This is a genomic window from uncultured Sanguibacteroides sp. (genome assembly GCF_900543425.1).
GTDB lineage: Bacteria > Bacteroidota > Bacteroidia > Bacteroidales > Marinifilaceae > Gabonibacter.
In genome coordinates this window covers 1-57671 of record NZ_UQRQ01000011.1, presented here as the reverse complement: position 1 = coordinate 57671, position 57671 = coordinate 1, and the positions used below count along the sequence as shown (strand labels likewise).

The window sequence follows — 57671 nt, the reverse complement described above, 5'->3', positions numbered from 1 at the left end:
GATGTTACCTTTTATCCCGAATATGTCGGGAATCTTTTCTACCGGTTTGGAGTTAAAGAATCAGGGACATATATTGGACGTGAACGGGAATATCCGGCTCGATCAATTTTTTTATGAACACCAAAGGGTAGGAGATCTGGAGTTGGATGCAGGATATCGATTGACCCGGGAACAACTTCATGAAATAGACTTTGCCTTGCACCTGGATGGAGATAAGACTGTTTTGGCCAAAGGAATGGTCCTGACAGGGAATCAGGATAAGAGTATGTCTATAGATGTAGACATCCCCAAGTTTCCTTTACGTGTGGCAAATGCTTTTATTCCTTCCGGTCTTGTCGATTTGCAGGGAGACCTGCATGGTGCGATCGCTTTTCGGGGGGATCTGGAACATCCTCTGATTAACGGAGGATTTTTATTTCAGCAAGGGCACGTGACGGTTCTACCTGTCGGTACATTATTCCAAATAGATTCAAATCGGATTTCCATTACAGATAACCGGTTGTTATTTAACGGTTTCGGACTAATTGCACCCAATCGTCAACGGATGGAATTGCAAGGGGATGTGAGTTTCGCTTCATTTTCGGATATTCGAATGAATACGACTGTAAATGCCAAAAATTTCCAGGTGATCAAGGTGGATCAAAATGATACCACCATGGTTTACGGTAAAGCCTTTATTGATTTGGGCGTTCAGGTCAAAGGGGCTTTGAATGCTTTATTTATACGGGGTAATGTAGGTCTATTAGATAATAGTGTAATAAACTACACCTTAAAATCGTCACCTCTGGAAGTAAATGATAAAAGTTCTAATATCGTGCGTTTCGTTTCTTTCAGGGATACGACCTTGGCGGAATCGGACGATCGTATCGGAACGATACAGAATAGCAGTTTGGATATTTTGTTGTTATTGAATATTTCTCCTCTGGTTAATTTGAACGTCTTGCTTTCTGATAACGGACAGAATCGAGTTGTTATTAATGGCGGAGGAGAACTGACCTATTCTTTAAGTCCTTTGAATGAAAGTCGTCTTGTGGGTAAATACGTTTTGACGGGTGGTTCTGTAAATTATAGTATCCCTGTTATTGGGGAAAAGGTTTTTACGATTCAGGACGGAAATTTTGTAGAGTGGACCGGAGATATGGCTAATCCGACATTGAATATCACGGCGGCGGAAAATATTTCGGCTAATGTTTCCGATGATAATCAAAATTCAAGAATGGTAAATTTTAAAGCTTTGATTCGGATTACCAATACATTACAGCATCCGGATATAGCTTTTGATTTATCGGCAACCGGAGATATGACCATACAGAACCAGCTGGCTGCCATGACCCCGGAAGAGAGGTCTAAGGAAGCCATGAATCTGATGATATACGGTTCTTATAACGGTCCGGGTACGGTAGCAAAATCAAATGCGTCCAATAATGCGTTGAACGGATTGATTGAAAAGGAGCTGAATCAATGGTCTCGTAGATACCTGAAAGGGATGGATTTAAGTTTCGGAATAAACACTTACAATCAGACAACCGAATCGGGGGAAACCCAAAAGACAGATTATTCATATCAATTTTCCAAACGGTTATTTAATAATAAGGTACGAGTAAAAGTCGGAGGCCGTTTCTCCACGGACAATGATCCGGCAGAGGGAGGTGGCGGTCTCGAAGAAAATTTGATAGATGATATTTCCGTGGAGTATTTGTTTGGAAAAAATCCGAATTTCTTCTTAAAAATATTCAGGCATACCGGGTATGAAAGCGTATTGGAAGGAGAGGTGACACAGACGGGTATCGGTATCGTTTTAAGAAAAAAGTTTCAAAAATTCTTAGATTTGTTCCGGAGGAAAAGTGTAAGAGAAATTAGAAACGGAACCTTAAAAACAGAAAAGGAAAAATAGAATGAGAAAAGAAATTTATCGGCTCGCCATAAAAGGAAATAAACATGGTCATTACGGGATAGGCCTATTCCGGATGATGTTATTTTTTTGTGTGTTTTGGGGGCTGTTTTGGGGAGGATGTTCTACGACGAAGAAGTTGACGGAGGGACAGGTGTTGTATACCGGGGTGAAAAAGATGAAAATAGAAACCGAAAAGGATGTTCGTTTGGAAGGTCCGAAGAGCTCCGCTATTACAGGTCCTTTATCTTATCCTCCGAACAATCCCTTGTATTCTCCTTACCTGCGGACTCCTTTTCCGATAGGATTGTGGGTATATAACTGGGATATAAAGAAGAAAAAAGGTTTTAAATATTGGTTGTATAAACAATTGGCGAAAAAGCCTGTTCTGATTTCAGATGTCCAACCGGATTTGCGACTCAAGGTTGTCGATTACGCGGCTAAGGATTACGGGTATTTTGGTGTAAAATCCGATTATCAATTAATTTATAATAAGCGTAATCCCAAAAAGGCGAAAATCAGTTATCATGTATATATTCCGAAGGCTTATGTGTTGGGAGATATTCATTTATGGGGATGGGAAGGACGGATGTTACGAATTCTCCAAAACACATGGGGAAGAAGTTTATTGGTGAAAGGAAATGAATACAATCTGAACGTGTTGGAAGACGAGAGGGAGAGGGTGTCGACCATTTTGCGAAATAGAGGATATTATTATTTTCGCCCGGATTATATAGAAATATTGGCAGATACGACACAGGAGAGAGGAGTTGTAGATATTCGGGTCGCTTTAAAAAGGGGAGTCCCTCAAAGCGCTCTTCGTCCTTACAAGATTAATCAGGTCGATTTGGTATTGGAGGATTCTTTCACGGGTGTGGTTAGGGATTCTTTTTATTTTCACGGGTTTAATATAGATTATACGAAGCCTTTGCGTATAAAACCTAAAATTATAGCTTCTTCTATTCGAATGCTACCGGGCGAGGTGTATTCTATTGCCCGGCAAAATAGAACGCAAACTAATTTGATTCGTTTGGGGATTTTTAAATATGCAAATTTGGTCATAACTCCGGCAGATACTCTGGTGAGGGATTCTTTCGGGAAATTGGATGTAAGGATCACGGCGGCTTACGATCTGCCGATAGAAACGGAAATAGAGGTTGACGTTTCCTCGAAATCCAATAATTTATTGGGACCAGGCTTGATTTTAGGTGTTACAAATAAAAATTTATTTCGTGGCGGAGAGAATTTATCATTCCGTTTGAATGGGGCTTATGAATGGCAAACGGGAAAAAAGCAAGGGAAATCGACCTCGGGTTTGATCAATTCTTATGAGATCGGTTTGAATGCCGATTTGTCCGTACCTCGTTTGTTGGTTCCCGGTTTTATGAAAAGAGAGAGGGATTTTGCAGAAAGGACTCATTTTCAGTTAGGAGTAGATTTTTTGAATCGCCATACCTTTTTCCGGATGATCTCTTTTACCGGGGCGGCTAATTATAACTTCCAGTCTTCTTTGAGGAAATACCACACGATTACGCCTTTGAAAATTAATTATACTTACTTGCTTCGGACCTCTTCTGCATTTGACTCGACGATGACGAATAATCCGGCAATTGCCTTGAGTTTTAAGAATCAGTTTATTCCGTCTATGTCTTATTCATACACCTACGACCGCGCGGCGACTTCCCGGAATCCGAATCGATTCTTATGGCAGAGTACGTTGATGTCTGCCGGAAATGTTTTATCCGGAATTCTATTCCTGACAGGGGATCATCACGGAAGCGGTAAAACCATATTCGGTAATCCTTATTCTCAATTTTTGAAATTGACCTCGGAGATCGTCGTGTATCGTCGAATGACGGAGAAGTCGTTATTGGCCATGCGTTTGTTGGGGGGAATAGGATATGCCTACGGAAATTCGGAGGTGATGCCTTATAGCGAGCAATTCTATATCGGGGGAGCAAATAGCATCCGGGCATTTACGATTCGTTCTATCGGTCCAGGCAGTTATCATCAGAAGAGTCGTAATTCGACTGCTTATCTGGATCAAACCGGAGATATAAAATTGGAGGGGAACATCGAATATCGTTTTAAAATCGGATATCGTTTGAATGGTGCCGTCTTTTTGGACGCGGGAAATGTTTGGCTGCTTCGAAATGATCCGAAACGTCCCGGAGGAGAATTTAAACTGAAAGGGTTATGGAAAGAGATTGCGTTGGGTACCGGCTTCGGTTTACGATATGACATCAGTTATATAGTCTTAAGAGCGGATTTGGGTATTGCACTCCATACTCCTTATAAAAATCCGGATAAACGAGGATATTATAACATTTCTAAGTTTAAAGATGGCTTGGCTTTTCATTTGGCTATTGGTTATCCCTTCTAATGGAAGAGGTACGTTAATTCAATAACGTACCTCCTTTCTATGTAGACACCACCAATCTATAACATTACCATGGGAATATTGGCAATGTTATCAATAAATTGTTATATTTGTAGTAGACAGATTACAAATGTAATACAATTTTAGTAGTCGCGCAAATAAAATTGGATTATTTGTGAGCTGTGGATAAAATTTTAAATGATTCTAAATAAACTATTATGGGATTTTCAGAGAGATTAAAAGAAGTTATGGATGAAAAGGGCTACACGAATTATCGTGTCGCTAAGGAGTTGAATCTATCAGCTACCACACTTTCCAATTATTTGAACGAGCGTACTAAGCCTGATATTACAAAATTGGAGGTAATTAGTCGTTATCTTGGCGTAAACAGAAAATGGTTAATTTCCGGAGAAGGAGAAAAAGAGCGTTTGGTAGCGGAGGACGGAAAACCGGAAGAGGACGAGAATACGGTTAATAGACTCTTGAATTTGTTGGAAAAACATACGGATAGCATCCGGGAAAAAGATCAACAAATATCGCAATTGATTAATACGGCAGAGCTGTTGATAAGTAAATTACCTCCATTAGGTAATGAAAAATAGATGTCAAAAAATCTTGAAATGAACGGAAGATCAACGATCTTCCGTTTTTTTATGTATAATGCTTACTGCTATAAGACTGAATGTTTGTGCTTTTCTTTGTTTTTATTTGTCATAATTTTTATATCTTTGTAAAGTTTAAGTGGATTGTATAGAATAAGAGGGGAAGCGTGGTTATAAAACAAGCAGATTAAACATTACTCATGGTCCAGGGAATGGGTATATATTGGAACATGTGATAAAAAGTGTGGTAGTATAATATTCCGAAGGGGTGGAAAAATGGGCGTTTTAATCATTGTGCGGTAGATGTTTATCATGGGTCATACGTGCCGGATTCCAGGTATAAAGTTAAACTTTTTGTCATGAGAGAATTATGAAAATTGAGAAATTGACAGGTACGGAATCCCGATTGTATGAGCTGGTTGCACCTCTGGTGATGAGTCCTAATGTGTTGCGTCAAAATAATAATTATCCTTTTAAAACTTCTCGAAATCATGTTTGGTTTGTTGCTTGCGACGAGCGGTGGGTGTACGGTTTCGTTCCGGTGGAACTTCGTACACAACAGGCCATTATCAATAATTATTATGTAAGAGGTGATGATGTATTGGTGCTTTCTTCCCTGATCAGGGAGGTACTAAAGACGTATGAGCGGGAATGTAAGATTACATCCGTGACCTTATCCCGCCATGTTTCCGTGTTTAAGGAAAATGGTTTTCATTCCGTGCGCGAGTGGAAGCAATATGTGAAAATGGAAAAAAGTAATGAAGATGGCAAGAAACGTTTATGAAGCGGTTTTGATACGTTTGAGTAAAATCTTTACTGACTTTGATAATGTTTACGTCTCTTTTTCGGGAGGTAAGGATAGTGGGGTCTTGCTTAATCTTTGTATTGATTTTATTCGGCGGAATAAGTTGAATCGTAAATTGGGGGTTTTTCACATGGATTACGAGGTGCAATACGAAGAGACAATCCGTTACGTGGAGCGGATGCTAAGTTCCAATGCCGATATTCTGGATGTCTATCGTGTTTGCGTGCCGTTTAAAGTTCCGACTTGTACTTCGATGTATCAGAATTACTGGCGTCCTTGGGATGAAGAAAATCGAGATATTTGGGTGCGGGATTTGCCACAGGGAAGTTATACTCAAAAAGATTTTCCTTTTTATACGGAAGATTCGTGGGATTATGATTTTCAGATGGAATTTGCGCAGTGGTTTCATAAACATAAAAAAGCGGAGAGGACTTGTTGTCTGGTGGGGATCCGGACACAAGAAAGTTTGAATCGATGGCGTTCCATACACGGGGAAAAGAAATATTATACTTATCGGGGGATGAGATGGACGCGTAAGTTGTATGATTATGTTTATAACGCTTATCCCATATACGATTGGTTGACTACGGACGTTTGGACGGCGAACGGTAAGTTTCGTTGGGACTATAATCGGTTGTATGATCTCTATTATCAGGCTGGAATACCCATTGAGAAACAACGGGTGTCGAGTCCGTTTATCTCTCCCGCGCAAACCAGCCTGAAACTGTACAGGGTATTGGATCCCAATACCTGGGGAAAAATGGTGAATCGAGTGAACGGAATAAATTTCGTGGGAATATATGGTGGAACTTCTGCTGTCGGCTGGCAGTCCGTGAAGTTACCTCAAGGACATACGTGGGTAAGTTATATGGAGTTTCTGTTGCAGACTTTACCGGAAGAGACCCGACAAAATTACTTGGAGAAATTGTCAGTAAGTATTGAGTTTTGGAGGAAACGGGGCGGTTGTTTGGCGGATGAAACGATAGAGAAATTGCGTAAAGCCGGAATTGCGATAGAAGTAGGAGAAAAGAGTAACTATAAAACATTCAAGAAGCCGGTTCGAATGGAGTATCTTGATGATATCGATCTACCGGAATTTAAAGATTTGCCCACGTTTAAGCGGATCTGTATCTGTATTTTGAAAAATGATCACGCTTGTAAGTACATGGGGTTTGCATTGAATAAGAGCGAAAAGGAGCGTAAAAAACGTATAATGGAAAAATATCAATCATTGTTACACTATGAGTGATTACATCAGTCCCGTATATAAAGTGATAGCCGTACCGGTTGAGAAAGTATGTGCCAATAATTACAATCCGAATATAGTCGCACCTCCTGAAATGAAGCTATTGGAGCTTTCTATCTGGGAGGATGGTTATACGATGCCCTGCGTGTGTTATTACCTTGCCGATAAAGATATATATGAACTGGTGGACGGGTATCATCGTTATCAGGTGTTGAAAAATTCAAAACGTATCTACGAGCGGGAAAAAGGGTTGTTGCCCATTGTCGTGATCGAGAAAGACCTGTCGAATCGGATGGCCTCCACGATACGGCATAATAGGGCAAGGGGTACGCATTGCATCGAGCTGATGACGGAAATTGTTTCCGAACTGGCAAAAGCCGGCATGTCGGATGAGTGGATTCTTAAAAATATCGGGATGGATAAAGACGAGCTGTTGCGATTAAAACAAATTTCCGGTTTGGCCGAACTCTTCGCCGATAAAAATTTCAGCATTCCCAAAAGAACTTTGCTTAGATAATAACAGTTGCAGATTGAATGACTATGTGATTCCGGGATTGTTTTTTGATAGAGGATGAAAGTCGTGGGCGATACATACTTACGCTTTTTTGAACGAAAGGGTTCCTCTTACTCCCGAACTGACGAAAAAGGAAGCATTAGCCCGCCTGTTTACAGTCATCAAAATAAGTATGTCCAGTTTTAAAAACTCTGAACATACTTAATTATACCTCTGTCGTTTGATACATCCGATTCTTGAAGTCTATTCCGATGTCCATTTAGCAACTACCCTGCGCAGTTCGGGAGGCGAAACCGGTTTGGTCAGAAAATCATTACAACCCGCATTGAAAGCCAACGACTTGTCGCTGGCGTAAGCAAATGCCGTAAGTGCAACTATGGGAACCTGGGCACCATTCTTTCTTAATATAGCGATTGCATCTATTCCATTCAAGTCCGGCATCTTCATGTCCATAAGTATGAGATCGGGATTTTGGGCATTGAAGAGTTCTATAGCTTCGTTTCCATTATACGCTCGCAGTAAACGGTACTCTTTTTTGAGTAATGCCTCAATCAGTAAGTAGTTACTGTCGATATCCTCGGCAACCAAAATCAGAGGTTTGTAATTCCTTGGCTTCATCTTTGGAGCCAAATTCGATTTCTCTTCCACGACAACTTCCGCAATCGACTCGTTGTCATGTGTATATGGATATGTAAACCAGAAACATGAACCTTCCCCTTCACGGGATTCCACTCCGATTTCTCCGCCCATCTGTTCGACCAGGCTCTGGCAGATAGATAATCCCAAGCCGGTACCTTGTGTAAATGAGTCGAGTTTCACAAAACGGTTGAAAATCTCCCGCTGTTGTTCTGCAGGAATGCCCTTGCCGGTATCCGTCACACGGAAACGTACCTGAGTATCATTTTCCAAATCATAGGAAAGTGTAATCGATCCTTTGGTCGTAAATTTCAAAGCATTGGTTATAAAATTGGAAAGCACCTGCAAGATTCGGTTTTTATCAGCGACAATCATTATTTCCGGTGAATTTTCATCAAAACGTAGTTCTACCGCCCCATCCTGCTTCTTGTGCGAGAAGGTGGCGATCAATTCCCGACAAAGCCGGGACACGTCCACTTGCGTTGTAACAAGTTCTATCGCACCGGATTCGATTTTGGAAATGTCTAAAATGTCGGAAATAAGATTGAGTAGCAGTTCGTTATTCTCCTCTACCAAAGTCATATACAAACGACGCTGCTCTTCCTCATCCGTCTCGACAAGCAAGCTCGAAAAGCCCACGATAGCATTGAGAGGTGTGCGTATTTCGTGGCTCATGTTAGCGAGGAATGCCGATTTGAGTCTGTCTGATTCTTCAGCCTTCTCCTTGGCCTGAATAAGCTCCAGTTCCACATGCTTGCGAGTAGTGATATCAGTAGCCAATTCCATGATAGCCCATCGTCCGTCAAGCCACTTGATCGCCATACTTTGGATAGTATACCAGCGTTCGGTAACAGGATTGTAGTCTTCCCAGAAATGGACTCCCAGGGGATTACGGTTGGCATCGAGTAATTGTGCCTTGGGACAATGCTTGCATATTCCGTCCAATCCTGCATTCAGCATCTTCCAACATTCCGCTTTTTCGGGAAGCTGTCCGGCTTCTTCCCTGAAAGGCTTGTTTGCAAAAAGTACTTGATGCGTATCATAATCACAGACAAAAATATTGGCATTGATGTTGTCCAATACCTTTTGCATCGTTCGCTGCGATTGCTGCAGGGATATTTCGACCTGCCAACGTTTCGTGGCGGTAGATACAATTTGCGATATCTGACTCATTAATTCCACATCCTTTTCATCCCACTGTTTATTCCAGCAAAAATTAAACGAAAGGAAACCGAAATGCACTCCCAACTGTGATAAAGGGAAAACAGCAATAGCTTTTACTCCTTGTATTTCAAGCATCTGTGTAATAAACGGGTCAAGCGAATAAATGTCGGACGTACAAATAATATGATTCTTTTCGAGCATATCAAACCAAGGCTTTCCTGCTTCAATTGTCATACTCCGCAGGTAATCTATGGCAGGTTCGATGCCGTCGTTGCACCATTCGTAGGTACAGCCATACGTAACTCCGTCGAGGTGGTTTTCCCACGTAGCCAAACGGTCGACACCGGTGTAGCGGCCGATTTCAGCAAGCGCCATATTCATGGCCGTAGGTATGTCCGGTTCCAGTTGCAGAATCTGCAGTACCTTGATAAACAATGCCTGCCGCCGGTTGGTTGCCTCCAGATTTTCCTGAATGGCAATCAGGTCTTTCGATTTTTCTTCGACCATCTGTTCAAGCCGGGTACGATACTGCTCCAGTTCCATGCCGACTCCTTCTCGTTCAGAATCAGTAGATTTCATATTTAATAGGGATAATTTAATAAAAACATTTGCTTGCCTCCTGACAGAATACACTCTATACTTCGCAAATATATGAATTTATTCTACAAATTCATGGTTTTGTTCTACAAATAAGCAATATGTTTCCGACTTGTATAATTAATTCAGAATCTTATAAATCAATGTATTAATTCGGAGATGAGTAAAGTTTTTTTGTACTTTTATAGAAAAAAGACATTTTGATTATGGAAAACAGAAATTATAAATTTCGAAAAGTAACCCTTGACGATATTCCCGAACTAAAGGAGATGTACGAAGCTGCTTTATATTTTGGCCATAAGGCTGATTATACGTCCGAAGAAATAGAAGATTGGACTCTATGCGGAGATAACGTGCGGCATCTGGCTGATTTAATCACCAATCTGTATTTTGTAGTTACATTACAAATGTAATCAAGACTGGGATTTACACACTTTTTGGAACACTATCCGAGAACCCGTTACGCCCCCCGTCTTGCGCTTCGTTCGAATCCCTTTAATGTAAAAAAGAGAATCGGCTTATTACCAATTCTCTTTTATTTTTAGCTACTTAAGCGGAGAGACGGGGATGACTCGGGAGTTGTACTCCCTCGAGAACTCGTTACGACCCCCGTCTTGCGCTTCGTTCGAATCTCTTTAATGTAAAAAAAAGAGAATCGGTTTATTGCCAATTCTCTTTTATTTTTAGCTACTTAAGCGGAGAGACGGGGATTCGAACCCCGGATACCCTTTAGGGGTATACACGCTTTCCAGGCGTGCCAGTTCAGCCACTCCTGCATCTCTCCGGATGCGGGGGCAAATATAGAAATAATTTTCTATTAACAACTCCATTCTTATCGATTTTTAACGGAAAATCAACAACGAAAATGAAATAGAAGGCGTATCAATAGTACAATTTAGTGGGGGAGATATGATATGGGAATTGAAAAAGAGACTACTAGCATTAGGGTAGGAGAGGATCCCCGGCGTAAAATCTTGGGATTACACGTGAATGTAGATTGTTGCTAGTCTCGGTGCGGTTTTCTTCGTGATGAAGTGAACCGCACTTTTCTTTGAAACTTTTGAATCGGTCTATACACGATAGTCTGATATATTTGGTAAATTTGTGGTGAATTTAATAAAATGAATATGGACGATTTTCAACATGTCGGTTATAGTAAGGAAGTAATCGAATTCGTGGCCGTGGCAAAAGAATTTTGTGATTTTGTTGAAGCAGCCGCGGAGGGAGGACAGGAGCTCTTTCTTTCCAGGTTACAAAAATTTATTCCTTTGATTTATTTGAAGGGTAGTTTATTGCCTCGTTGCGAGAGCGATGAGTTAGGTCTGTTGGAGGATACGGTGACGGAAGAAGATTATAATACGTTGTACGCTGCACTTCATCAATTGATGGGTGAACATGATGAGTACCTGGAAGTATTTGATGATAATATGCAATATAGCGAGACTCCGGTCGTTAATTCTATAGCGGAGAAAGTTTGTGATATTTATCAAGACCTGAAAAATTTTATATCGGCCTACAGGCATGGGATGACAGACGTGATCGAGGAGGCTTTATGGCAATTGAATAATAGTTTTGAGCTTTACTGGGGGCGAGCATGTGCAAGCGTTTTAAGGGCTGTTCATGTAGCCGTATTTAGGATAATGGATAATGAGGTTGAGTGATTCATGGGAAAAATTGTCATGCAAGAATATAAGAAGAAGATAGAGCCTAATGAAGTTGAAGAGTTTCCCGTTTTTTTATATAAAGGAGAAATTATTGTGGTGGATAGACCGGAACAGGTGGCTGCTGCTGTTGCCGATCTGAAAAATAATTCTGTCCTTGGTTTCGATACGGAAACAAAACCTTCTTTTAAGAAAGGGGTTGTTCATCACGTGGGACTATTGCAATTGGCCTCAGAGGAGCGAGTTTATCTATTCCGGTTGAATAAATGCGGTTTACCCTATCCTTTACGGGAATTATTGGTAAATGAAGAGGTTATGAAAGTCGGCGTGGGGATTCGGGACGATATCCGTGCATTACGTAAAATTGCCGATTTTCCACCGGCCTCTTTTTTGGATTTGCAACTGTTTGTAAAAGCTTTTGGTATTGAAGAGATGTCGTTTTCTAAATTGATGTCTATCGTCTTTGGCGTGAAGATTTCAAAACGGCAAAGGACATCGAACTGGGAGGCTCCCGTGTTAACGACCGCACAGATCCGTTATGCTGCAACGGATGCATGGGGAGCTTTGAAAATGTACGAGGCTTTACGTTCCGGAGAGAAGCAGGATATCTTACTCCCCTGACCGTAACGGTTTGGTCGGGACGGAAAAATAGAAGGTCGTCCCTTTTCCTTCCGTCGATTCAAACCATAGTTTACCGTGATTCAATTTTACGAATTCCTGACTGAGTTGAAGACCCAATCCGCTACCTTTCTCTTTCTGGGTTCCGAATGAAGTAATATAGCTTCCTTTATCCAGTAGTTTACGTTGATCCTCTCGCTTAATGCCCTGTCCGTTGTCTTTTACGGATATAATCAGTTTGTTATCATGTTTTTGGCAGTCAACATGTATCTCTCCGTTGGGATAGGTAAATTTTATGGCATTGGAGAGCAGGTTACGAATTGCCGTATTTATCATATTCGTATCGGCATAGGCCTCGAAGTGTTGTTTTACCTCATTATGTATTTTGATTCCTTTTGCTTTGGCAACGTTATCAAATAGAGAGGTAGCCTGTCGTATCGTGGCTGTTAAATTGAATTCCTGCGGATTTGCTTCCAGTCTCCCGTTTTGGCTATTGCTCCATAGCAGAAGGTTTTCCAGAAGAGAGAAAGCTTCATCCGTAGTTTCTATTACCATTTGAAGTAGATGGCGTATATTTTCATCCGGGATTTTGCTTTTTTGATTATCAATTGCTTCTAAGATCATTTTGATCGTTCCGATCGGTGCCCGTAAATCATGGGCAATGACAGAATAAAGTTTATCTTTTGCCCGAACTACATTTTGGAGTTTTTCATTTTGTCGTTCAATAATCCGTAAAGATTCCAGCAGCAATAATTGATTATTTAGTCTGATAAGCAATTCTTGTTTGCTTAGTGGCCTGGAAATGAATTCGACACCATCATAATGAGATACCATTGCAAATTCTTCGTGTTTATTACCTGTAGTCAGGTAGATGATTGGAATTAATTTCGTTTGTGGGTCAGATTTCAGTTTTTGAGTAATTTTCATCCCTTCCCCGTTGATGCGTGTTAAGGCCAATATGATGATATCCGGGGATTTTGTTTTAACTATGGGAATGACTTCTTCGCCCACGGGAGTTGTAATAACATTAAAGGCCTCCTTCTCGAGAATATGTTTTGTCTTTTCGAGGTTTGAGGCAGAGTCGTCCGCGATAAGTATGGTGTATTCGTGATAATCAATGTGCATGGGTAGTGAATTTGGGATCTATTTTTAATAATAGTTCTTCATAACGATGGTTGAACGTGAAAACCTTTTCGTATATGCTATCCATGGAACCATTACAATCAGATCGTTTACAATCAGACAATCCTTCCTTTATGGCAAGCCAGATCGGATACATGTTTTGACTGAAAGTTCGTAATTCCGATTTGAATAATTCGATTTCTTCACTTTCTTTGTAATAATCGGAAATATCATGCCCGACAATATGGAGTTCGATTAAGTTCTTTTCAAGCCTTATGGAGTAAATATGCCATTTGATCCATATAATTTCATCCTCTTTTTTCAAGGGAGCGTTTACAGACAAAATTAATTCCTGATTGTCCTGAAGATTTTCTATTTCTTGAGTGTAGGAAATCATGTCGGGGATGAGTTCTGTAAATTTACAACCGAGGACTCTTTCCGGGGTATCTCCGAAGAGAGAATAGAATCTTCTGTTGGAGTAACTGATATGCAATTTCCGGTCGAGACGGAGAATAAAATCAATTTTATTCTCAATAAAGTCTTGATATAACGTGTGGTGTTTCACTAATTTGGAAAGGATAAGTTCTTTTTCCAATGCACCTGAAAACACACTGGCCACTTTAATTAGAAAGCGGATCTCTTCCTCTTGCCATTCGTCGGAACAATCCACTCTGCTAAGGCTTAAAAAAGAGAGAAGATGACTGGAAATGAAGAGAGGGAGAAAAAGAGCGCAACGAACCTGGGTTGCTTTCATGATATTTTTTATGCTCGAGTCCGTGATATCCTCTATGTTTTTGATGTAAATATAGTTGTGTTCATCAAGTTGTTTTTCTAACTTTTTATCGAGTAAGAAGATATTTTGGGATATATTGTTTTGGATAGAGCTTGCTCCCTCCCTCGACCATTCGTGAGAGATTGAAAAGCTCATATCGTGTTTTATGTCAATAATGTGTATCCGATCTGCTTTTTCGTGTTCACCCAATTTCTTTAGTGCCAACTGAATGTTTTTTTCCGATTCCAGATTTGCGGCAAGTAAAACATTTAATGCTGAAAGAAAATCTGAGTCCGATGAATGTATATTATTCTGCATATATTATATCGATATTTTTTATTCTTTACTTTTGTTTTTACTTTTATACTTCAGTCGGGCAGAACAAGTTACGTTTAAGCTGTTTTTTTGTGTCCAATTCGGATTCTTTTTAAGATTAAGATTTTTATATTCAGATTCTTATCTTAAAGGTTAAATACTATGTAAGAAAAATCTCAGAAAATGTTTGGTACGAAAGAAGAATTTTGTACTTTTGTGCCCGGGTAAGTCCTATGCGACCAGCTCCTGTCGAACTCCCCCAGGGTCGGAAGGCAGCAAGGGTAGATGGTTGTAGCGGTGCGACATAGTAAGCTTACCCGTTTTTATGAAATTTGCCTCTTTAGCTCAGTTGGCCAGAGCACGTGATTTGTAATCTCGGGGTCGTTGGTTCGAATCCGACAAGAGGCTCAAATGAAGGGAATGTTCAGAAGAGGAGAATAACGGATTTGAATGCTGTTGTAGCTCAGGGGTAGAGCACTTCCTTGGTAAGGAAGAGGTCTCGGGTTCAAATCCCGATAACAGCTCGCTAAGTCATCAGAAATGATGACTTTTTTGTTTTATATATCAGCGAGTTATGATTGTTAAGTCGAATTGAGGAGCTGATCTCTTGTTTAATGTTTTTGAAGTGAAAAAAAAGGTGTTTTTCATCTTAATTTGTCCCCATTTTTGGATAGTGTTAGTAAGTAAGTTCCTATCGTTGAGGATCTGTTGGAAACGACGAAAAAAACAGAAAGCGATCGCAGTAGAAAAATATTTCATACAACTGATCTCTCGCTTAAAAGAAGTGGGAAAAGAGATCGTATCATTCTATGTAATAATTGTTATTTTCGTTACGCTAATGAACGTGTATTGTAAAACTGTTGGAATAAATATTGTTGTAATTGTATATAAATTTATCGCATGATTAATCCAATGGTGTTTGTGTGGCACAAAATATTGTTTATATTTGTGGCGTTGCTCGAAAAAAGGTGAGTAATAGAGATGTTAGATAATAGAAGCGTTTTTGTTTTAACTTTAGTAAGAAAATCGCCAATTTTTCAGACTGAAGGGATAAGCAGTACAAAACCGTATGTTACGAAAGTAATATAAGGTTAGGTATAGGGTAGCTGTTTGTTGTGGTGCGGTGTTTGGCAATGCCTCATATAAGTAGAATAATCTCCACGCTTTCTTTTTGTTAATGCCTTGGGGAGATTGAGGTAAATAAATTTTCGAAATATGCGTTTGCCTTACTGTTTCTGTAGCGGGAAAAATTCTAAATGGGTTTATTATTTTCGAAATTATATTCGTTACGCGATACCTCAATTTATATACAGGTTGTCACTTGATCATGTTCTGTATAAAGCCATGAAGCGGGATGATTTTTCATACATACGAGAGAGAGTTGAATATTACAATAAACTTGATACTCCGGAGAAATTACCCCGGAATTCTTCTCGTCTTGTCGAACATCGATATGGTCAGCGAGAGAAGCAATCTGTTTATTTTTTTGATACTTACGAGTTTACTCGTTGGTTTCCCCAATCAATGAAATGGAACCATCTGCCGGGAGATATAGTTCATGTTCCCGAGAATCCTTGTATCGTGAAAAGTAGGCCTCTTGACGTGGACAATAAAAACTCAGTACTTTTGAATTTAGATAAAATTCGTCATTTCACTTTCCTTAAAGATAATATCCCTTTCACGGAAAAAGAAAACAAAATTATTTTCAGGGGAAAAGTCGGCAATAAGCCCCGTCGAGAATTATTCATGAAAAAGTTTATCGGTCATTCCATGTGTGATGTCGGGGATGTTAGCAAGGATCCGAAAATACCACAAGAGTGGAAAGCACCTAAAATGACATTACATGAACATTTTAGATATAAATTTATAATGGCTTTAGAAGGAAATGATGTGGCAAGTAATCTGAAATGGGTCATGTTTTCAAATTCTATTGCCGTAATGCCAAAGCCTACTTGTGAAACATGGTTTATGGAAGGAAAACTACTTCCTGATTATCATTATATAGAGATTAAAAAAGATTATTCCGATCTTATTGAGAAAGTTAACTATTATATTAGACACGAGCGTGAAGCATTGGAAATCATAAAACATGCTCACGAGTACGTGTCGCAATTCCAAGATAAACAGAGAGAAAAATTAATTTCCCTCTTTGTCATGAAAAAATATTTCGAGAAAACAAATTAAAACAATTTCGAGATCATTTAATATGTTATTATTTATCATTTAGATTTATCGGCACCTAAAGATCTAAGTCTTGATTGAGGAGACGGGGTGATTATCGTTTTTTTTTTATGATACCTATTTTGTCTCCAATGTTATATGATAGAAAAACGATTGCTTAAATATCATTATGTCAATTTGTTGTGGTGGTAGGGAAGAGGTAGGGGTACTTCATTCGCGAGGAAGAGGTCTTGGGGCCAAATCCCGGTAGCAGCTTGCTAATTCAGCGGAAATGAAGACTTCTTTGTTGTTTACCACGTTGTGTGAAAATCTTTTAGGGTGATCCGCACGTGATGAAGATGAGGGAAAAGTTTTACAGGAATAGAAAGCGGCCACCGGGGAGGGAGGCCGCTATGTCAAGGATCATACAAAGATCACTTCCGTGCGTGTTCCGTGATCTATTGATAAAAACATTAAATAATCGTAGTGTGCTTTCGTATCAACATAACCACATCCTTGACTAAACAAATATACGATTTTTTTATATTTCAGCAATATGAAATAAAAAAAATCGTGCGGAAGAATTATCCGCACGATTCTTTAACAGGTTATTTTTCAATTAAAATAAAGATTCAATGAGTTGGTCGTCGGCCAAATTTGGAAGAGTGACTTTTAGGTTCGGGTTGTTTTCCATGGCCCGTTTGATGGCAAATATGGCTCCTTCGTTGCGGGCCCAACTGCGACGGGAAATTCCGTTGTTGACATCCCAGAAAAGCATATTCTTTAAGCGTCTGTCACTATCGACACTTCCGTCGAGCATCATGCCGAAACCGCCATTGATGACTTCGCCCCAGCCCACACCGCCGCCGTTGTGAATGGAAACCCAAGTCGCTCCCCGGAAAGAATCTCCGATGACGTTTTGGATGGCCATGTCAGCGGTAAAACGTGAGCCGTCGTATATGTTAGATGTTTCGCGATAGGGGGAATCCGTGCCGGATACGTCGTGGTGATCCCGTCCCAGAATGACAGGAGCGGATATTTCACCTTTCGCGATGGCTTTATTGAATGCTTCTGCGATCTTTATGCGTCCTTCTGCGTCTGCATACAGTATACGGGCCTGAGAGCCCACGACTAAATGATTCTCTCCCGCGGCTTTGATCCAACGGATGTTATCAGCCATCTGCTGCTGAATCTCTTTGGGGGAGTGAGACATAATTTCTTCCAGTACTTGTGCGGCGATTTCATCGGTCCTGGCAAGGTCTTTCGGGTCACCGCTGGAACATACCCAACGGAACGGACCGAAACCGTAATCGAAACACATCGGCCCCATGATATCCTGAACGTACGACGGGTATTTGAAGTCCCCGTTCGGTTTTAGAATATCGGCCCCTGCTCTGGAGGATTCCAGCAGGAATGCGTTTCCGTAATCAAAAAAGTAAGTGTTGAAACGTTCCACGCATTTGTTGATGGCAGCCACATGACGGCGTAAAGATTCCTGAACTTTTTGTTTGAATCGTTCCGGCTCCTCGGCCATCATACGTTTACTCTCTTCGAAACTGATCCCGGCGGGGTAATAACCGCCGGCCCACGGGTTATGTAACGAGGTCTGGTCTGAACCTAATTCAACAGGGATATCTCCTTTTGCGAAGTGCTCCCAGACATCTACAATGTTGCCCTGAAATGCAATGGAAACGACTTCTTTTTTCTCTCTGGCTATTTTTACCCGTTCTACCAATTTATCCAAATCGTCGATCACTTCGTCTACCCATCCCTGGTTGTGACGGGTTTGAGTGGCCTTCGGGTTTATCTCGGCAGTGATGCTGATACATCCGGCGATATTTCCTGCTTTGGGCTGGGCTCCGGACATACCGCCTAATCCAGCGGTAATAAAGAGTTTGCCGGCTAATCCTTCCCCGTGTTGGGAAATTTTACGTCCTGCATTCAATACGGTAATAGTTGTTCCGTGAACAATTCCCTGGGGACCGATATACATGAATGAACCGGCAGTCATTTGTCCGTATTGAGAGACTCCTAAGGCATTGAATCGTTCCCAATCATCCGGTTTGGAGTAGTTGGGGATAACCATCCCGTTCGTTACAACTACCCTGGGAGCATCTTTATGTGACGGAAATAATCCCATGGGGTGTCCCGAATACAAGACGAGTGTTTGCTCATCCGTCATTTCTGACAGGTATTTCATGGTTAAGCGATATTGGGCCCAATTTTGGAATACAGCCCCGTTTCCCCCGTAAGTGATTAATTCATGCGGGTGTTGGGCGACGGCTATGTCCAGATTGTTATTTAACATCAACATGATGCCGGCTGCTTGTAGGCTTTTGTGCGGGTAATCGTTGATGTTATGCGCGTACATTTTATAATCCGGACGAAGACGATACATGTAAATACGTCCGTATTTTTCAAGCTCATCTGCAAATTCGGTAGCGAGAACGGCGTGATGCTTGGGATCGAAGTAACGCAATGCGTTCCGGATGGCTAATTTTTTCTCTTCTTTCGTCAGAATATCTTTCCGCTTCGGAGCGTGATTGATTTCAGGCTCGTAAGGCTTTGGGGCGGGTAATATATCGGGAATACCCTCCGTGATGGATTTTTGAAACTCTTGTAACGTCATTATATGTATTTTTTAACTTATGATCCAAATTAAAGGACTAAATTAATAATTTCTAATCTCTTTCTTCTCTTCCTTGCCGTTTTTTTTTACTTATAGCTCTCTTTTATATTACCCGAGCGGGAAAAATCTTATTTTTGTAAACTAAAATAAGAAATGCGATGAATGTAAGAATAGGTGATATTGTTCGTTTTATTTCGGAGAAACTGGAGGGTAAGGTGACCGGAATAATTGATGCGAACAGCGTAAATGTATATTGTGATGAATATGGATTTGAGATTCCGGCCTCGGTAAATGATTTGGTGATCATTCGTTCGGATTTTCAGGCGGCATCTGCTTCCGGTACGGCAAATACTCCGGCTCAGGTACAAAAGGGCGTGGAGATGTCATCGGCGGATACGTTGTATTTTGCTTTCGTTCCGGAGAATTTTAATAACCTGAACGAGAGTCGTTTCGATCTTTATCTGATTAATGATACAAACTTGGTGTGTTTGTGTTCTGTGGCCTTCTATGATGGTGAAAAATACAATGGGATTACGGCTGGAAACTGTAATCCTGATACTGTTTATCTTGTCGGTAATTATTCTTTAAAGGAGTTGGATGTTGTCAAAAGCGTTCAGGTGCAAGCTGTTTTTTATCAAAAAGGCTATTTTACCCTGAAAAGTGCGATTGATGTACCTGTAAAATTGAATCCGGTTTCTTTATGTAAGGCGGGAGCCTATAAACATGTGCGTTGGTTTGATTCGGTGGCTCTCGTTCGTCCTCTTGATAAAGAGAGTTTGATGACAGAGGAGCGTGTCGAAATAGACACAAAAGAATTGCTGCAGGCCAAAAAAACGAAAATGGATGAGGTGCCGGAGAGAAGACCGGCGAAACAAATGGTAGGAAATATTCTTGAAGTAGACCTCCATATCACTCAGTTGCTTGAAACGACGGCGGGTATGGAGAGTAAGGACATGCTCGAATACCAATTGGACGTGTTCCGCAAGACATTGGAAGAATATAAATTACGTCGGGGACAGAAAATTATTTTTATTCACGGGAAAGGAGATGGAGTTTTAAAGCAACGTATTTTGTGGGAGCTGCAAACCAAATATAAACGTTTCCAACATCAGGATGCTTCTTTTAAGCAATATGGCTATGGGGCGACGATGGTAACGATTAAATAACAAAAGATCGGGAAAACTTCCCGATCTTTATTTTAAATACCACATTCCAGTTCGCTCAGGTAACGCTCTACGTCGATGGCGGCACGACAACCGCTGCCGGCGGAAGTTATGCCCTGACGATAAGTCGGATCCATCACGTCTCCGGCTGCAAAGACGCCGGGGATATTGGTCTTGGTGGTTTTTCCTTCCGTGATGATATATCCCTGATCATCCAATTCTATGTATTTTTTGAAAATGTCCGTGTTGGGCGTATGACCGATAGCTAAGAAGAAACCATCGATTTTTATCTCCTTGAAACTTTCGTCGGGAGTTCCTTTCCGGTAGACTAACCGGGCTCCCTCTAATCCCATATCGGATCCGAATAGCTCTATGGTGTTATGTTCAAACAATACCTCGATATTGGGAATAGCAAAAACTCTTGCCTGCATGGCTTTAGAAGCTCTCAGGTAGTTTTTCCGAACGATGAGATATACTTTACGGCATAGCCCGGCGAGATACGCGGCTTCTTCACATGCCGTATCCCCGCCTCCAACGACAGCTACGTCCTTATTCTTGTAAAAGAATCCGTCACAGGTGGCACAGGCGCTGACTCCGGAACCTCTGTAGGCTTCTTCCGACGGTAGACCTAAATATCGTGCCGTGGCCCCGGTAGCGATAATAACAGCGTCCGCTTCGATCTCCTTCGTGTCGTCGATTGTTATTTTGTGCGGATGACCGGAGAAGTCAACATGGGTGACAATACCGAAACGTATATCTGTACCGAACCTCTCCGCTTGTTTTTTCATATCTTCCATGAGGACCGGTCCGCTGACGCCTTCCGGGTATCCCGGAAAATTTTCAACTTCTGTCGTGGTGGTCAACTGACCGCCCATTTGTAAGCCCGTGTAGAGCACGGGAGACAGATTGGCTCGTGCAGCATAAATAGCTGCCGTGTATCCGGCAGGACCTGAACCGATGATAAGACATTTTACTCTTTCTGTGATTTCTGCTGATGACATATTTGTATCTATTCGTTTCTTATTATTTTTTTCTTTATGTGCAAATTTACCAAATTAAAACCGGAACGCCAACTTTTATCTTGTACGGTCAATCGATCGATTGTGTTAATTCATTTAGAATGAAAATATTAAATATCAGCTCTTATTTGATAAATATTTTTTTAGAACGGATTACTTCCATTCTAAAAACTTTTTACTAAATTTGCACCTGCATTTCGGGATGTAGCTCAGCCCGGTAGAGTCCACGTCTGGGGGGCGTGTTGTCGCAGGTTCAAATCCTGTCATCCCGACTACTGAGCATCAAGAGGTTAGATTAAAAGTCTGACCTCTTTTTTATTGTATAATTGAGTTTGATTATAATTTAATAATTTTCGTAAGATCTGGTTTGTATTAATATGGAAGACAATGAAGTTATGAGTTGATTTTGTTACAGGCCATAATATGGGTTCTCCTTTCGAAATATAAATATTGAAACGTTTTTGTGTTTGTTGGTAAGGCTTTTATATCGCTTCTAATTTTTTGTATCAACGTCGAATGGAAAAATAGTTTTCTGTGTTTTGGTTTATTTTATTATATATTTACAAAAAAGTTTGTAGTGTCTGTGTTGATTTGTTATATTTGTATAAATAACAAGGTAATGAGAGTATCCATATAATGGCTGTATGGAATATGATATTTGATTATCAGATCATTTTTCGACTTGATGAATAATAATGTAAAGCAGATAGATTGGTTTCGCCAAATCTGTTATATCTGATTTTTTTATTCATTTTAATTTTAGAAAACTATGGGAAATATGAAAACACCCGGTGTTTACATCGTGGAGAAAAGCGCCTTCCCCAATTCTGTGGTGGAAGTGTCGACTGCTATTCCCGCCTTTATCGGAATTACCGAAAAAGCGGAGAATGGAAATGATTCGTTGAAAAATAAACCATGGAAGATCTCCTCAATGACGGAATATATGAAGTATTTCGGTGGAGGGCCGGAACAGGTTTTCGAGATGTCGGTTGTACAGGAGGCTGATGCGAAAGGATTTTACACGATTTCCGGAAAGGAAGGAAAGTTGCAGGTTGTCAAACCAAAAAATAAGTACACCTTGTATTACAATCTGATTATGTTTTTTGCAAACGGGGGAGGAACCTGCTATATCGTGTCTGTCGGAACTTATCGCAATAAGGATATGGTGGATAAGGGGAAAGTTAAGGAGGCTTTGACGGCTCTGGAGAAAGAGCGGGAAATAACCATGATTGTGGTTCCTGAGGCTGTAAATAACGCTGAAGATTGCGCGAGTATACAGACGCAGATGCTGGCTCATTGTGCCAAAATGCAAAATCGCTTTGCTATTTTTGACGTGCAACCGAAAGAGAAGGATAGCGAGACAATGGATGAGCAAATCAGTAAGTTTCGTACTAATATCGGAGCGAATTTCCTTTCATACGGTGCAACTTATTACCCGTGGTTGGAAACGTCTGTTTTGGGAGATAAAGACATTACCGCTCGGGTATTATCCTGGAAACAGGACGATACGGCTACTTTGGAAAAATTTTTCGGGAAAGACTCTCAATTGGGTAGTTATGTTATGAAATGTCTCGACCAGATAAAGAATGGCAAAAAGATCGTAAAGCAACCGGAGGTAGATCCGGAGACGAATGAACCGAGAAAAGATGAAAACGGGGATATCGTCATGAAAGAGACGGAGGAGCCACTCTCTGCCGATGATAAACAAAAAATAGCGGATGAATTGCATAGTGCCCTATCGCGGAATTGGCCCGATTATCGATTGTTGGTGAAAGGGGTCAAAGAATACCTGAATCTCTTGCCTCCGTCTGCAGCTGTGGCCGGTATTTATACGATGGTCGACAATACCCGAGGCGTGTGGAAGGCTCCGGCAAATGTTTCGGTTAACTACGTGAATAGTCCGTCGGAAATAATCGATAATACGGCATTGGAGAATTTAAATGTACCGATGAATGGAAAGGCCATCAATGCTATTCGTGTTTTTGTTGGCGAGGGAATTAAGGTGTGGGGGGCACGCACGTTAGATGGTAATTCATTGGATTGGCGTTATGTTAATGTTCGCCGAACAATGCTTTTTTTGGAAGAATCTGTCAAGAATGCGGCCCGCGCTTACGTGTTCGAGCCGAATGATGCGAATACGTGGCTGAATATGAAATGTATGATTGAGAACTTCCTGTATGGTGTCTGGAAACGAGGCGGATTGGCGGGAGCTGTACCGGAGGATGCTTATGGTGTACATGTCGGTCTGGGTGATACGATGACTCCGGAAGATATTCTGGAGGGAATTATGCGAATTACCGTGTTGGTAGCGATTTCTCATCCGGCCGAGTTTATTGAAATCACCTTCCAGCAGCAGATGCAGAAGAGTTAATGCGTGATAAATATAGAAATGTATAACCATTAAAATGTAAAATTATGGCAGGAGAAGCACAAGATAAGAGTATATGGCCATTACCTGAATTTTCATTCAAAGTCAGTATTGATGATATAGGTGATATGTCCTTTAAAGAAGTTTCCGGATTGGATATGGAATTCGATGTCATCGAGTATCGTGTCGGTGATAGCAAGGAGTTCACGAAAGTGAAAATGCCCGGGCTGAGAAAAAGTGGAGATGTAACTTTAAAGAAAGGTGTTTTTGTTTCCGATATGAAATTTTGGGAATGGATAGGAGAAGTAAAATTAAACACCATCAAAAGGCGTTCCGTTACGATCAGTTTACTGGATGAGAGCGGTTCGCCCGCCCAGAGTTGGAAACTGACCAATGCCTGGCCGAAAAAAATTACCGTGGAAGGTTTTAAGGCAGACGGAAACAATGTTGCGATGGAAACATTGATCTTGGTTCACGAAGGTATAACGCTGGCTTAATCTTATAACTTATGGCAAAGAATGATAGTTGGATCCCTCCCATGGCATTCTATTTTCAAGTACAATTCCATTGGGGTAGTCAACATATTGGGGCATCGTTCATGGAAGTGAGCGGACTGGATCAGGAGATGGTCATAGAGGATTTGTCTCAAGCCGGGGATGATAGAATGATAAAACTTCCGAAAGAGATTAAACATGGAAATATTGTTTTGAAACGTTCTTTGGAACCTTTGGATGAAAAGATAACTTCTTGGGTAAAAAGCTGTTTCTCGTATTCTATGAATGGTCGGATATCGCCGTGTAATCTGGTCATTTCTCTGATGGATGCAGGACAACAGGAGGTGGCTTGCTGGGCATGTAGTCGAGCATATCCGGTAAAATGGGACTTGGGAATACTGGATGCTCAAAAAAGCGGGCTTGTCGTCGAGTCGTTAACATTGACTTATAATCGACTGGAGCGTAAAAAATAATGGCTATAGTAATAAAAGAGATACGTGTGAACACGGTCGTGGAAAAAAAAAGTTGTGGAGACTTCCGATATATTCGAACATCTCTACCGGAGAATAAAGGAGGAAATCGTACGGGAACTCTCTTTATCGTCTCAAACGATTGTTCTTGTATCCTTCAATAGGAAAATAATTTTCTGGCGGATTATGCTTTTCGGTATTCCGCCAGATTTATTATATCATTAAGTCTAAGTCGTTTTCATTCATTTTCGATTTATTAATTATATGTAATTTTATAAATAAATAATTTAAATTAGTATTTGTAAATATTTGACTATAGCTTTTGCAATAGCCCGTATATGGCGGGTTTTATTTTCGTTTTTGTTTTTATGTGATACATAGCCGGTTGAAGGTATATGCCTCAAGAATACCCGTTTTCGTGAGGTTTGTTCGATTTTGTGAATATTAATCTCAAAAAACAGAGACTTCGTTTTGGGCGTAGAAAAGAATGAATATAAATGAATAATTTCATGAAATTAGTATTTTTTTTTGATTTTAATTTCTACATTTGCATATCTCACTCAAGTAATATACGTGCATTGCATAGGAAGATAGTGCCTCCGGTGTGCAATTGCACGTTTTTTATTAAATTTTGAGTGAGATCTTTATTTAATACCGGAGGCTTTTACCATCTTCTATTTTGTTTGAACGTTGGACTGATAATATTGTTATATTTTTATATAGCAACTTTTGAAAATTCTAATTTTGGGGCGGGGCCGTGATGGTTACCCGCCCTTTTTGTTGTTTTCCCGTTATTTTTGTTTATTTTTGTTTAGGATTAATTTAAAACAATATTGTCGTGAAACAGCGGAAAATTTTCAATCTTTATTTTATACTACTCGTTGTAGTGGTGATGTTCGGGTGTTCTAATAACAAAAAGTCATCCAAATCCGGAGAGGCTGAAATCGTTATTATTTCTACGAATGATATGCATGCCCAGATCAGTCAGTTCCCTAAATTCGCTACTTTTGTGAAGGAGATAAGAGAGACGTATCCTAATGTAATATTGGTGGATGCGGGAGATCGTTTTTCCGGTAGCCCTTTTGTGGATCACGCCAAGGAGAGGGGAAAACCGATGATCGAATTGATGAATAAGTTGGGATACGATCTTGCAACGATGGGGAACCATGATTTTGATTACGGTCAAACGGAACTAAAAAAACGACTTTCCGAAGCGCAATTTAAAGTGATCTGTGCCAACATTCGCTCGGAAGGGAGTGAATTGGGACAATTACCGCCTTATTTGATCATAGAGAAGGCCGGGATAAAACTCTGTTTTTTGAGTTTTATCGAGATCAGTCCGACAAGTCATATTCCTGCCACGAACCCGGAACATCTGGAAGGTATTGTATTTGCCGACTTTAAGGACGAGGTGGATACGTACCGGAAGTTGAAGAATGAGAGTGATGCTTTTATCGGACTTACTCATCTGGGTGTCTATGCCGATTCGGTGTTGGCTGCGGTTATGCCAGAACTGGATGTTATTATCGGGGGACATTCCCATACACTTTTGAAAGAACCTAAAATGGTGAATGGGGTATTGATCAGCCAAACGGGAAGCAGATTGCATTATGCCGGGATTACGGTGTTGAAATTTGAGAAGGGTAAATTGACGGATAAATCCTACCGAGTCGTAGATTTGGCGGGTATAGAGAATCCGGATGCCGAGGTTGTCGCCATGATTGAAACTTATAGCAACGATCCTGATTTTAAGGTTGTGATCGGAAAAGCGGCGGAACCTATGAAATATAAGGAGAATGTAGCCTCCATGGTAACGGATGCCATGGTTGATCAGGCGGGATGCGATTTTGCATTTTATAACTCCGGAGGGATTCGTTTGAATACTATTCCGGAGGGAGATATTACGAAGGGGATGGTTTATCAAATAGAGCCTTTTGATAATTATGTAGTGAAGCATGAGCTTTCCTTGCCGGAGATGAAGGAATTGATTCTGAATCGATTTAATAGTGAAACGAGTGACGAATATCGTCACATAGATCTTTTTATTTCCAGGGGGAGTTACACGATTTTGCAGGATAAGACGGGGAAAGGCGTGGATGTGGTGTTTAAAGATAAGGATGGTCGTAAATTGACTGATGGGCATCGATATAAGATCGGATTGAGTAATTACGTGAGTACTACCTATGATTTTTCGGGAAAGGGTAAAGGAGAAAAGTCCCTATTGATCACGGAGGCCGTGATACGATATTTACAAAAGGTCGGGACGGTTACTTACAACAAAAAACGTACATATATAAATCCTAAGTAAGAGATTAAGCGGTTGGGTGATTGAAGGATTCAATTGCTCAATCGTTGAATCGTATTTTCTTTTTCGATATAGTGGAAATTAATTGTTTATTTTGTCGCATTGGTTATTTTATATATATTCGTCGCATGCAAAAAGAAACGAGTGGTAACCGGGATGAATGTGATCTTTTAGAAAAAATAAACAAAGGGGATGAGTCTGGATTAAAAGAGCTTTTTGACCTGTATTATAAACCTTTGTGTGTTTTTGCATTAAACTATATCGATTCGTACGAAGAAGCTGAGGACGTGATTCAAGAGTTGTTCGTGAAGTTTTGGGAGAGAAGAGAAAAAACGATGTTTCAAGGTTCTTTGCGTTCCTATTTATTCTCGTCTGTTCGGCATAACTGTATCAAATTGGTTAAAGTTAGACGGAAATATCAATTTGATGAGTTAGAGCGTTATGAAGAGATCCTCGATGTTCAGTATACAGCCGAGGCTATAGCGGAAGAGAGGGAAAAGTTATACCTGGAGATTGAAAAATTACCTGAACAATGCCGTAAGGTATTTGAAGCTATTGTATTGAGAGATATGAAATACAAGGAAGCGGCTGAGCATTTGAATTTATCTGTGAATACGGTAAAAACACATTTATCGAGGGCTTTGAAACAACTGAGAAACTCATTGAACACGATCGTGTTGATATTACTTCATTAAAAAATTTTCAAAAAAAATCATTTTTAGTTCACCCATTTTGATCGATTTAGGCTTATCAGTATAAAAACGTGAAAAATGGACGAGAAAAGAGTTATCGAGTTAGTCGTTTTATATTGCAGGGAAGAATTGACTTCTCTTGAGGCGGAAGAGCTAAGGTGTTGGTTGCAGGAGAATCAGAAACATGCGGAAGTTTTTCGAGATTATGTGCGAAAATACCGTCGAAGCCGGCAGGTGACTTTTTGGGAGATAGCGGATACAAATGAAGCTTGGCATAAAATAAAAAAGAAAATAGGGAGTTCCGAATCCGGAAAAAGAAAATGGCTTGTCCGTTATTATCCCTATGCAGCTATGTTTATGTTATTTTTGTCTGCTTCGCTTTATTGGTATACAGGTCAAAATTGGGATTCTCCTAAAAAGGAGATCCTGACTGTTTTACCGGGTTCTTCCAAAGCGATATTACAATTATCTGACGGGAAACGGGTAGATCTGTCCCAGGATTCTTTATTTCAATTGAGGGAGGTGAACGGAGCGGTGATAGAAAAGGATACGGCAGGGAAAATCCGGTATGTCGTAAATGATAAGGATGCTGGAGAAACGCTTCTTGTTAATACGATTATTGTTCCTCGCGGGGGAGAGTATTTTTTACAACTGTCGGATGGAACAAAGGTTTGGTTAAATTCGGATTCAAAATTGGTTTATCCTGTTGTTTTTGGTAAGGAGAAGCGAAGTGTACGGTTGGAGGGAGAGGGGTATTTTGAGGTAACAAAAGATGCAGATCGTCCTTTTCTGGTGCAGAGCCGGGGGGCACGAATCAGGGTTTTAGGAACTCATTTTAATGTGTCGGCATACGAACAACAAGAGGAAGTTATAACGACATTGGTTGAAGGGTGCGTGCAGGTTTCCAACGGAAAAGATTCGTTGGTGTTGAAGCCGGGAGAACAATCCGTGTCAGATGCCACAAGAATAGATGTAAAAGAGGTGGATGTCAGGACATATGTTGCCTGGAGATCGGGTGTTTTTGAATTTGAAGAGATGGAACTGCAGGATATTACCCGTCAGTTGGAACGTTGGTACGATGTTGAATTTGTTTATTCCGATGATTCTTTACGTCATATTACGTTTACCGGGGCGGCCGACCGGCACCGGGATATGAATATCATGTTGGGAATGATCAAGAAATTGTCGAAAGTTTGTTTTATTAAAAAAGATAAGGTTATTATTATTTCTAAAAAATGAAAGGAGTGCGGCTAACACTCCTTTCCGAACTCCTGTCGGCTAAACAGGAATTGATTTTAACGTAAAAAACAAAATTATGAAAAAAAAGAGTAGATGGTATGCATTTGCACGTGGAAAATGTGCGAATAAAATCATGAAAATTATGAAATTGACTTGGTTGCTGATGTTCGTCTTTACCCTGCATCTTGCGGCTGAAACCTCGGCACAACGCGTGGTTAATGCAAAATTCTCGAATAAAGCTTTGAAAGAGGTTTTGAAAGAGATCAAAACGCAAACAGGTGTTTATTTTATGTATAATAACCGGGAAGTGGATGTGGATCAGAAAATTAGTGTGGAGTTGAATAATATGTCCCTGGAAACGGCTTTGGCAAAATTATTTAAGACGTTACCTTATAGATACGAGATTACGGCAGGGTACGTTTTGATTTTACCGGGGCAAAGGGTTAAAACGGATTCTGTCGTTGCGAAAAGAGAGATAAAAGGGGTTGTAATGGATGAAGGAGGATTGAAATTACCGGGAGTTACGATTCTATTGAAAGGTACGACAATTGGAACGGTGACGGATATTGACGGGAAATTTAAATTAAATGTTCCGTCGAATAAAGAGGTGTTTTTAATTTTCTCTTTTATCGGGATGGAGAAACGGGAAATAAAGGCGGATACTGCTTTTATGAAAGTAGTTTTGAAAGAATCGGTAGAGGAGGTGAATGAAGTAGTAGTGACCGGTTACCAGCAGATTGACAAGCGAAGACTATCCAGTTCGGTAACTTCTATAAAAGGAGAAGATATATTAATGGGCGGAGCCATTTCTGTGGATCAGATGTTACAGGGACGTTTAGCCGGTGTTACTGTATTGAATCAGACCTCTACTCCGGGAGCTGCTCCGAAAATTAGAATTCGGGGATCGTCTTCCATCACGGGAAACCGCGAGCCGATTTGGGTTGTTGACGGGATTATCTTGGATGAGCCCGTGCAAATTTCTACAGAGGAGCTAAATAGTATGGATAAGGTAAACCTGATCGGGAATGCCATTTCCAGTTTGAATCCGAGCGATATCGAGCGGATCGATATATTGAAGGATGCGAGTGCGACAGCTATTTATGGTGTGAAAGCCGCAAACGGTGTTATCGTGGTGACCACGAAGAAGGGACGGGAGGGCAAAGTGCGTATTAATTATTACGGTGGGATCTCGATCATGACTCCCCCTTCTTATAAGGTTATGCGTTTGATGGATTCCAAAGAACGGATTGAGATGTCGGAAGAGATGCATGAAAAAGGATTGGAATTTACCTCTTATAAGCCCACTCATATGGGGTATGAGGGAGCATTGATGGATTTGTGGAATAAGACAATCTCTTATGATGAATTCCGGCAGCAGGTAAAAGAGTTGAAAGAGTTAAATACGGATTGGTATGATCTGTTATTCCGTACTTCGGTCAGCCACCAGCATTCGATTTCCGTTTCCGGAGCTTTCGATAAAGGGGATTACTATTTTTCTTTGGGATATGCGGATGACCAGAGTGTGAATAAAAAGGAAGACGTAGACCGTTACAATGCCATGATCAAAGTGAACACCCGTTTCACTGATCATTTCAGAGTTGGGATGAATCTTAGTGCGGCCTTAACCAATACCAAACGGCCTCATAACTCCATTGATGTATATCAATACGCGGCGCAAACGTCAAGAGCGATTCCTCTTTATGATCAAAGCGGTGAGTTGTTCTTTTATGATAATGGAGTCGGTTATTCAGATATGATCCCGTTTAATATTTTAAATGAGTTGTCCGAGAGCGGGACAAAGGTAAAAAATCATTCCGTCAGATTGAATTTGACGGTGGATTGGAATATTTTACCATCTTTGAAATTCAGTTCTTTGCTGGGTGTTTCCTCGAATAATAATTACCAGACTTATTGGGCCAGTGAAAAATCTTACTATGTTTCAATGAAACGCCAGACTCCTTACGGGACACTTCTTCCCCAAAATCCGTCAGACGATTTTCTGGATCGATGCGAGATTCCTATGGGGGGAGAGCTCCTCAATGAGGATACGCGTAATGTTCGTTATACCATAAGGAACAGTTTTACCTTTTACAAGGATTTTGAAAAACATAATGTAACGGCAATGATTGGAAGCGAGATCTCTTCTTCCAAATATGATGCCCTGAAATCTACTCAATGGGGATACCTGCCCGAACGCGGAAAAAAGTTTGCCCAAGTCGATTTGACCAAATGGAGAAGGTTAGCTCAGAATATAACCAATACGCCGGATGTGATCACGGATAATCTGACCAATATTGTATCTTGGTACGGTACGTTTACCTATTCCTATGACGATAGATATATCGCCAATTTCAATATCCGGACTGACGGATCCAATAAGTTCGGACAGGATAAGAGCGTCCGCTTCTTACCGGTATGGTCTGTTTCCGGAAGGTGGAATATGCATAACGAGAATTTTATGAGAGGGATAAATTGGTTAGATGAATTTGCCGTACGTGCATCTTATGGTATTCAGGGTAATGTGCATCCTGATCAGACGCCGAATTTGATCGTGCGGATGGGAACCTTGGATGACGTGTCCAGAGAATACGAGTCGACTTTATATAAATTTCCTAATAATAACTTGAAATGGGAAAAGACCAAATCCTACAATTTGGGTATAGATGTTTCTTTCTTTAAGGGGTTGATATACGGTACGGTAGAGGTATACAGGAAAAAGGGAGTAGACCAGATCGTGCAAAAGGTAATTGCTCCTTCTACCGGGGCAAATTATGTGGCTATTAATGATGGTGACGTAAATAATTCGGGTTGGGAAATTAGTGTAAACGTGAATCCGATCCGTACGAAAGATTGGGCGTGGGGAATTTCTTTCAATACGGCGAAAAATTACAATAAGGTTACCAACGCGGGAGAGGCTGAGTCCGTGTCCTGGAGCGATTATGTCAACGGTACGTTAGTGCGGAACGGTCGTTCTATCAATAGTTTTTATGCTTATAGGTTTAAGGCGTTGAATGATGAGGGACTTCCTACATTCTACGGGGAGTCAGAATCGGATGAAACCGGGAAAAAGGTGATCAATACACAGGAAGAAGCCTATGCCGCTGCTTTTGTATATGCAGGACGCCGTGAACCGACGTTTGCCGGAGGTTTTTCAACGGATTTAAGGTATAAACGATTCAGTTTGAATGCCCTGTTTTCTTTTGCTTTGGGTAATAAGGTACGTTTGAATGACCTTTATTTGTCGTCCGGACAGGCATTACCTTTCCCTCAGCAGAATATGTCGAGCGAGTTCGTGGATCGTTGGCGCAAGAAAGGGGATGAGAACTACACGAAGATTCCGGCTTTATCCGATGATGATATGGCATTTACTGCTTACGAAAGAAAATACCCGATAGCCAATAACCGATGGGATATGTATAATAAGAGTGATTTAAGAGTTGTGTCAGGGGACTTTTTGAGATGCCGTTCTTTGACGTTACGCTATAATTTCTCCGAAGATTTATTAAAGAAGGTATGTATCTCTTCGGCAAGCCTGAGTTTTGACGTTACGAATCCTTTTGTGGTGAAAAGTAAAGATCTGAAAGGACGAGATCCGGAACAGGTAACAATGGGATCCGGGACTGTTCCTCCCCAAAGAGGATACTCGTTAAGATTAAATGTTTCATTTTAAAATCGCTTGTGATGAAAAAACATAATTTATTATATATATCATTTATTCTATTGTTTGGAGCTTGTAGTGATTTTCTGGATGAAAATTCACAGGACCTGTTAATTCCCAAAACCGTTCAGAACTATAAAGAATTTTTATACGGAGAAGGTTTAAACAATAAGTTGATTTTGTGTGATTACCTGGATGTGATGACGGACGATGCCGAGGAGTATATTAATCTGAAAAAGCTTACCCGGGAAGATAAACGTACGAGTTTCTGGTCATACTATTCCTGGCAACAATATCCTGAATTGCAAATGAATAATGCTCTGACGGAAGATCGGGCCTGGGAAGAGTATTACCATCGGATATTTGTGGCTAATGTGATTCTTGATAATTTAAATAATATGGAAGGCAGCCGGAGGGAGAAAGCCGATTTGGCAGGAGAAGCTTATTTTCTAAGAGCCTGGTCCTATTTTATGTTGGCTAATTTATACGGCAAACCTTATATTAACGAAGAACAGGCTGCCGTTGATTTTTGTGTGCCGATCAACTTTGCAACAGGTGTTGAAGACAAACTGTTATCCCGTTCCTCTATTAAAGCGGTGTATGATTTGATGGAGGAGGATATTAAACGCTCGATTACTTTTTTTAAGGAGGCGGAAATGGAAAAAACGATTTTTCGACCGAATTTGTCTACTTCTTATTTGTTAGCTTGCCGGATTGCCTTGTTCAGGAAAGATTATGACCGGACAATTGCTTATGCCGATTCGGTCATTATGTCGACAGATGCCGAATTGTTTGATATGAATGGTACTTATTCGAATCAGAGATTTATGTCTATAAGTAATGGTGAGATCATGTTTACTTATGGAAACCTCTCAACCCAAAGCCGGGCATTTCAGTATGGAGCTTCTTATGCTGCTTCTTTCGTCCCCTCGGAGGGGTTGATGAACCTGTATACGGCTACCGATAAACGAAAAACGACTAACTTATTTTTTGATAATACGAAAAAGAAACCGTTAAAATTTTACGGGGCTTCTTCCGATGGAGTTTATGCTTATGCTTTTCGTTTGTCGGAGGCTTATTTGAACCGGGCAGAGGCCTACGCCCAGAAGGGAAACATAGAAAATGCCATGCAGGATGTAAATGCTATTCGGGAGAAACGAATTTCGGGAGATTACAGCCTTTCGGCTACAACGGCAGAGCAGGCGCTGAATTACGTGAAAGATGAACGCCGGATGGAGTTCTGTTTCGAGGGATTTCGTTGGTTTGACTTGCGTCGTTGGGATCGTCCTGAGATTGTACATCGATATACATCTGTAGAGAATCCGAGTAACTATGTCGAGTATGTGTTGAGAAAAGATGATCCGGCTTATACCTTACCGCTACCGCAGAAAGAGCGGGATATGAATCTTTCTATAGAAAAAATAGACCGTCCGCAACGGGGAAAATGATGAAAACCAAAAATTAGATGAAAATGAAATTAATACAATTAATACTGTTTTGTGCATTGGTATTTTGTTTGAATGCTTGTTCCGATGAGGATAAGATTCATGCTACCATAGGAGATAGCTGGTATAATTTGGAAGATGATCCGTCGGATCCTGTCCAACATTATATTCATGAGTTTTACAAGACGTACCAGACGATTATTGTGAAAGATCCCGGTATTCGGGATTACCGTTATAACTTTAAGAAAAAGAATAATATCAGAATGGTCTCCCCTCTTCAGGAGAAGGAACTGCTCGAAAAGGGGTTGTCTTTGGTAAAAAAAGTATTTATCGATGTTTATCCTGAAAGTTTCTTAAAGAAATACCTGCCTTATTCTTTGATTATGGCCGATTCTATTTTCTTTCTGGGAATGGAAGAGCAGACGCCCAGTTACCATGCTTTTGTGAGTACGAACTACGTGGCGATTGCCGGTATTCGTCCGGAGATGGATAGTTATACAGATGCCGATATCCGGGAGATTCGGGGAGAGGTAAACGGTAAATTCTGGAAAGATTATTTATTGGCAATCAAGGGCGTTTTTCAGATTCCGGAGGAGTTTTATGAAGTAAGTGAAGAGTATTATAAACAATCCGATTGGGACTGGGATGTGGAAACTCCGGATGATGTCGATTGGCATGAGATGGGATTTGTTTCCTATGATCCCGGAATGACGAATTATGATCCGGATTGGGGAGGCTGGTGGATTCAGGCTCCCTCGAAGGATATCGATGTTTCTCAATGGCTGGAGTTTATCTTCAGGGTAACAAAAGCGGAACGGGATGCCTTACTCGAAACATATCCCCTGATGAAAAAGAAATACGATATATTGAAAGAAGCAATGAAACAATGTGATGAGTTCGATATCTCGTCACTTCAGTAGGTTGGTGATAGCAAGGAGGCGGCCCCAAAAGGCCGCCTCTCTTTCCTGCAGGTAATCTGTTTATTCTTCAGGAATGATTTCCAGGTATTTGATCCACAAGGTACTTTCGGCTCCCATGAATTGGTCTCCGTCTTTACTGGGGGTACAAACGATAGCTAATTTGTATTTTTTCGTGGGATCGTACGATCCGTTACCGATCTCTTCGAAATGGATGGTTCGACTGTTATAATCGCTTGTTGAGTTTCCGTCGATAAGACTTGCTTTCAGTATTACGGAAGTGGAGGTGTTTATATTGCTTCCGTCCAGGGCTTGGTCGTAAGAGCTCACTTCATACAGGTAGGCATTGATGGAGCAAGTATCTTTTTTATTCGGCATTTCTACGGCGGTATTGATAGTGGAACTTCCGCTTGGCACTTTTTCTGTTTTATAATAGGGTGTTCCCGGGGTATATTTGTAAGTAACTTTCAGGGATACCGGTTTTTTCCGGTAAGGAACACCGAATTGGGTACTTTTCAGTTGATCGAAAATGTTGAGTTTGAATTCGCCGTTGAATAACGTACCGGCCGTCATGGCAGGAACCATTCCGCTCGGTGTGGTTTCACTAACGGTTTTTCTGGTTATAACTTTTGCGGCTCCGTCTTCGGCTTTTGAGACGGGATAAGGTTCTACTGGAATACCCATAATTGGAAAGAGTGAGGCTGCAGTATTGGAGGAGGTGAGTCCCTCGGGTTCAAAATAATTACCAATAGTATTCCACTTTTCCATCGTGTATACCAAGTCTTTATCCTCCACCTTTACAATGAATAATTTTTTAGTGCTGTTCTTGCGAACGTCTTCGGCCGTAACATAGTAGGCCACGTAACATTCCGGTGTAAATTCAGAAAAATCGATAGCTGTTTTGTCGTCGATTTTAGTGCTGGTCTTATTTGTGGCATTATAAATCGTAACGGAATCCAGGGTCGCACCGGCCGGAATATCTATTTTCGGGAGTAAAACCAATTACTCGTTCGGGGTAGAATCCCATACTTTAAACGTGTAATTGGATCCGCTGACTGCGATCGGATCGAGAAGAACGTTACTGTTTATGGTGATTGTGGCCTTCATGTCCGTACTTTCTGTTACGTTCTCTCCGTCAAACGAGACATTAACGGTCAAAGGTCCTGCTTTTACGATTAACGAGAGTTGTATGTCGTTATCGACAATTACTCCGTTGACATCCACCTGCACTTTTCCAATTCCCTGTACTTCTATTTCCTGATCTATTGATTTAAAGGAGTAATAACGTCCTCTTTGCAGGACGGGAAGGGTATCCAGCTTTATCGTCCCTAACGACATGCCCGAGAAAGAGAAGTTGTTTATTTCCAATTGGATACGAGATGTTTCTCTGGTGGAGGGACGCGATGTGTAGATTCGTTGAGTCATGATTACAGGCTCGCTCAGGTTAGAAACGTTGATGGTCATCTCTCCTTTGTAAGTTTTGTTGTAAAAACTTGTAGCGTCGATACTTTCTCCACCCATGTCGGTGATCGTGATCGTGGCATTTAAAATTCCGGCATCAACGGTTCCTATTAGTTGTACCTCATATCCGACAATACTGTCGGTTGCACTACCCTCGAGTTTACTGTAATAGGCACTTTTGCTTACCGCTTCAAAAGTTGCTTTGGGAATAGCAAATTCCGGGACACCCGGTACGATGTTTAGTAGTTTGATCGTACTTGTTTCATCGGTCTCTTTTACGATGTTGATGGAAGCGTTCGCCGGGAGGTTTTCTCCGTTGGCTGTAGCTTGTAGCTTGTCGGCAGAATAAGTTGCGACAATGTCGTCAATGGTTGGCGGAGCTTCCGGTTTGTCGTCATCATGACAGGCGGAAAAAATACTCATACCTAAGATTAGAAAAAATAGTAATTTGTTTTTCATAAGTCATTAATTATTAGTTAATTTTTTATATTATAAATAAATGTACTGTCTATCAAAAAACGTTCCTTTTTTGATAGAGAATAAAATAAAGAAAATGAAAAAGGTTATAATTATGTGTTTTTATTTAACACTCGTGCTATAATAATGCATGGTGCACGTAATTAGATGTATAGAAAAATCAAATGTTAAAAAACGAGGGAATGTTTAATTTTTGATTATTTTTGCATGTTTTTTGCTGCTAATAAATTCGTCGTATTAAAAAAACGAAGGTTTTAAGATGAAAAACAATATGTTTAATTAATATTTAATGACTATGAAAAACAAACTTTTGTTATTATTGATTTTGGGTGTAACGTTCTTTTCAGCATGTAGTGATGATGATGATAATGACCATGCCCTTGTTGGAAAATGGAATTTAGAGAGCGTGCAAGTAGATGAAAGTCAGTCATTTGTTTCCGGTCCATTGTCTTTCAATTGGGTGGCAGCAGAGGGAACGACTCTACCTGTATTTGGATTAGATTTTCCGCTCGAGACGATACAGGGTCTGGCTGAAGGTATTGGAGGCCAACTTTTGGCGCAGGTGTTGAAAGATGTTACTTTCCAGAAGAAAGGACAGGTTATAGCTACTTATTCCGATGCCGGTGTAAGTCTGGAAGGAACGGTTACTCCTGCCTGGAAAACTTCAGAACCGAAATATTTAAGCTATAAGATCGTATCCGGAAGTAAGATTGCTCTTTATCCCAATATCGTCAATATTTTGGCTGAGGCTGATTTGAGTTTAGAGTCTTTGGGAACTCTCGGATTGTCACAAGCCGACCTGAATACCCTTATGGCATTTGTTAATAAGGTGATCACGGAAGGAATTCCTGCGACTTATACTTTGACAGATCAGGATAAGAAACTTGAGATATCTCTTGACAAAGCTTTCTTCGATCAGGTCATGACTTTGCTACCGGTTCTTTCCAAGTTGATTCCGGAGGATTCAAATGACGATATGATTGCCATAATCAAACCGATATTAGGGGCTCTTCCCGGTGTTTGGGCTAAAACAACCGAGTTTAAAATCGGAATTAAATTAGAAAAATAAATTTTTCCGATAGAAAACTAAAGAATCCTGTAGTATTAGCTACAGGATTTTTTTATGTTGGATGGTTTTAAAAAAAAATATTTTTATATTTGCAACTGTAAAAGACAAAATATGAGAACAAGTTTACATCATATGCATCATCATTGCCATCACTGTATTCAGGTGAGATGATGCTGTTATGCTGTAATTTAAAATAGAAAGTATAAACGAGCTCGCCTGGTTCAGGCGGGCTTTTTTGTCTTTTATTCATTTGGCCTTCCCGGATTCAGCGAGTTTTTAAATCAAAAAATATGACGAGATTAAAAATTGCTGTTCAGAAGTCAGGCCGACTGTATGACGATTCTTTGGCTCTCTTGAGGGAGTGCGGAATTTCGATCAATAACGGGAAAGATCAGTTGATGGCGCAAGCTTCCAATTTTTCGTTGGAGATTCTTTATTTGCGTAATTCGGATATTCCTCATTACGTGGAAGACGGTATTGTCGATTTGGCGATCGTGGGAGAAAATACGGTAATTGAAAAACAAGTGTGTGTCTCTAAATTGTTGGATTTGGGATTTTCAGCCTGTCGGGTTTCCATTGCTATTCCCAAGTCGGAGGTTTTTACCGGACTCTCTTTTTTAGAGGGTAAACGGATTGCTACATCCTACCCGAATACCTTGAATACTTTTTTAAAACAGAATGGTTTGAAGGCGGAGATTCATGTGATTTCCGGTTCCGTGGAGATCGCTCCGAATATCGGTTTGGCGGATGCCATATGTGATATCGTAAGTTCAGGTAGTACTTTATTTAAAAATGGTCTTTCAGAGGTGTATACCTTATTCCGTTCTACGGCGGTATTGGTGGCGAATCCTTGTTTGAATACGGAAAAGCAGCGGTTGGTAAATCAATTGATCTTTAGAATGCAAGCCGTATTAGCGGCAAAAAACAACAAATATATTTTGCTGAATGCGCCGGAAACGCGGCTGGAAGAGATTTGCAGGATATTGCCGGGTATGAAAAGTCCAACGATTATGCCTTTACGACAATCCGGCTGGTATTCTCTGCATTCGGTCGTGAATGAAAATCGGTTTTGGGATTCGATCGATCGGTTGAAAGAAGCCGGAGCGGAAGGAATACTGGTAGTACCGATAGAAAAAATGATAGAGTAGTGTAATCCGGTAATGTAGTGCTTGTGGTCATTACTTGTCGGGCGTGTATTTTGTGAATTTAAATTATTTATAGTATGATGGAAAAGATCGTATATCCCCTGAAAGAGGAGTGGACGGACTTAATTAAACGTCCGGAAAATCAAACTGCCGACTTGGAACGGGTTTGTGACCTTGTCTTTGACGAAGTAAAACGGAATGGTGATGAAGCTTTAAAGAAATATACCTGGCATTTTGATCGGGTAAAATTGGATGATTTTACCGTTTCGGAATCCGAATTTCAGGAAGCGGAAAGTAAAGTTTGTGAAGATTTGAAAGAGGCTGTCCGGGAAGCTAAAAAAAATATAGTCCGTTTCCACGCTTTGCAAAAACCGTCTAAAATAGAATACCGGGATGAACGGGGGTTTTGTTGCTGGCAGGAAGCTCGGGCGATACGGAGGGTTGGGTTGTATATTCCGGGAGGGAGTGCTCCTTTATTTTCGACCGTGTTGATGTTAGCGGTCCCGGCGGTATTGGCCGGCTGTGAAGAGATCGTGATGTGTACTCCTCCGGAGAGGGATGGAAATATTAATCCCGTTGTGTTATGGACGGCTTCCTTATGTGGAGTGAAAAGAGTTTATAAAGTGGGAGGTATGCAGGCAATTGCCGCTATGACACTGGGAACCCCTTCGATCGACCGGGTCGATAAGATTTTTGGCCCGGGAAACCGATTTGTGACGGCAGCCAAATTGCGTTCGGAGCGTTACGGAGTGGCAATCGATATTCCCGCGGGACCTTCGGAATTGATGATTGTTGCGGATGATTCGGCCCGGCCGGATTTTATTGCGGCCGATTTGTTATCCCAGGCAGAACACGGTTCGGATAGTCAGGTGTTTTTTCTTACCGATCGAGAAGGTTTGCCGGAGAGAGTTGAACTCGAGTTAATTCGGCAATTGGAATCTCTTCCCCGGAAGGAGTTAGCCGCAAGAGCTTTGGAAAATTCGAAATGTGTGGTTTTGAAAACGATACAGGAGTGTATGCAATTGGTTAATTATTACGCTCCCGAGCATTTAATGCTTTGTGTACGGGGATATGAACAATGGCTACCGGAGATAAAAAGTGCCGGTTCTGTTTTTTTGGGAAATTACTCTCCCGAGAGTGCCGGGGATTATGCTTCCGGAACCAATCATACCTTGCCGACCAATGGATTTGCCCGGGCGTATAGTGGAGTGAATCTGGATTCGTTTATGAAAAAAATCACTTTTCAGGAGATAACCTCCGAAGGTTTATCCGTGTTAAGCGAAACGATAAAAATTATGGCGGAATACGAGCAGTTGTGGGGACACCGGAATGCGATAACCGTACGGGTAAATGATAAAAAGAGATAAGATATGTTCGAAGATATAGTACGGGATAATATAAAAGAGTTAGAAGCGTATTCCTGTGCCCGAATGGAGTTTAATGGTGACCGGGCTCTCTTTTTGGATGCGAACGAGAATCCTTTTGAAACGGGTTTTAACCGTTATCCGGATCCTTTTCAACAGAAGTTAAAGAATCGGTTGGCGGAATTGAAACGGGTTTCCGTAGATCAATTAATCTTGGGTAACGGGAGTGACGAGTTGATCGATTTGTTGATCCGGACGGTTTGCGAGCCGGGAAGAGATCGGGTAATTCTTTTTTATCCGGGTTACTCTATGTACGAGGTTTGTGCCCGAATCAACGGGGTAGAGGTTTTACGATTAGTGTTAGATGAGACGTTTATGCCCGAATGGGATGAGTTGGAATCGTATATGGACAGTAGGAGTAAAATCATCTTTTTCTGTAATCCGAATAATCCGGTAGGAAATGTTTTGCCTGTCGAGCGGATATTGGAGGTCGCAAAAAAGTATTCCGGATTGGTTGTGGTCGATGAGGCTTATATTGATTTTGCAGATCAAAAATCGATGATAGACCGGTTGTGGGATTATCCTAATGTGGTTGTCTTACAAACGTTATCCAAGGCTTGGGGAATGGCCGGCCTACGGGTAGGAGTGCTTGCCGCACATCCCGGGTTAATCCGTTATATGAATCGGGCAAAATTACCTTATAATGTAGGTTCCTTGGTGCAAACGGAAGCTTTACGAATGTTGGAAAATACGGAATATTTTCAACGATGTTTAAATGAAATAAGACGGGAACGTAGGCGGCTTTATGATTATCTGGGACGGAATGTCCTTTTTGATCGGGTCTTTGCTTCAGAGGCTAATTTTATTTTAGCATGTAGCCGGGAATATGAGTGTTTGTATCAGGAGTTATTGGAGCGGGGAATCGTAGTAAGAGTCCGACGGTTTCCTCCTCGAATAGAGAACGGATTACGTATCTCGATCGGGACATCGCGGGAAAATGATTTTTTAATGAATGTATTGTCTGAATTGGAAGATAAGTATTTAAAACAGGGTTGTTTATGAAAAAAATATTGTTTATCGATCGGGACGGAACGATCATAGAAGAACCCCCGGGTGATTTTCAGGTAGACTGTATGGATAAATTGTGTTTTAAGCCGGGAGTTATCGGCGCTCTGCGGAAAATAACAGAAGAAACGGACTATCGCCTGGTGATGGTTAGTAATCAGGATGGTTTGGGAACGACTGCTTTTCCTTTGACCGCTTTTATGCCTCCGCACGATTTTATGTTAAAAGTCTTGGCGGGTGAAGGGATTGTTTTTGACGAGGTGCTGATAGACGGTAGTTTCCCGGAAGAGAATTCTCCTTGTCGGAAACCCGGAACCGGTATGGTGAAGAAGTATATCGACGAATGGTTGGACCGGGAGAACTCTTATGTGATCGGGGATCGTTTGACCGATATGGAGTTAGCGTCGAATATGGGACTAAAGGGAATCTTGTTCGGGGAAAAGAAAGCGGAAGGGTGTCCGGAAGCAATAGTTTGTTCTTCCTGGGAGAAGGTATATCGTTATCTGAAATCCTGTTCCCGCCGGGTAAGCTTATCCCGCGAGACTTCCGAGACGGAAGTTCGGGTAACGTTAGTCTTGGACGGAGCTGGAGAGAGTGATATCCGTACGGGCATAGGCTTCTTCGATCATATGCTGGAACAGGTAGCTCGTCATGGAGGAGTCGATTTGATTGTCGTGGCGAATGGTGATCGGGAGGTGGATGAGCATCATACCATCGAAGATACGGCTATTCTTTTAGGGCGGTGCTTTGCGGTGGCCTTAGGAAGTAAAAAAGGCATAGAGCGTTACGGTTTTGCTTTGCCGATGGACGAATCCCGTGCCGAAGTATTACTTGATTTCAGCGGGAGGGGATATCTGGTTTGGGAAGTCCGGTTCGAACGAGAATACGTGGGGGAGTTCCCAACCGAAATGACCCGGCACTTTTTCGAGTCTTTTTGTAGGGAAGCCGGATGTAATTTGCATGTGGTGGCTAAGGGGGAGAATACCCATCATTTGATTGAAGCTATATTCAAAGCTTTTGGGCGCTGCATCAATACGGCGATAAAAGTGACGGGAACCAGTATACCCTCTTCTAAAGGACAACTTTAACGGATAGAGGTATGGTGACAATTATCGATTATGGAGCGGGAAATGTTTTTTCCGTGCAGACTGCTCTTCGGCGCTTGGGTGAAGAGGTCGTTGTTTCTTCGGATCCGGAGGTCGTCTGTCGGGCTGAGCGGGTTATTTTTCCCGGAGTAGGACAGGCTGCTACTGCTATGGAGCGATTGCGGGAAAAGGGATTGGATAAGATTCTTCCGGGACTGAAAGTACCGGTTTTGGGTATTTGCCTGGGAATGCAGTTGATGTGTACTTTCTCGGAAGAGGGAGATACTACGGGGTTGGGTATATTCCCGTTGGAGGTGAAACAGATGAAGAACGGGAAAAAGATTCCTCATATGGGTTGGAATCGAATATACGGTTTGCATTCCGACCTGTTTCGACGGATAAGGGAAATGGAGTGGAGCTATTTTGTTCATTCCTATTATCTTCCTTGTAACGAGTATCAGATTGCCGGTTGTGATTACGGGGGAGAGTTTTGTGCAGCCGTTCGAAAAGAGAATTTCTGGGGGTGTCAATTTCACCCGGAAAAGTCTTCCGCCATGGGAGAAATGATTTTACGTAACTTTTTAATGTTTTGAATATGGAGATTATACCGGCAATAGATCTTATGGGGGGACGATGTGTTCGCTTAAGTCAGGGAGATTACGATAGGTGTTGTGTTTATACCGGGGATCCGGTTGATATGGCCTTTTGTTTTGAAAAGGCAGGAGTTCGGAGGCTTCATCTGGTAGATTTGGATGGAGCCCGGAGAGGAAAAATCGTACATCTCGATTTATTGAGGAAGATTTGTTCTTCGACCCGCTTACAGGTGGATTTCAGCGGGGGAATAAAAACCGGAGAAGAGGTACAACGGATTTTGGATGCGGGGGCCCGGTGGGTAACCATCGGGAGTATGGCTCAAACAAATCCGGAGGAGGTTAGGGGTTGGATCACGAAGTACGGGACCGATCGAATTATAATTGCAGCGGATGTCCGGAAAGAACAGGTCTGTATCAACGGCTGGCAACGTAGGTCGCATAAAACGATTTATGACCTGATCGAACAATACGATGGCGTGTTGAGTAACCTGATGTGTACGGATATTGAACGGGACGGAATGTTTTCCGGGCCTTCGTTAGAGTTGTACGGTAAGTTGCGGACGAAGTATCCGGGAATAAATTTAATCGCTTCGGGGGGTATAAGTTCGGGCGAAGATGTAACGGCTTTATTTCGTTTAGGGATAACTTCGGTTGTTATCGGGAAAGCTTTTTACGAGGGACGGTTGACTTGGGAAGAGATGGTACGGATGAAATTATAACAGGACTTGGTATGGGATTAGCAAAAAGAATTATTCCTTGCTTGGATGTAAAGGCGGGATGTGTCGTAAAAGGGATTTGTTTTCAGAATTTGAAAAATGTCGGAAGTCCGGTGGACCTGGCTCTTTTTTATTCTGATTGGGGAGCAGATGAATTGGTGTTTTTGGATATTGCGGCCAGTATTGACCGGAGAGGAACGGTGTCAGAGTGGGTGAAGGAGGTTGCGGAAGCGATAAGTATTCCTTTTACCGTGGGAGGCGGCATTGCCTCGGAACGGGATGTTGAAGTTTTATTAAAATGCGGAGCCGATAAGGTTTCTATTAATTCGTCGGCAATCAGGGATCCCGGCTTGATTCGTCGGCTTGCGACTAATTTCGGGAAACAATGCGTTGTCATTGCTATTGATGCTTCCGTAAGAGAGGGAGAATGGAGGGTATTTAGTCATGGAGGGAATCGGAAAACGTCTTTGATTTTGCAGGAATGGGCACGGGAAGCGGCTGATTTAGGGGCTGGAGAACTTTTGTTTACTTCCATGGATCATGACGGAACCTGTCGGGGGTTTGCTTGTGATACGATAGCTGCCTTGGCTAACGAGTTGACCATACCGATTATTGCTTCCGGTGGGGCCGGGAAGTACGAGGATTTTTATGATGTTTTCACGAGAGGAGAGGCGGATGCGGCTTTGGCGGCAGGTGTTTTTCATGACGGAAGGATTAAAATTCCGGAATTGAAATCCTATTTGGCAACGAAAGGAGTCGAGGTAAGAAATGTATTATTCAATAAGATATAAATGTTATGTTAGATATCGGTCGTTTAAAATTTGATAAGTCCGGTTTGATTCCGGCTATTATTCAGGATGTGAATACCCGTGTCGTTTTGATGCAGGGGTATATGGATGAAATCTCTGTCAGGCGGTCGTTGGAGACCGGGAAAGTGTGTTTTTTCAGTCGTTCCCGGCAATGTTTGTGGACGAAAGGTGAGGAGAGCGGGCATTTTTTGTACTTGCAGGATATACTTGTGGATTGTGACGGGGATTCATTATTGGTAAAAGTGAAACCGGAGGGTCCGACTTGTCATACGGGACAAGATACTTGTTGGGGTGAGGAGAACGGTTCGGATAATTTTTTATTATACCTGGAACATTTTTTGCAAAAACGTAAGAATGATTCTCCCGAGGATTCTTATACGGCAAAATTGATTTCAAAGGGAATAAATAAGGTGGCCCAGAAGGTGGGAGAAGAGGCTGTGGAGCTGGTTATAGAGGCAAAAGACGAAAATCGGGAATTATTTTTAAACGAAGCGGCCGATTTGCTGTATCATTATTTGGTTCTGTTGATGGCAAAGGGATATGAGTTGGAAGATGTGATAAACGTGTTGAAAAAAAGACATAAATGATTGTAAATCTCAGATTGACGATTACAAATTATAATTTAGTCAATAGTAACCCGTATTTGGAAGGAGAGGTCGAATAGCTTATTATCATTGACTCGGGTGAGAGAGGAACTGAGGTATTCTTTTGCGGGATAGTATACCATTCCTGCTTTCAAGTAAAAAGTAATCGATCGGAGAGCTTTCCAGTTCAGGTTCAGATAGGAGCGAATACCTTTGTCCTGATAGGCCGGAAAAGAGTAGCCGTACAATACGTTATGTTCATAGGCATAGATCCGGGAATAGTATCCGTCCGTATTGAAATAAGCTATACGGAATTGGGTTTTGACGTTTTGCTTACGGATGGAGAATATAAAGTCTTGATAGATAAGTACTCCTTCCTCTTTTCGTGTATCTTTTTGATAATGAATATAGTCCAGACGACTACGAAATTCGAGAAAAGATAGGTTTTTGTTGGAAAATTGGAATCTGAGCTCGTTTCTCTGCCGTTGAACGCGGGCTAATGTTTGTCTTACCGGATTTTCGGGCTTGGATTCGTGTTTAACGCGGAAATAGCATTCCCATTTGCGAAAATAATAGGTGAGGTCGCATACTATTTCTTGACCGGAACCGGGAATCGTGGCCTGATAGCGGGGGGCAAAAAAGCGAAACCAGTCGTAATAGAGATTTATTTTCAGGTTTTTCACGGGAGAGCTTTCTATGCCGATATAGATTCCTTCTTCATTGGAGGTGTTGGAGTATTCGGCAAATCCCTGGTTATAATGGGAACGGTAATTCTTGTCGTAATGGCGATAGATAATGCAGGCGGAGGCTTTGGAAAATCCGCTGTAACGTAGTCCGTGAATGGTTCCGATGGCGCCCTTATCGCTTAGAGCAAACTCTCCGAAAAGGTAAAAGCTTCGAAAACCTGTTTTGTAGTCCAGACTGCTTAGAAATCGTTTGTTGCCGGTATCGTTATAACGTTGGTATGTGCGGTTTCCAACGGATAGTTGTGGGGTGAAGTCGTAATATAAGGCGTGGATACCGATTCGAAAACGTTGATGATTCAGGTTAAAGGAACCTCCGGTCGTGAACTCTTTTAAGGTGTGCTTTTTTTTACACTCGGATAGGTTTCTATGATAGCCGCTTTGATAGAGAGAGGCTGTTTCCAGTTCTTCCGGATCAAGGCTGTCCCGGTTGATAATATTTCCGTCCGTTTTTTTGTAAGAAACGAACAGAATGGTTTTGATGTTTTTGTGCGGGGTCATGTATATGCCTATTCCTCTCAGAAAATGATTCTCGTCGGTAGAGGTATAGGGGGAGATTCCGTTTCCTGATTTTTCGTTGTTCAGAGAGGCTCCGGACTTTCCGACAGAGAATCCGTGCCAGGCGACCAGACCTTGTCCCCATTGTAATTTGTAATCCCCGATAATGATTTTTTGAAGCCAATGTTTGTTGGTTAACATCAAATGTGCGGATAAAAAGTCGAAACCGCTTTTTTGATACCTCGTGAAGTAGCTTTCTCCCGGGTCGTTCTCGAGCGTAAGACCTCCTGCCCAACGGGAACGGTTTCCTATTTTGTATTTTAATAGGGTTCCGAACGGTGGCCCCCGGAATTGTTTTTCTTGAGTTTTTTTAAAGTCTTTCTCTTTGAGGAAAGCCTCCCGCGTATATTTTCGGTAACCTGTTTGTGTGGGGTATGTTGTTTTGAGTCTGGCTAATAATTCTTGTTTAACGCGAGGTTTTTTCTTGAAAGCGGGTGTCGTGACAGATGTACCGATTCGAATAAAGGGGAGAATATTGGTCAGATCCTTTTTTCCAATGCCGGTAATTAACAGGAGTTCATTCGGATGCTTGAAGGCTCCTATTTTGTTTCGGAAAATTAGGATTTGATCGATTTGACTATCCGAGAGGAAAAATAACATTTTCAGGCTATCGAATCCGACCGTATTTATATCGAGGGGATGTTGTCGAAGATAGAACAGGGTGGTAAGCATCTCTTCGTAGTTTTCCTCTGAATCGAGAATGCCGTTCTCTTCCAGAAGTTTCTCTATATCGGATGTCTCTTGGGCGTAACTGTTCCAACATGGAAGGAGGGAGAAACAGATCAGGACGAGTGCTCGTTTCATGGCGTGCGAGTTGTGGTTAATAAGATCATAATCGTAAAAGAGGGTGTGAACCGACACACGGGAAGCCTATTCTTTTTCAAAGTTATGAAAAAATGAAATATGTATATTCCGAATATGATATAAATGATGCATTTTTAGATGAATATATAAACGTATGACCAATTGTTTTTTTGCCTCTATTTTTTTACTTTTAAAATTCGATCGGAAGAGGCAACGGTCGATTTATAAAACAAATAGAGACTAAAATGAAAATTAGAAAAACAGAAATAGAGGACTTGATCGTTTTATTAAGATTATACGAGTCTGCAAGACAATTTATGGCGGATAACGGTAATCCCGGGCAATGGGGTGACCGTTATCCGGAGAGGGTGTTGCTGGAAGACGATATCGCCCGGAAATGCAGTTATGTATGTGTAGATGAGAGAGAGGAGGTGGTAGGTACCTTCTTTTTTGCTATTGGGACGGAACCGACCTACCTGAAGATTTTTGACGGAGAGTGGCTGAACGATGAACCTTATGGCTTTATACATCGTATGGCCACCGTAAGAGGGAGGAGAGGGGTTGCCTCGTATTGTCTTGATTGGTGTTTTCAACAAAGTGGAAATATCCGGGTAGATACCCATAGAAATAATATACCCATGCAGAAGGTGCTGGAGAGGAACGGGTATAAACGGTGTGGAATAATTTATTTAAAAAACGGGGACGAAAGAATAGCCTTTCAAAAGGAGCGATAGTCTTTAAAAATAAATCCGGCTTGCTTCAAAAGTAAACCGGATTTTATTTTAATTGGTTTTATAGTCGTATTTTACTTGTGCCAACTCTTTGTTGGCATCGACGATCTTCTTTTTTAGCGATTCTTTGAATTCCACAATTTTATTTTTTAGTTCGGTATTACCGACGGCTAAAATTTGTGCAGCTAAAATTCCGGCATTCATGGCACCATTGATGGCTGTTGTCGCAACGGGAATTCCCGGAGGCATCTGGGCGATGGCTAATAGGGCATCCATGCCGTCGAGGGAGGCGTTAATGGGAACTCCGATAACGGGTAGGGGGGTCATTGCGGCGATGACACCGGGAAGATGAGCGGCCATTCCGGCTCCGGCAATAATCACTTCAATGCCTCGCTTTCCTGCGTTTTTAGCAAATTCTTCCACTTCGGCAGGAGTACGATGTGCTGATAAAGCGTTTATTTCGAAAGGAATACAAAAGTCATTCAATACTTTTGCTGCCTTTTCCATGACGGGCAGGTCTGAGGTGCTGCCCATAATAATACTTACTTTTGGGTTCATATTTTTACGGGATTTTAAATTCAAAATTGTACTTTTGCGCAAAGTAAATAAAAAAAAATGAATTCGGGACGAATTGGCCCGATCTTCAATGGATTAAATTAAACAGGAATGAAAAAAGTCAGATTGCACGATAAGGAATTTCAAGTTTCTATTGAGGCGGCTGCGATTGATAGGGAGATCGAACGGGTTGCAAAAGAGATTAACCGTGATTTGCAGGGGGAACGTCCGTTGTTTTTAAGTATATTGAACGGGGCATTCATGTTTACTTCCGATTTGTTGAAATGCATCACCTTGGAGGGAACGGAGGTCAGTTTTGTGAAGATAGCTTCTTATGCCGGAACTTCTTCTACCGGTCGGGTAAAGGAGTTGATCGGGTTGAATGAAGATATAACGGGACGTACGCTTGTGATCGTAGAGGATATGGTCGATTCGGGTAAGTCCATGGTACATCTGAAGGAGATGTTATTGAAGAAGAGTCCCAAACAGATCAAGATTGTAGCGATGTTTTATAAGCCTAAGGCTTTGGTGCATGAATTGACTGTCGATTACCATTGCTTTGCCTTGGAAAATGATTTTGTCGTGGGGAGAGGGTTGGATTACGACGGTTTAGGGCGTAACCTCCCGGACTTGTATACGTTGTGTAAAGATTAAAACTGATTATAATGGCAGCAACCAATTTTGTTGATTATGTAAAAATATTCTGTCGTAGTGGGGCAGGAGGTCCCGGTTCAACTCATCTTCACCGGGATAAGATGACGGCTAAAGGGGGACCTGACGGGGGAGACGGTGGTCGTGGAGGACACGTAATATTGAGGGGCAATCGAAACTATTGGACGTTGATCCATTTAAAGTATCAGCGGCATATTTTTGCCGAGGATGGAAGGAGCGGTAGTGAATGCCGGAGTACCGGGGCTAATGGAGATGATGTTATCATTGATGTGCCGCTGGGAACGGTAGCCCGGGATGCGGATACCGGTGAATTGATCTGTGAAATCACGGAAGAAGGACAGAAATGTATCGTTGTTGCCGGTGGACGCGGAGGATTAGGGAACTGGAATTTCCGTTCGGCCACGAATCAGACTCCGCGTTTTGCCCAACCGGGAGAGCCTCGTGTCGAGAGGACGGTTGTTATGGAGCTGAAAGTTTTGGCGGATGTAGGATTGGTCGGTTTTCCCAATGCCGGAAAGTCGACCTTGCTATCGGTCGTTTCGGCGGCGAAACCCGAAATCGCTAATTATCCGTTTACGACCCTGGTGCCTAATCTGGGTATTGTAAAATATAGGGATGATCGCTCTTTCGTGATGGCGGATATTCCCGGAATTATTGAGGGTGCTCACTTGGGGAAAGGGTTGGGAATTCGTTTTTTGCGCCATATCGAACGAAATTCGGTCTTACTGTTTATGGTTCCGGCCGATAGTCCCGATATTCATAACGAGTACAATGTTTTGCTTAATGAATTGAAACAATATAATCCCGAATTATTGGATAAGAGACGCGTATTAGCCATTACCAAATCGGATTACGCGGATAAGGAGCTGATTGCAGAGATGGAAACGGACTTACCGGATATCCCCTATGTTTTTATCTCTTCCGTCACCGGGCAGGGGATTACAGAGCTTAAAGATCTGCTTTGGAAGGTATTGAATGAAGAATAAAGGCTTAATTTAGGGAAATTTACGAAAAAATCAGGAACATAGGGGAGATATGACCTCGTATATTCATTGAATTTTAAAAGAATTGGATATGAATTACGGCATTAGTATTTTGTTCAGAGGTATTCCCGTGTTTATGGCATTAATATGTTTTTTCCTGGGAGGTTATATTTTTTATTACGGAAGTGATACGGCTCGATTTGTTGCAGGACCCGTGGTTTTTTCGTTGGGAGTGATTTGTATGGCGTTGTTCGCAACTGCGGCGACAATCATTCGACAATTGATCCACACGTATAAACCTGTTTTTAAATATTTATTGCCGGGTTTTGCTTATTTGCTGGCATTCGGTACGATTGCTTTTGGAATATGGATATTCGCCGCACACGATATGCCGGAATTATTTGTTTCCGGTCATGTGGTTTGCGGGGTGGGTTTAATATCCGCCTGTATCTCTACAGCCGCAACTTCCTCCACCAAGTTTGCACTTATTCCCGCTAATTCCCATACTCCTGATAATAAAATCAATGCTCAAGGATTTTCAGCCACGACAGAGAGTATCTTAATTGCCCTGACCATTTTGTTTTCGACTGTGGCCTGGATATGGGCTATTGTCCTGTTATCCGATTCTTCGGATTCGAATTCTTTTGTTGCGGGTAGTGTTATGGGAGGCCTTGCCTGTATTTGTACCAGTTTGATCGGTTTGGTAGCGAGTATTGCCCGGCAGATACGAAATGATTATACCGATCGGGATCGTAAATATTGGCCTATGTTGGTTTTTTTCATGGGTAGTGTTTGTGTGGTATGGGGATTGGTCGAGTTGTTTGCCGCTTCGGCTCCGGTGAATACGACCGGTTTTATTTTGATCGGTTTGGGGTTGGTTTGTTTCAGTATATCCAGTAAGATCCTTTTATTGGCTAAGGTATGGAAACAGGAGTTTAAGTTGGCAAATCGTATTCCTTTAATCCCCGTTATAACGGCTTTGCTTTGCTTGTTCTTAGGAGCTTTTCTATTTGAAGAGGCTATGTTGGACGGGGCGTTTTTTGTTCCTGCCCGCGTGCTTGTCGGATTAGGGGGAATCTGCTTCTCGTTATTCTCCATCGTCAGTATTTTGGAGAGCGGAACTTCCGGGAAATAAAATGTAAATGTACAATTTGATATATAGGCAATTGAAAATTAATTTTCAGTTGCCTTTTTTTATGGAAAATATTTTGACAGGAATGGGATACATTTTTTTATGAAAGAATTTATAAATTAAAAACAGAATGATACCTTTATCCCAAAGTAAGATCAAAAGGATAAGTGTGTACAAAGGAAGTTCTAACCTTCAGTAAAAAAGAGTTGGAAATTTCTGCTTGTGATTTTTATTTCGATTTGAATATTTTTGAATCGTTGTTCGGGTTTATCGAAGTAATTTCAGGTTAAAGAAAAAAAAGTATGAAGTGGTTATTGACTGTTGGTTTTATTTTTTGGTTCGGTTTTATTTTTGCTCAGGAAGAAGACGAATTGTTTTGTGCGCGGAAGTTTTCCGGGAGCGAGAACATTCAAAAGGTGCGGGTTAATATGGATATTGATTCGAGCGGTAAGGTCGGGTTGGACATAAAGTGGGTATTTTTGCAACTAAAGGCGGAGCAGGATAGTTTGCTTTTGGAGATGAAAAAGTCGGAGAGTGAAAGGCACAAATGGATATTGGATCACGTGACGTGCGGAAAATTGGAATTGAAGAATTTTCGGTTTTTCGAATCGGAGGGGGACGAAGTACGGGAGATCGGTTATGAGATAAAAGGAACTCTAAGTGGTTTTTGTCGTAAAATTGGAGATCGACTTTTCTTTTCTCCTTTTTCTTTTTCCGGGATAAAGAACCTTCGTTTGTCTCCCGGAGAACAGGAAGTGCGTTATCCGGTTGCTCAAAAAGATACGATTTTCGTGCGTATACCGGAAGGTTATGTCGTGGAGATGGGAATTTCTCCGGTTTTTTTGTATAGCCCTTATGGGGAGTACTCTACGGAGATATCATGTTTTAAAGACAATCTTTATTTGAAAAGAAATTTTGTGTTGAATGCCGGAGTTTACCCGAAAGAGGCTTACGAGAGTTTTCAGTTATTTATTCAACAAGTACAGTTGCAGGATCGACTCCAATTTGTATTAAAACCTCAAAATAAATAGCGGAGCGGGTTGGTGTGATTCAAATCTCGTTTAAATTTGTATTTTTGCTCTGTTGAAACTAAATAAAAGAAGATGGCGAAAAAAGAGAGGGTACAGGAGATGTTCAACGGAATTGCGCCGAAATACGATTTGCTGAATCATCTTTTATCGATGGGGATTGATAAAAGGTGGCGGAAAAAAGCGATGAAGGTGGTCGGAGCGGGATGTAAGGACATTGTTTTGGACGTGGCTTGCGGGACGGGTGACTTTTCGATGGAGGCCTTGAAACACGGGGTAAAGAAGGTGATTGGAGCCGATATCTCGGAAAATATGTTGACTGTTGCCCGGGAGAAGGCAAAGGAACGGAAATTGACGGAGCAATTGGACTTCCGTTACGGGGATAGCGAGAACCTGGAGTTCCCGGATAATACCTTCGATGCAGTAACCGTGGCTTTCGGAGTGCGGAATTTCGAACATTTGGAAAAGGGACTGACGGAGATGTACCGGGTATTAAAGCCGGGAGGAAAGGTGGTGATATTGGAATTTTCAACACCGGAGCGTTTTCCCATGAAGCAGTTGTATCGTTTCTATTTTAAAAGAGTACTTCCTTGGATCGGAGGCATCGTTTCCGGGAATCGAAAGGCCTACGAGTATTTGCCGGCTTCCGTTTTTGCTTTTCCTCAAGGGGAAGCATTTTTGAAGATTATGCGTTCATGCGGTTATCGACAGGTCACTCAGTGTCGGCTGACTTTCGGTATCGCCTCTCTCTACGTGGGGGAAAAATAAGAGTAATTTACGATGGAATGATTTCGTGATGAATGGATGTAAAAGATAAAAAATAAATTCGATTTTGTGTCAGATGGTTTTATGGAATTATTGATACAACCATTTCGCATTTCTTGTTGTCTTTACCTACGGGGTTTCCTGTTACTATTTGGTAAGTTTCTGAATCACTTGTTTCTACATTGTTTATCGTTAACATTGCTTTTCCATCGTTATCGTAACTTATAGATAGGTGTAAATTGTAAATAGGATATCACTTAATTTTAGAATTCCTTGTTCTTTTTATTTACAATTGATGAGTATAAAGCGTCGCATAATACTTGTTTTCCTAAGTGTAGTTTATAAAATATGTTTTTATGACATATGTTTTATATTTTATATTTATTTATTCTTATCTTGTGGTACGATTTTAATATTTTCTATTTTTCTTGAATAGAAATAAAATATAGTTATTTTATTCTGGATATCCAAATAATGAAATATAATTTAATCATTGATAATGGGGAATATGAATTTCAGAGACATGAATTTAGTTGCGGGTTACGAGCGAAAGATGATAACAAGGAATTTCGTTTTTATTCTTTTGGCTTTTTTGTTAGTGGGAGGTATTTTGGGTTTTCACGTTTTCGCTCATAGCTACTGGCGTATCGATTCCTACGCTTTTCGTGCGGATATTCCTTCCGCCATCCCTTACACGAACGCTTACCTCTTCTGCGTGTTTCAGGCTTTTTTGGCCATTTTTGTGGCGGGAGATTTTATTAAACGCGAACGGTCGAAAAACACGAACGAGGCGTTACTATCCCGTCCGGTCGATAACATGGAGTACGTGCTTGGGAAAGGCTTGGCCGTCGTGGAACTTTTGATCATGTTAAATGTCGTGTTGATGGTGTTGACCGGGATGCTTCACGTTTTCGTGACAGACTCTGTCTTTTCTCCCTTGTTATACCTGTTTTATTTCCTCACGCTGACGTTACCGACGATTCTTTTCACCACGGCCTTGGTCGTCTGCGTGAAAATGTTCGTTCGTTCGCGAATTTTCGTTTTGTTGGGGTTGTTACTCTACCTGTGGGCATCGTTAACCTTGCTCCCTTTTCTCGCTCACGGTGTTTTTGATTTCACGGCTTCCCGGGTGCCGAATATTTTCTCGCCCTTGGTAGGTCATCCCGGGATAGGGAGTTACCTGTTGCAGCGTATGATCTTTATCTGGATTGCCCTGGGCTTATTCTCTCTCTCCGTTGTCGGTTTTAAGCGATTAACCGGGAGGTGGAGACGGGCCGGGTTGATTATCACCCTTTGTTTTGTGGCGGGTATCGTGACGAGTTTTATTTATCTTTTTCCTTTTAAACGTCAAAGCGAACTTCGGGAACACTACCGGACTGTTTACCGGGAGTACGATAACGCCGCTAAAGTGAACACGGTGGAGCACGAGATCACGTTTCGACAGGAGGGAGAGCGTTTATTGTCGGATAGTAAACTCTTGATCGAGAACCGTAACACGACAGTAGTAGATACGGTATTGTTTTACCTTAATCCGGGTTTGGAACTTTCCAGTTTAGTAATTGATGGCAAGGAATTGTCTTTCGAGCGGAAGGATCAGGTGATCGTGGTACCGTTTAGGATGGAGCCGGGTGCCCGTTCTCTGGTGACGATGAAATATTCCGGAAGAATCGACCCGTTAATCTGTTACCCCGAGATTGCTGACCGGGAGTTTACCGCCATGGACTTTAACAACATGCTGTGCCTTGGCCATCGTTTTTTCTTTTTGACGGATGATTTCACCTTGTTGACTCCCGAGTCGCTCTGGTATCCCACGACGCTTCCTGTCGTGAACGTGGGTTTCCCGTGGATCTCCCGTCGTGATTACACGTTATACAAGTTAAAAGTGCTGAATCCCGATCGAAAAACGGTGCTCTCGCAGGGAGAGATGTCCGAGAAAGGCGACACGACCTGTTTTAATAACGAGCGAAATCTTTTCGGGATCGTTTTTGTGGCGGGTGATATGGATAAAGAACAATTCCAAGCCCAAGATTTTTTAAGCGAGTATTATTATCCTCGTGGGGAGTTTCCTTGTTCAGGAGCCTTTTTGGCGTCGGAAGAGGGGAAAAAGCGATCTGTAGAAAAGATCAAATGGATGTTTGTCACTTATTACGGTTACCCGTGCGATAGGGTCGCTCTCGTGGAAGTCCCTGTCTCTTTTTACACGTTTATTCGGCCGTGGAGGGAAGGAACCGATTACGTTCACCCGGAACTTTTTCTTGTTCCGGAACGGCGAACAAGTCAATTGGGAGGTGGCGAGGAGGTGCTTCAAAGAAGGATACGGAATGAACAGTCGCGTTTAATGTCAAAAGGAATAAAAGATACCCCGTTGCCAGACGTTGAGGCCGATATCATTGTAAATAATTTCGAGATGCTTTCTAAAGCGGGATTGGAGCGGGAATTTTTCTCGTGGTTGCCTCTCGTGAAAAAGGATAAAGGGCGTGGTTCAATTACGGCAGATTCGTGGAATAAATATGATTACTCTTTTCTGGGGAAAGAGGGGACCCTGTTGTTGAGTTCTTCTCGTTATCCTATGATCAACTCGATCTTTAAGGCGATGAGGCCGGATGAATTTCCGGTGGGTTCTATATGGTTTAAAGTGGAAAGAGACCTGAAAGCTATCGAGTATCTTTCAAGGAATAGTCTGGAACGGGCTTTTAAACCAGAAGAAGTAATTCCTGAAATGAAAGGTATCGTGGAGGTAAAAGGGAGGGAATTGTGGAATCGTTTACAAAACATGGTAGGAGATTCCTTGATCCGGTTTGTCGATGATTTTAAGGAACGTTATGCCTATCAGGATGTCGATTTTGACGTGTTTTGTGATGAATTGGATCGTCGTTTTAATGTTGATATTTATCCGGTATTGAATGCGTGGTATACGAGTGAGGGAGTTCCGGCGTTCGTTATCCGGGATATCGAGATAAACGAGAACCGGGAAAGAGAGCGGGCGACGATTTGTTTTAAAGTTTGGAATAGAAGTGACGTGGAGGGAATGGTTTCTGTGAATTATGCTCATTCGATGTTCATGGGGCCCACTCGAAAAGGTATGTTAAAATCTATTACGGTCGCTCCCCGAACCTGTATGGAGGTCGCTTTGGTGGCGCAATTAGAGGGGACTTCGAGTCGTTTTATAATCAGTACCGGTTTCTCGAGGAATATACCGGAACAATTTGATGTTTTAATTCCGGGTAAGGTTTGGGTGGACCGGGACTCGATTCAGGAGATCGATACGACCTGTTTTATGTCTTCCGCTAACGAGATTATCGTGGATAACGAGGATGAAGGTTTCGTGATTCGGGAAGAGCGGTCTTCCTGTTTTGAAAAACCGGGTAAGGATAAAAAGTATAATCTTTATCCCCCGAGGCAATCCGAGTGGCGGTGGACACTATTTGTTTCGAATCACGCTTATGGTGATGTAGTGAGAAGTTTTTACAGTAAAGGTGGCGGAAGCGGTAAATCTCAGGTAGAGTGGAATGCTTCGATCAGAGAATCGGGCACGTATGAATTGTTTATCAGGTGTGTTACCACGGGTGGAACCTCGTTTGTGTTGGATGGGGGACCTTCTGTAGAATATTCTTTTTTTCATGATGGTGTGGAAGATAAGATATTCTTTACTCCTCCTGAAAAAGGAATTGCATTTACAGTTAAATTACATGAATCAAGCGGGGGAAAAGAAGAGATTGTATTGGATCTTGGGAAAGAAGGGGCCGATTCTGATTTTGCAAAGGGATGGGTGTTTTCGGGAAGGTATGAACTTTCCCCGGGCGATGTAAAAGTCGTACTTCAGGACAAGGGGCTTCTACCTGGCGAGGTGTTGAATGCCGACGCCGTGAAATGGGTTAAGGTGGAGTAAAGTCTACAGATTATCTTCACTCGCTTTAGTATATTGCGGGTGTTGAGGGTAAAAAAAAGGTCTGCTCAACGAACAGACCTTTTTTACGTCTTGCGTTAGATGAATTTATTTAATAGTTGATACATGTATTTCACAAGTCGCCTGAGCTATGCCTGCTTTGTTTTGTGCTACGACCAAATATATTGCTGAATCTTCTATTTTTGCATTTTTTATTGTTAATGTATGTCTTCCTTTGTCCTCATTTATAGAGATTCTGGTATCTTCTTCAATGGTTTTGTTGTTTTTATAAAAAACAACTGTAGGTTTTGGAGTTCCTGTAACAACGGCATCAATTTGAATTGTCTGGCCTTCTTTTACTACTTGATCGGCTGGTTTAGCGGTGAGGTGCGGAGCTTCTACTAATTCGTTAATGGCTGCTGTAGTGCCAATATAACTCCCCGTGAGAGTTATGACTAACATCATAATAAATACAATTTTCTTTTTCATAATTAAAAAATTTATGTGTTATATAATAATAACAAATAAAGTAAAAATAATTATATATATCAAAAATATTATTTG

46 protein-coding genes, 4 tRNA genes and 1 other RNA gene (1 of these 51 running past the window's edge) are annotated in these 57671 nt (G+C 41.4%); 40 read left to right on the top strand and 11 right to left on the bottom strand.

Going from position 1 to position 57671, the window contains the following annotated elements:
- The 6 genes from QZR76_RS07885 to QZR76_RS07860 all read left to right on the top strand — a co-directional run.
- Positions 1 to 1894 carry the 3' end of a translocation/assembly module TamB domain-containing protein gene (locus QZR76_RS07885; protein ID WP_294142006.1) on the top strand. It extends 2855 nt beyond the left edge of the window, so 1894 of the gene's 4749 nt are visible here — the last part of the coding sequence; the start codon falls outside the window, past its left edge; the stop codon is at positions 1892 to 1894.
- Between the two features lies 1 nt (position 1895).
- Positions 1896 to 4274, top strand: a complete 2379-nt coding sequence (locus QZR76_RS07880; protein ID WP_308573117.1) for a BamA/TamA family outer membrane protein — start codon at positions 1896 to 1898, stop codon at positions 4272 to 4274.
- 215 nt (positions 4275 to 4489) lie between these two features.
- On the top strand, positions 4490 to 4873 hold the full coding sequence (locus QZR76_RS07875) for a helix-turn-helix transcriptional regulator (RefSeq protein WP_052634402.1): 384 nt from the start codon (positions 4490 to 4492) through the stop codon (positions 4871 to 4873).
- 370 nt (positions 4874 to 5243) lie between these two features.
- Positions 5244 to 5657 carry a hypothetical protein gene (locus QZR76_RS07870; protein WP_294142004.1) on the top strand — a complete coding sequence of 138 codons (414 nt, stop codon included), beginning with the start codon at positions 5244 to 5246 and terminating at the stop codon, positions 5655 to 5657.
- On the top strand, positions 5632 to 6927 hold the full coding sequence (locus tag QZR76_RS07865; protein WP_294142002.1) for a DUF3440 domain-containing protein: 1296 nt from the start codon (positions 5632 to 5634) through the stop codon (positions 6925 to 6927). Before QZR76_RS07870 ends, QZR76_RS07865 begins: the two co-directional genes overlap by 26 nt.
- Positions 6920 to 7441: a ParB/RepB/Spo0J family partition protein gene (locus tag QZR76_RS07860; RefSeq protein ID WP_294142000.1), complete on the top strand. Its 522-nt coding sequence runs from the start codon at positions 6920 to 6922 to the stop codon at positions 7439 to 7441. Before QZR76_RS07865 ends, QZR76_RS07860 begins: the two co-directional genes overlap by 8 nt.
- A 240-nt stretch (positions 7442 to 7681) precedes the next feature.
- Here QZR76_RS07860 and QZR76_RS07855 read toward each other — a convergent pair whose 3' ends face one another.
- A complete protein-coding gene (locus tag QZR76_RS07855; protein WP_294141998.1) occupies positions 7682 to 9817 on the bottom strand; it encodes a GAF domain-containing hybrid sensor histidine kinase/response regulator in 2136 nt (711 codons plus the stop codon).
- Between the two features lie 224 nt (positions 9818 to 10041).
- On the opposite strand from QZR76_RS07855, the gene QZR76_RS07850 reads away from it, so the two are divergent.
- Positions 10042 to 10248, top strand: coding sequence for a hypothetical protein (locus QZR76_RS07850; RefSeq protein ID WP_294141996.1), 207 nt, complete (start codon positions 10042 to 10044; stop codon positions 10246 to 10248).
- Positions 10249 to 10531: 283 nt separating this feature from the next.
- Here the strand turns inward: QZR76_RS07850 and QZR76_RS07845 are convergent.
- A tRNA-Ser gene (locus QZR76_RS07845) sits at positions 10532 to 10619 on the bottom strand.
- A gap of 343 nt (positions 10620 to 10962) precedes the next feature.
- Here QZR76_RS07845 and QZR76_RS07840 point away from each other — a divergent pair.
- The gene (locus QZR76_RS07840; RefSeq protein ID WP_294141994.1) at positions 10963 to 11496 is read left to right on the top strand and encodes a DUF5063 domain-containing protein; all 534 of its coding nucleotides are present in this window, start codon (positions 10963 to 10965) and stop codon (positions 11494 to 11496) included.
- A gap of 3 nt (positions 11497 to 11499) precedes the next feature.
- A complete protein-coding gene (locus QZR76_RS07835) occupies positions 11500 to 12117 on the top strand; it encodes a 3'-5' exonuclease (RefSeq protein ID WP_294141992.1) in 618 nt (205 codons plus the stop codon).
- On the opposite strand, the gene QZR76_RS07830 is transcribed toward QZR76_RS07835, so the two are convergent.
- Together QZR76_RS07830 and QZR76_RS07825 are read right to left on the bottom strand one after the other, a co-directional pair.
- Positions 12106 to 13239, bottom strand: a complete 1134-nt coding sequence (locus QZR76_RS07830) for a hybrid sensor histidine kinase/response regulator (protein WP_294141989.1) — start codon at positions 13237 to 13239, stop codon at positions 12106 to 12108. The genes QZR76_RS07835 and QZR76_RS07830 overlap by 12 nt on opposite strands.
- On the bottom strand, positions 13229 to 14326 hold the full coding sequence (locus QZR76_RS07825; protein ID WP_294141987.1) for a PAS domain-containing protein: 1098 nt from the start codon (positions 14324 to 14326) through the stop codon (positions 13229 to 13231). The genes QZR76_RS07830 and QZR76_RS07825 overlap by 11 nt, the downstream gene beginning before the upstream one ends.
- Before the next feature lie 219 nt (positions 14327 to 14545).
- Between QZR76_RS07825 and ffs the strand changes: the two genes are divergently transcribed.
- The 4 genes from ffs (at position 14546) to QZR76_RS07805 (ending at position 16507) form a co-directional block, all read left to right on the top strand.
- Positions 14546 to 14645, top strand: an RNA gene (ffs, locus tag QZR76_RS07820) — signal recognition particle sRNA small type.
- A 12-nt stretch (positions 14646 to 14657) separates the two neighbouring features.
- Positions 14658 to 14731: transfer RNA gene (locus tag QZR76_RS07815), tRNA-Thr, on the top strand.
- Positions 14732 to 14775: 44 nt separating this feature from the next.
- Positions 14776 to 14847: transfer RNA gene (locus tag QZR76_RS07810), tRNA-Thr, on the top strand.
- 691 nt (positions 14848 to 15538) lie between these two features.
- Positions 15539 to 16507, top strand: coding sequence for a glycosyl transferase family 90 (locus tag QZR76_RS07805; RefSeq protein WP_294141985.1), 969 nt, complete (start codon positions 15539 to 15541; stop codon positions 16505 to 16507).
- Between the two features lie 595 nt (positions 16508 to 17102).
- Here QZR76_RS07805 and QZR76_RS07800 read toward each other — a convergent pair.
- Entirely contained in the window at positions 17103 to 19112 is a 2010-nt protein-coding gene (locus tag QZR76_RS07800) for a urocanate hydratase (RefSeq protein WP_294141982.1), read from the bottom strand.
- Between the two features lie 158 nt (positions 19113 to 19270).
- Here QZR76_RS07800 and QZR76_RS07795 point away from each other — a divergent pair, with 158 nt between their 5' ends.
- Positions 19271 to 20278 (top strand): DUF2027 domain-containing protein, encoded by a 1008-nt coding sequence (locus QZR76_RS07795; protein ID WP_294141979.1) that lies wholly within the window; start codon positions 19271 to 19273, stop codon positions 20276 to 20278.
- A gap of 32 nt (positions 20279 to 20310) precedes the next feature.
- Here QZR76_RS07795 and trxB read toward each other — a convergent pair whose 3' ends face one another.
- Entirely contained in the window at positions 20311 to 21276 is a 966-nt protein-coding gene (gene trxB, locus QZR76_RS07790; RefSeq protein WP_294141978.1) for a thioredoxin-disulfide reductase, read from the bottom strand.
- 216 nt (positions 21277 to 21492) lie between these two features.
- Here trxB and QZR76_RS07785 point away from each other — a divergent pair.
- The 10 genes from QZR76_RS07785 (at position 21493) to QZR76_RS07740 (ending at position 34885) form a co-directional block, all read left to right on the top strand.
- A tRNA-Pro gene (locus QZR76_RS07785) sits at positions 21493 to 21566 on the top strand.
- A 497-nt stretch (positions 21567 to 22063) separates the two neighbouring features.
- Entirely contained in the window at positions 22064 to 23665 is a 1602-nt protein-coding gene (locus QZR76_RS07780) for a phage tail sheath C-terminal domain-containing protein (RefSeq protein WP_294141976.1), read from the top strand.
- Positions 23666 to 23709: 44 nt separating this feature from the next.
- Positions 23710 to 24159 carry a phage tail protein gene (locus tag QZR76_RS07775; RefSeq protein ID WP_294141975.1) on the top strand — a complete coding sequence of 150 codons (450 nt, stop codon included), beginning with the start codon at positions 23710 to 23712 and terminating at the stop codon, positions 24157 to 24159.
- 11 nt (positions 24160 to 24170) lie between these two features.
- The gene (locus QZR76_RS07770) at positions 24171 to 24629 is read left to right on the top strand and encodes a phage tail protein (RefSeq protein ID WP_294141973.1); all 459 of its coding nucleotides are present in this window, start codon (positions 24171 to 24173) and stop codon (positions 24627 to 24629) included.
- An 835-nt stretch (positions 24630 to 25464) separates the two neighbouring features.
- Complete coding sequence (locus tag QZR76_RS07765) at positions 25465 to 26934, top strand: bifunctional UDP-sugar hydrolase/5'-nucleotidase (protein ID WP_294141971.1); 1470 nt, start codon at positions 25465 to 25467, stop codon at positions 26932 to 26934.
- Positions 26935 to 27059: 125 nt separating this feature from the next.
- On the top strand, positions 27060 to 27626 hold the full coding sequence (locus QZR76_RS07760; protein WP_294141967.1) for an RNA polymerase sigma-70 factor: 567 nt from the start codon (positions 27060 to 27062) through the stop codon (positions 27624 to 27626).
- Positions 27627 to 27701: 75 nt separating this feature from the next.
- Positions 27702 to 28862, top strand: coding sequence for a FecR domain-containing protein (locus tag QZR76_RS07755; RefSeq protein WP_294141965.1), 1161 nt, complete (start codon positions 27702 to 27704; stop codon positions 28860 to 28862).
- A 76-nt stretch (positions 28863 to 28938) separates the two neighbouring features.
- Positions 28939 to 32532: a TonB-dependent receptor gene (locus QZR76_RS07750; RefSeq protein WP_294141964.1), complete on the top strand. Its 3594-nt coding sequence runs from the start codon at positions 28939 to 28941 to the stop codon at positions 32530 to 32532.
- Positions 32533 to 32543: 11 nt separating this feature from the next.
- Positions 32544 to 33968 carry a RagB/SusD family nutrient uptake outer membrane protein gene (locus QZR76_RS07745; RefSeq protein ID WP_294141962.1) on the top strand — a complete coding sequence of 475 codons (1425 nt, stop codon included), beginning with the start codon at positions 32544 to 32546 and terminating at the stop codon, positions 33966 to 33968.
- A gap of 17 nt (positions 33969 to 33985) precedes the next feature.
- Positions 33986 to 34885, top strand: a complete 900-nt coding sequence (locus tag QZR76_RS07740; protein ID WP_294141960.1) for a hypothetical protein — start codon at positions 33986 to 33988, stop codon at positions 34883 to 34885.
- 60 nt (positions 34886 to 34945) lie between these two features.
- On the opposite strand, the gene QZR76_RS07735 is transcribed toward QZR76_RS07740, so the two are convergent.
- Positions 34946 to 35884: a PCMD domain-containing protein gene (locus QZR76_RS07735; RefSeq protein WP_294141958.1), complete on the bottom strand. Its 939-nt coding sequence runs from the start codon at positions 35882 to 35884 to the stop codon at positions 34946 to 34948.
- Positions 35885 to 36802, bottom strand: coding sequence for a calycin-like domain-containing protein (locus QZR76_RS07730; protein WP_294141956.1), 918 nt, complete (start codon positions 36800 to 36802; stop codon positions 35885 to 35887).
- A gap of 313 nt (positions 36803 to 37115) precedes the next feature.
- Here QZR76_RS07730 and QZR76_RS07725 point away from each other — a divergent pair, with 313 nt between their 5' ends.
- The 9 genes from QZR76_RS07725 to hisIE all read left to right on the top strand — a co-directional run bounded on the left by QZR76_RS07725 (position 37116) and on the right by hisIE (position 45253).
- The gene (locus QZR76_RS07725; protein ID WP_294141954.1) at positions 37116 to 37889 is read left to right on the top strand and encodes a hypothetical protein; all 774 of its coding nucleotides are present in this window, start codon (positions 37116 to 37118) and stop codon (positions 37887 to 37889) included.
- A gap of 290 nt (positions 37890 to 38179) precedes the next feature.
- A complete protein-coding gene (hisG, locus tag QZR76_RS07720) occupies positions 38180 to 39037 on the top strand; it encodes an ATP phosphoribosyltransferase (RefSeq protein WP_294141952.1) in 858 nt (285 codons plus the stop codon).
- Between the two features lie 77 nt (positions 39038 to 39114).
- Positions 39115 to 40401 (top strand): histidinol dehydrogenase, encoded by a 1287-nt coding sequence (gene hisD / locus QZR76_RS07715; RefSeq protein WP_294142105.1) that lies wholly within the window; start codon positions 39115 to 39117, stop codon positions 40399 to 40401.
- 3 nt (positions 40402 to 40404) lie between these two features.
- Positions 40405 to 41460 carry a histidinol-phosphate transaminase gene (gene hisC, locus QZR76_RS07710; RefSeq protein WP_294141951.1) on the top strand — a complete coding sequence of 352 codons (1056 nt, stop codon included), beginning with the start codon at positions 40405 to 40407 and terminating at the stop codon, positions 41458 to 41460.
- Positions 41457 to 42551: a bifunctional histidinol-phosphatase/imidazoleglycerol-phosphate dehydratase HisB gene (gene hisB, locus QZR76_RS07705; RefSeq protein WP_294141950.1), complete on the top strand. Its 1095-nt coding sequence runs from the start codon at positions 41457 to 41459 to the stop codon at positions 42549 to 42551. The genes hisC and hisB overlap by 4 nt, the downstream gene beginning before the upstream one ends.
- 11 nt (positions 42552 to 42562) lie before the next feature.
- Positions 42563 to 43141, top strand: coding sequence for an imidazole glycerol phosphate synthase subunit HisH (hisH, locus tag QZR76_RS07700; RefSeq protein ID WP_294141948.1), 579 nt, complete (start codon positions 42563 to 42565; stop codon positions 43139 to 43141).
- Positions 43142 to 43143: 2 nt separating this feature from the next.
- Positions 43144 to 43860 carry a 1-(5-phosphoribosyl)-5-[(5-phosphoribosylamino)methylideneamino]imidazole-4-carboxamide isomerase gene (gene hisA / locus QZR76_RS07695; RefSeq protein WP_294141947.1) on the top strand — a complete coding sequence of 239 codons (717 nt, stop codon included), beginning with the start codon at positions 43144 to 43146 and terminating at the stop codon, positions 43858 to 43860.
- 11 nt (positions 43861 to 43871) lie between these two features.
- Positions 43872 to 44648, top strand: a complete 777-nt coding sequence (hisF, locus tag QZR76_RS07690) for an imidazole glycerol phosphate synthase subunit HisF (RefSeq protein ID WP_294141944.1) — start codon at positions 43872 to 43874, stop codon at positions 44646 to 44648.
- A 5-nt stretch (positions 44649 to 44653) separates the two neighbouring features.
- On the top strand, positions 44654 to 45253 hold the full coding sequence (hisIE, locus tag QZR76_RS07685) for a bifunctional phosphoribosyl-AMP cyclohydrolase/phosphoribosyl-ATP diphosphatase HisIE (protein ID WP_294141942.1): 600 nt from the start codon (positions 44654 to 44656) through the stop codon (positions 45251 to 45253).
- Between the two features lie 35 nt (positions 45254 to 45288).
- Here the strand turns inward: hisIE and QZR76_RS07680 are convergent, their stop codons facing one another.
- Positions 45289 to 47355: a helix-hairpin-helix domain-containing protein gene (locus tag QZR76_RS07680; RefSeq protein WP_294141940.1), complete on the bottom strand. Its 2067-nt coding sequence runs from the start codon at positions 47353 to 47355 to the stop codon at positions 45289 to 45291.
- A 245-nt stretch (positions 47356 to 47600) separates the two neighbouring features.
- Between QZR76_RS07680 and QZR76_RS07675 the strand changes: the two genes are divergently transcribed.
- Entirely contained in the window at positions 47601 to 48089 is a 489-nt protein-coding gene (locus tag QZR76_RS07675; RefSeq protein ID WP_294141938.1) for a GNAT family N-acetyltransferase, read from the top strand.
- A 48-nt stretch (positions 48090 to 48137) separates the two neighbouring features.
- Here the strand turns inward: QZR76_RS07675 and purE are convergent, their stop codons facing one another.
- Entirely contained in the window at positions 48138 to 48644 is a 507-nt protein-coding gene (gene purE / locus QZR76_RS07670) for a 5-(carboxyamino)imidazole ribonucleotide mutase (protein ID WP_294141936.1), read from the bottom strand.
- 108 nt (positions 48645 to 48752) lie between these two features.
- On the opposite strand from purE, the gene QZR76_RS07665 reads away from it, so the two are divergent.
- The 6 genes from QZR76_RS07665 (at position 48753) to QZR76_RS07640 (ending at position 57110) form a co-directional block, all read left to right on the top strand.
- On the top strand, positions 48753 to 49295 hold the full coding sequence (locus QZR76_RS07665) for a phosphoribosyltransferase family protein (protein ID WP_294141934.1): 543 nt from the start codon (positions 48753 to 48755) through the stop codon (positions 49293 to 49295).
- An 11-nt stretch (positions 49296 to 49306) separates the two neighbouring features.
- Positions 49307 to 50299 (top strand): GTPase ObgE, encoded by a 993-nt coding sequence (gene obgE, locus QZR76_RS07660; protein WP_294141932.1) that lies wholly within the window; start codon positions 49307 to 49309, stop codon positions 50297 to 50299.
- 88 nt (positions 50300 to 50387) lie between these two features.
- Positions 50388 to 51431 carry a DUF2776 family protein gene (locus tag QZR76_RS07655; protein ID WP_294141931.1) on the top strand — a complete coding sequence of 348 codons (1044 nt, stop codon included), beginning with the start codon at positions 50388 to 50390 and terminating at the stop codon, positions 51429 to 51431.
- 299 nt (positions 51432 to 51730) lie between these two features.
- Positions 51731 to 52459 carry a hypothetical protein gene (locus QZR76_RS07650; RefSeq protein WP_294141930.1) on the top strand — a complete coding sequence of 243 codons (729 nt, stop codon included), beginning with the start codon at positions 51731 to 51733 and terminating at the stop codon, positions 52457 to 52459.
- Positions 52460 to 52531: 72 nt separating this feature from the next.
- Positions 52532 to 53224 carry a bifunctional demethylmenaquinone methyltransferase/2-methoxy-6-polyprenyl-1,4-benzoquinol methylase UbiE gene (gene ubiE, locus QZR76_RS07645; RefSeq protein WP_294141928.1) on the top strand — a complete coding sequence of 231 codons (693 nt, stop codon included), beginning with the start codon at positions 52532 to 52534 and terminating at the stop codon, positions 53222 to 53224.
- A gap of 520 nt (positions 53225 to 53744) precedes the next feature.
- Positions 53745 to 57110: an ABC transporter permease gene (locus QZR76_RS07640; RefSeq protein ID WP_294141924.1), complete on the top strand. Its 3366-nt coding sequence runs from the start codon at positions 53745 to 53747 to the stop codon at positions 57108 to 57110.
- A 105-nt stretch (positions 57111 to 57215) separates the two neighbouring features.
- Here QZR76_RS07640 and QZR76_RS07635 read toward each other — a convergent pair whose 3' ends face one another.
- Positions 57216 to 57596 (bottom strand): immunoglobulin domain-containing protein, encoded by a 381-nt coding sequence (locus tag QZR76_RS07635; protein ID WP_294141923.1) that lies wholly within the window; start codon positions 57594 to 57596, stop codon positions 57216 to 57218.
- Positions 57597 to 57671: the final 75 nt, after the last annotated feature.

Coding starts and splice junctions, on each gene's coding strand:
- QZR76_RS07870 (WP_294142004.1), top strand. CDS start 5,244: ATGAAAATTGAGAAATTGACAGGTACGGAATCCCGATTGTATGAGCTG.
- QZR76_RS07840 (WP_294141994.1), top strand. CDS start 10,963: ATGGACGATTTTCAACATGTCGGTTATAGTAAGGAAGTAATCGAATTC.
- QZR76_RS07800 (WP_294141982.1), bottom strand. CDS start 19,112: ATGACGTTACAAGAGTTTCAAAAATCCATCACGGAGGGTATTCCCGAT.
- hisIE (WP_294141942.1), top strand. CDS start 44,654: ATGTTAGATATCGGTCGTTTAAAATTTGATAAGTCCGGTTTGATTCCG.
- QZR76_RS07745 (WP_294141962.1), top strand. CDS start 32,544: ATGAAAAAACATAATTTATTATATATATCATTTATTCTATTGTTTGGA.
- QZR76_RS07865 (WP_294142002.1), top strand. CDS start 5,632: ATGAAGATGGCAAGAAACGTTTATGAAGCGGTTTTGATACGTTTGAGT.
- QZR76_RS07680 (WP_294141940.1), bottom strand. CDS start 47,355: ATGAAACGAGCACTCGTCCTGATCTGTTTCTCCCTCCTTCCATGTTGG.
- hisF (WP_294141944.1), top strand. CDS start 43,872: ATGGGATTAGCAAAAAGAATTATTCCTTGCTTGGATGTAAAGGCGGGA.
- QZR76_RS07655 (WP_294141931.1), top strand. CDS start 50,388: ATGAATTACGGCATTAGTATTTTGTTCAGAGGTATTCCCGTGTTTATG.
- hisD (WP_294142105.1), top strand. CDS start 39,115: ATGGAAAAGATCGTATATCCCCTGAAAGAGGAGTGGACGGACTTAATT.
- QZR76_RS07805 (WP_294141985.1), top strand. CDS start 15,539: ATGCGTTTGCCTTACTGTTTCTGTAGCGGGAAAAATTCTAAATGGGTT.
- hisB (WP_294141950.1), top strand. CDS start 41,457: ATGAAAAAAATATTGTTTATCGATCGGGACGGAACGATCATAGAAGAA.
- QZR76_RS07825 (WP_294141987.1), bottom strand. CDS start 14,326: ATGCAGAATAATATACATTCATCGGACTCAGATTTTCTTTCAGCATTA.
- QZR76_RS07750 (WP_294141964.1), top strand. CDS start 28,939: ATGAAAAAAAAGAGTAGATGGTATGCATTTGCACGTGGAAAATGTGCG.
- QZR76_RS07675 (WP_294141938.1), top strand. CDS start 47,601: ATGAAAATTAGAAAAACAGAAATAGAGGACTTGATCGTTTTATTAAGA.
- QZR76_RS07850 (WP_294141996.1), top strand. CDS start 10,042: ATGGAAAACAGAAATTATAAATTTCGAAAAGTAACCCTTGACGATATT.
- QZR76_RS07795 (WP_294141979.1), top strand. CDS start 19,271: ATGAATGTAAGAATAGGTGATATTGTTCGTTTTATTTCGGAGAAACTG.
- QZR76_RS07880 (WP_308573117.1), top strand. CDS start 1,896: ATGAGAAAAGAAATTTATCGGCTCGCCATAAAAGGAAATAAACATGGT.
- hisH (WP_294141948.1), top strand. CDS start 42,563: ATGGTGACAATTATCGATTATGGAGCGGGAAATGTTTTTTCCGTGCAG.
- hisA (WP_294141947.1), top strand. CDS start 43,144: ATGGAGATTATACCGGCAATAGATCTTATGGGGGGACGATGTGTTCGC.
- QZR76_RS07755 (WP_294141965.1), top strand. CDS start 27,702: ATGGACGAGAAAAGAGTTATCGAGTTAGTCGTTTTATATTGCAGGGAA.
- QZR76_RS07835 (WP_294141992.1), top strand. CDS start 11,500: ATGGGAAAAATTGTCATGCAAGAATATAAGAAGAAGATAGAGCCTAAT.
- QZR76_RS07650 (WP_294141930.1), top strand. CDS start 51,731: ATGAAGTGGTTATTGACTGTTGGTTTTATTTTTTGGTTCGGTTTTATT.
- QZR76_RS07780 (WP_294141976.1), top strand. CDS start 22,064: ATGGGAAATATGAAAACACCCGGTGTTTACATCGTGGAGAAAAGCGCC.
- hisG (WP_294141952.1), top strand. CDS start 38,180: ATGACGAGATTAAAAATTGCTGTTCAGAAGTCAGGCCGACTGTATGAC.
- QZR76_RS07770 (WP_294141973.1), top strand. CDS start 24,171: ATGGCAAAGAATGATAGTTGGATCCCTCCCATGGCATTCTATTTTCAA.
- ubiE (WP_294141928.1), top strand. CDS start 52,532: ATGGCGAAAAAAGAGAGGGTACAGGAGATGTTCAACGGAATTGCGCCG.
- QZR76_RS07760 (WP_294141967.1), top strand. CDS start 27,060: ATGCAAAAAGAAACGAGTGGTAACCGGGATGAATGTGATCTTTTAGAA.
- hisC (WP_294141951.1), top strand. CDS start 40,405: ATGTTCGAAGATATAGTACGGGATAATATAAAAGAGTTAGAAGCGTAT.
- QZR76_RS07855 (WP_294141998.1), bottom strand. CDS start 9,817: ATGAAATCTACTGATTCTGAACGAGAAGGAGTCGGCATGGAACTGGAG.
- purE (WP_294141936.1), bottom strand. CDS start 48,644: ATGAACCCAAAAGTAAGTATTATTATGGGCAGCACCTCAGACCTGCCC.
- QZR76_RS07665 (WP_294141934.1), top strand. CDS start 48,753: ATGAAAAAAGTCAGATTGCACGATAAGGAATTTCAAGTTTCTATTGAG.
- QZR76_RS07640 (WP_294141924.1), top strand. CDS start 53,745: ATGAATTTAGTTGCGGGTTACGAGCGAAAGATGATAACAAGGAATTTC.
- obgE (WP_294141932.1), top strand. CDS start 49,307: ATGGCAGCAACCAATTTTGTTGATTATGTAAAAATATTCTGTCGTAGT.
- QZR76_RS07830 (WP_294141989.1), bottom strand. CDS start 13,239: ATGCACATTGATTATCACGAATACACCATACTTATCGCGGACGACTCT.
- QZR76_RS07635 (WP_294141923.1), bottom strand. CDS start 57,596: ATGAAAAAGAAAATTGTATTTATTATGATGTTAGTCATAACTCTCACG.
- QZR76_RS07725 (WP_294141954.1), top strand. CDS start 37,116: ATGAAAAACAAACTTTTGTTATTATTGATTTTGGGTGTAACGTTCTTT.
- QZR76_RS07860 (WP_294142000.1), top strand. CDS start 6,920: ATGAGTGATTACATCAGTCCCGTATATAAAGTGATAGCCGTACCGGTT.
- QZR76_RS07875 (WP_052634402.1), top strand. CDS start 4,490: ATGGGATTTTCAGAGAGATTAAAAGAAGTTATGGATGAAAAGGGCTAC.
- QZR76_RS07775 (WP_294141975.1), top strand. CDS start 23,710: ATGGCAGGAGAAGCACAAGATAAGAGTATATGGCCATTACCTGAATTT.
- QZR76_RS07740 (WP_294141960.1), top strand. CDS start 33,986: ATGAAAATGAAATTAATACAATTAATACTGTTTTGTGCATTGGTATTT.
- trxB (WP_294141978.1), bottom strand. CDS start 21,276: ATGTCATCAGCAGAAATCACAGAAAGAGTAAAATGTCTTATCATCGGT.
- QZR76_RS07730 (WP_294141956.1), bottom strand. CDS start 36,802: ATGAAAAACAAATTACTATTTTTTCTAATCTTAGGTATGAGTATTTTT.